General features: G+C 69.7%; 61 protein-coding genes and 1 tRNA gene (2 of these 62 only partly in view). 29 read left to right on the top strand and 33 right to left on the bottom strand.

Annotated features, from left to right (window positions below):
- Positions 1 to 606: the 3' portion of an alpha/beta hydrolase fold domain-containing protein gene (locus ALIDE2_RS15885; protein WP_373279457.1), read on the top strand. It extends 315 nt beyond the left edge of the window; only the last 606 of its 921 coding nucleotides appear in the window; the start codon falls outside the window, past its left edge; the stop codon is at positions 604 to 606.
- A 9-nt stretch (positions 607 to 615) separates the two neighbouring features.
- The gene (locus ALIDE2_RS15880) at positions 616 to 1,476 is read left to right on the top strand and encodes a YbgC/FadM family acyl-CoA thioesterase (protein ID WP_013518478.1); all 861 of its coding nucleotides are present in this window, start codon (positions 616 to 618) and stop codon (positions 1,474 to 1,476) included.
- Positions 1,477 to 1,479: 3 nt separating this feature from the next.
- On the opposite strand, the gene ALIDE2_RS15875 is transcribed toward ALIDE2_RS15880, so the two are convergent.
- From ALIDE2_RS15875 to ygfZ, 6 genes are all read right to left on the bottom strand, one after another.
- Complete coding sequence (locus ALIDE2_RS15875) at positions 1,480 to 1,968, bottom strand: GlcG/HbpS family heme-binding protein (RefSeq protein ID WP_174764503.1); 489 nt, start codon at positions 1,966 to 1,968, stop codon at positions 1,480 to 1,482.
- 117 nt (positions 1,969 to 2,085) lie between these two features.
- Positions 2,086 to 2,730 carry a response regulator transcription factor gene (locus tag ALIDE2_RS15870; protein ID WP_013722571.1) on the bottom strand — a complete coding sequence of 215 codons (645 nt, stop codon included), beginning with the start codon at positions 2,728 to 2,730 and terminating at the stop codon, positions 2,086 to 2,088.
- Positions 2,727 to 4,208: a sensor histidine kinase gene (locus ALIDE2_RS15865; RefSeq protein WP_013518481.1), complete on the bottom strand. Its 1,482-nt coding sequence runs from the start codon at positions 4,206 to 4,208 to the stop codon at positions 2,727 to 2,729. The genes ALIDE2_RS15870 and ALIDE2_RS15865 overlap by 4 nt, the downstream gene beginning before the upstream one ends.
- A gap of 22 nt (positions 4,209 to 4,230) precedes the next feature.
- A complete protein-coding gene (locus tag ALIDE2_RS15860) occupies positions 4,231 to 5,424 on the bottom strand; it encodes an MFS transporter (protein ID WP_013518482.1) in 1,194 nt (397 codons plus the stop codon).
- Positions 5,417 to 5,908 (bottom strand): nucleoside deaminase, encoded by a 492-nt coding sequence (locus ALIDE2_RS15855; protein ID WP_013722570.1) that lies wholly within the window; start codon positions 5,906 to 5,908, stop codon positions 5,417 to 5,419. Before ALIDE2_RS15855 ends, ALIDE2_RS15860 begins: the two co-directional genes overlap by 8 nt.
- A 33-nt stretch (positions 5,909 to 5,941) precedes the next feature.
- Positions 5,942 to 6,883: a CAF17-like 4Fe-4S cluster assembly/insertion protein YgfZ gene (ygfZ, locus tag ALIDE2_RS15850; protein ID WP_013518484.1), complete on the bottom strand. Its 942-nt coding sequence runs from the start codon at positions 6,881 to 6,883 to the stop codon at positions 5,942 to 5,944.
- A gap of 46 nt (positions 6,884 to 6,929) precedes the next feature.
- Here ygfZ and mltG point away from each other — a divergent pair, with 46 nt between their 5' ends.
- The 8 genes from mltG to ALIDE2_RS15810 all read left to right on the top strand — a co-directional run bounded on the left by mltG (position 6,930) and on the right by ALIDE2_RS15810 (position 13,183).
- The gene (gene mltG, locus ALIDE2_RS15845) at positions 6,930 to 7,925 is read left to right on the top strand and encodes an endolytic transglycosylase MltG (protein WP_013518485.1); all 996 of its coding nucleotides are present in this window, start codon (positions 6,930 to 6,932) and stop codon (positions 7,923 to 7,925) included.
- Complete coding sequence (gene tmk / locus ALIDE2_RS15840; RefSeq protein ID WP_013722569.1) at positions 7,922 to 8,578, top strand: dTMP kinase; 657 nt, start codon at positions 7,922 to 7,924, stop codon at positions 8,576 to 8,578. Before mltG ends, tmk begins: the two co-directional genes overlap by 4 nt.
- Positions 8,575 to 9,570, top strand: a complete 996-nt coding sequence (locus ALIDE2_RS15835) for a DNA polymerase III subunit delta' (RefSeq protein ID WP_013518487.1) — start codon at positions 8,575 to 8,577, stop codon at positions 9,568 to 9,570. The genes tmk and ALIDE2_RS15835 overlap by 4 nt, the downstream gene beginning before the upstream one ends.
- A 16-nt stretch (positions 9,571 to 9,586) precedes the next feature.
- Positions 9,587 to 9,946 (top strand): PilZ domain-containing protein, encoded by a 360-nt coding sequence (locus tag ALIDE2_RS15830; RefSeq protein WP_013518488.1) that lies wholly within the window; start codon positions 9,587 to 9,589, stop codon positions 9,944 to 9,946.
- A gap of 61 nt (positions 9,947 to 10,007) precedes the next feature.
- On the top strand, positions 10,008 to 10,817 hold the full coding sequence (locus ALIDE2_RS15825; protein ID WP_013518489.1) for a TatD family hydrolase: 810 nt from the start codon (positions 10,008 to 10,010) through the stop codon (positions 10,815 to 10,817).
- Positions 10,814 to 11,494 (top strand): ankyrin repeat domain-containing protein, encoded by a 681-nt coding sequence (locus ALIDE2_RS15820; RefSeq protein ID WP_013518490.1) that lies wholly within the window; start codon positions 10,814 to 10,816, stop codon positions 11,492 to 11,494. Before ALIDE2_RS15825 ends, ALIDE2_RS15820 begins: the two co-directional genes overlap by 4 nt.
- Positions 11,495 to 11,688: 194 nt before the next feature.
- Positions 11,689 to 11,934, top strand: a complete 246-nt coding sequence (locus ALIDE2_RS15815) for a hypothetical protein (protein ID WP_013518491.1) — start codon at positions 11,689 to 11,691, stop codon at positions 11,932 to 11,934.
- 31 nt (positions 11,935 to 11,965) lie between these two features.
- Positions 11,966 to 13,183, top strand: coding sequence for a DUF2325 domain-containing protein (locus ALIDE2_RS15810; protein ID WP_013518492.1), 1,218 nt, complete (start codon positions 11,966 to 11,968; stop codon positions 13,181 to 13,183).
- Between the two features lie 3 nt (positions 13,184 to 13,186).
- Here the strand turns inward: ALIDE2_RS15810 and ALIDE2_RS15805 are convergent, their stop codons facing one another.
- Entirely contained in the window at positions 13,187 to 13,864 is a 678-nt protein-coding gene (locus tag ALIDE2_RS15805; protein WP_013518493.1) for a GntR family transcriptional regulator, read from the bottom strand.
- Between the two features lie 263 nt (positions 13,865 to 14,127).
- On the opposite strand from ALIDE2_RS15805, the gene ALIDE2_RS15800 reads away from it, so the two are divergent.
- Genes ALIDE2_RS15800 through ALIDE2_RS15780 form a run of 5 tightly spaced genes read left to right on the top strand, consistent with a single transcriptional unit; the run spans position 14,128 to position 20,344 of the window.
- Positions 14,128 to 15,375: an MFS transporter gene (locus ALIDE2_RS15800; protein WP_013518494.1), complete on the top strand. Its 1,248-nt coding sequence runs from the start codon at positions 14,128 to 14,130 to the stop codon at positions 15,373 to 15,375.
- Positions 15,376 to 15,402: 27 nt separating this feature from the next.
- Entirely contained in the window at positions 15,403 to 16,164 is a 762-nt protein-coding gene (locus ALIDE2_RS15795) for a LamB/YcsF family protein (RefSeq protein WP_013518495.1), read from the top strand.
- 22 nt (positions 16,165 to 16,186) lie between these two features.
- Positions 16,187 to 16,999 (top strand): putative hydro-lyase, encoded by an 813-nt coding sequence (locus tag ALIDE2_RS15790; protein WP_013518496.1) that lies wholly within the window; start codon positions 16,187 to 16,189, stop codon positions 16,997 to 16,999.
- A gap of 7 nt (positions 17,000 to 17,006) precedes the next feature.
- Positions 17,007 to 18,608, top strand: a complete 1,602-nt coding sequence (pxpB, locus tag ALIDE2_RS15785) for a 5-oxoprolinase subunit PxpB (RefSeq protein WP_013518497.1) — start codon at positions 17,007 to 17,009, stop codon at positions 18,606 to 18,608.
- Positions 18,609 to 18,613: 5 nt separating this feature from the next.
- On the top strand, positions 18,614 to 20,344 hold the full coding sequence (locus ALIDE2_RS15780) for an acetyl/propionyl/methylcrotonyl-CoA carboxylase subunit alpha (protein WP_041701564.1): 1,731 nt from the start codon (positions 18,614 to 18,616) through the stop codon (positions 20,342 to 20,344).
- A 62-nt stretch (positions 20,345 to 20,406) separates the two neighbouring features.
- On the opposite strand, the gene msbA is transcribed toward ALIDE2_RS15780, so the two are convergent.
- Entirely contained in the window at positions 20,407 to 22,188 is a 1,782-nt protein-coding gene (gene msbA / locus ALIDE2_RS15775; protein WP_013518499.1) for a lipid A export permease/ATP-binding protein MsbA, read from the bottom strand.
- A gap of 133 nt (positions 22,189 to 22,321) precedes the next feature.
- Between msbA and tolB the strand changes: the two genes are divergently transcribed.
- The 5 genes from tolB (at position 22,322) to ALIDE2_RS15750 (ending at position 25,913) form a co-directional block, all read left to right on the top strand.
- Positions 22,322 to 23,644, top strand: a complete 1,323-nt coding sequence (gene tolB, locus ALIDE2_RS15770; RefSeq protein ID WP_013518500.1) for a Tol-Pal system beta propeller repeat protein TolB — start codon at positions 22,322 to 22,324, stop codon at positions 23,642 to 23,644.
- A 43-nt stretch (positions 23,645 to 23,687) separates the two neighbouring features.
- On the top strand, positions 23,688 to 24,230 hold the full coding sequence (gene pal, locus ALIDE2_RS15765; RefSeq protein ID WP_013518501.1) for a peptidoglycan-associated lipoprotein Pal: 543 nt from the start codon (positions 23,688 to 23,690) through the stop codon (positions 24,228 to 24,230).
- Complete coding sequence (gene ybgF, locus ALIDE2_RS15760) at positions 24,230 to 25,018, top strand: tol-pal system protein YbgF (protein WP_013518502.1); 789 nt, start codon at positions 24,230 to 24,232, stop codon at positions 25,016 to 25,018. The genes pal and ybgF overlap by 1 nt, the downstream gene beginning before the upstream one ends.
- Before the next feature lie 8 nt (positions 25,019 to 25,026).
- A complete protein-coding gene (locus tag ALIDE2_RS15755) occupies positions 25,027 to 25,791 on the top strand; it encodes a tRNA threonylcarbamoyladenosine dehydratase (protein ID WP_013518503.1) in 765 nt (254 codons plus the stop codon).
- A 46-nt stretch (positions 25,792 to 25,837) separates the two neighbouring features.
- A tRNA-Lys gene (locus ALIDE2_RS15750) sits at positions 25,838 to 25,913 on the top strand.
- Positions 25,914 to 26,347: 434 nt separating this feature from the next.
- On the opposite strand, the gene ALIDE2_RS15745 is transcribed toward ALIDE2_RS15750, so the two are convergent.
- The 11 genes from ALIDE2_RS15745 to ALIDE2_RS15705 all read right to left on the bottom strand — a co-directional run bounded on the left by ALIDE2_RS15745 (position 26,348) and on the right by ALIDE2_RS15705 (position 31,945).
- Complete coding sequence (locus ALIDE2_RS15745; RefSeq protein ID WP_013722568.1) at positions 26,348 to 26,614, bottom strand: hypothetical protein; 267 nt, start codon at positions 26,612 to 26,614, stop codon at positions 26,348 to 26,350.
- On the bottom strand, positions 26,604 to 26,852 hold the full coding sequence (locus ALIDE2_RS15740; protein ID WP_013722567.1) for a hypothetical protein: 249 nt from the start codon (positions 26,850 to 26,852) through the stop codon (positions 26,604 to 26,606). Before ALIDE2_RS15740 ends, ALIDE2_RS15745 begins: the two co-directional genes overlap by 11 nt.
- Positions 26,836 to 27,054, bottom strand: coding sequence for a hypothetical protein (locus ALIDE2_RS15735; RefSeq protein ID WP_013722566.1), 219 nt, complete (start codon positions 27,052 to 27,054; stop codon positions 26,836 to 26,838). The genes ALIDE2_RS15740 and ALIDE2_RS15735 overlap by 17 nt, the downstream gene beginning before the upstream one ends.
- Positions 27,051 to 27,269, bottom strand: a complete 219-nt coding sequence (locus ALIDE2_RS15730; protein WP_013722565.1) for a hypothetical protein — start codon at positions 27,267 to 27,269, stop codon at positions 27,051 to 27,053. Before ALIDE2_RS15730 ends, ALIDE2_RS15735 begins: the two co-directional genes overlap by 4 nt.
- Positions 27,254 to 27,523, bottom strand: a complete 270-nt coding sequence (locus ALIDE2_RS15725; RefSeq protein ID WP_013722564.1) for a hypothetical protein — start codon at positions 27,521 to 27,523, stop codon at positions 27,254 to 27,256. Before ALIDE2_RS15725 ends, ALIDE2_RS15730 begins: the two co-directional genes overlap by 16 nt.
- A gap of 81 nt (positions 27,524 to 27,604) precedes the next feature.
- The gene (locus ALIDE2_RS24070) at positions 27,605 to 28,375 is read right to left on the bottom strand and encodes a hypothetical protein (RefSeq protein ID WP_049791336.1); all 771 of its coding nucleotides are present in this window, start codon (positions 28,373 to 28,375) and stop codon (positions 27,605 to 27,607) included.
- Positions 28,376 to 28,522: 147 nt separating this feature from the next.
- The gene (locus ALIDE2_RS24575; RefSeq protein ID WP_013722562.1) at positions 28,523 to 29,239 is read right to left on the bottom strand and encodes a hypothetical protein; all 717 of its coding nucleotides are present in this window, start codon (positions 29,237 to 29,239) and stop codon (positions 28,523 to 28,525) included.
- A gap of 1 nt (position 29,240) precedes the next feature.
- Positions 29,241 to 29,591, bottom strand: a complete 351-nt coding sequence (locus tag ALIDE2_RS15715) for a helix-turn-helix domain-containing protein (protein ID WP_013722561.1) — start codon at positions 29,589 to 29,591, stop codon at positions 29,241 to 29,243.
- A complete protein-coding gene (locus tag ALIDE2_RS15710; protein WP_013722560.1) occupies positions 29,592 to 29,795 on the bottom strand; it encodes a hypothetical protein in 204 nt (67 codons plus the stop codon).
- Positions 29,796 to 29,947: 152 nt separating this feature from the next.
- Complete coding sequence (locus ALIDE2_RS24570; protein ID WP_013722559.1) at positions 29,948 to 30,529, bottom strand: hypothetical protein; 582 nt, start codon at positions 30,527 to 30,529, stop codon at positions 29,948 to 29,950.
- 99 nt (positions 30,530 to 30,628) lie between these two features.
- Positions 30,629 to 31,945 (bottom strand): tyrosine-type recombinase/integrase, encoded by a 1,317-nt coding sequence (locus ALIDE2_RS15705; RefSeq protein WP_013722558.1) that lies wholly within the window; start codon positions 31,943 to 31,945, stop codon positions 30,629 to 30,631.
- Positions 31,946 to 32,362: 417 nt separating this feature from the next.
- Between ALIDE2_RS15705 and ALIDE2_RS15700 the strand changes: the two genes are divergently transcribed.
- Together ALIDE2_RS15700 and ALIDE2_RS24565 are read left to right on the top strand one after the other, a co-directional pair.
- Positions 32,363 to 33,412, top strand: coding sequence for an ABC transporter substrate-binding protein (locus tag ALIDE2_RS15700; RefSeq protein WP_013722557.1), 1,050 nt, complete (start codon positions 32,363 to 32,365; stop codon positions 33,410 to 33,412).
- 98 nt (positions 33,413 to 33,510) lie between these two features.
- Entirely contained in the window at positions 33,511 to 33,663 is a 153-nt protein-coding gene (locus tag ALIDE2_RS24565; RefSeq protein WP_013518584.1) for a DUF3096 domain-containing protein, read from the top strand.
- A gap of 17 nt (positions 33,664 to 33,680) precedes the next feature.
- On the opposite strand, the gene ALIDE2_RS15695 is transcribed toward ALIDE2_RS24565, so the two are convergent.
- Together ALIDE2_RS15695 and gloB are read right to left on the bottom strand one after the other, a co-directional pair.
- On the bottom strand, positions 33,681 to 35,195 hold the full coding sequence (locus ALIDE2_RS15695) for a transglycosylase SLT domain-containing protein (protein WP_013722556.1): 1,515 nt from the start codon (positions 35,193 to 35,195) through the stop codon (positions 33,681 to 33,683).
- Positions 35,192 to 35,968: a hydroxyacylglutathione hydrolase gene (gene gloB, locus ALIDE2_RS15690; protein WP_041701029.1), complete on the bottom strand. Its 777-nt coding sequence runs from the start codon at positions 35,966 to 35,968 to the stop codon at positions 35,192 to 35,194. The genes ALIDE2_RS15695 and gloB overlap by 4 nt, the downstream gene beginning before the upstream one ends.
- Here gloB and ALIDE2_RS15685 point away from each other — a divergent pair.
- Together ALIDE2_RS15685 and rnhA are read left to right on the top strand one after the other, a co-directional pair.
- Entirely contained in the window at positions 35,967 to 36,749 is a 783-nt protein-coding gene (locus ALIDE2_RS15685; RefSeq protein WP_013518587.1) for a class I SAM-dependent methyltransferase, read from the top strand. The genes gloB and ALIDE2_RS15685 overlap by 2 nt on opposite strands.
- Before the next feature lie 45 nt (positions 36,750 to 36,794).
- Complete coding sequence (gene rnhA, locus ALIDE2_RS15680; protein ID WP_013722555.1) at positions 36,795 to 37,241, top strand: ribonuclease HI; 447 nt, start codon at positions 36,795 to 36,797, stop codon at positions 37,239 to 37,241.
- A 102-nt stretch (positions 37,242 to 37,343) separates the two neighbouring features.
- On the opposite strand, the gene ALIDE2_RS15675 is transcribed toward rnhA, so the two are convergent.
- The 3 genes from ALIDE2_RS15675 to ALIDE2_RS15665 are packed head-to-tail and all read right to left on the bottom strand — an operon-like array spanning position 37,344 to position 39,858.
- A complete protein-coding gene (locus tag ALIDE2_RS15675) occupies positions 37,344 to 38,561 on the bottom strand; it encodes a pyridoxal phosphate-dependent aminotransferase (protein WP_013722554.1) in 1,218 nt (405 codons plus the stop codon).
- Positions 38,558 to 39,190, bottom strand: a complete 633-nt coding sequence (locus ALIDE2_RS15670) for an RraA family protein (RefSeq protein ID WP_013722553.1) — start codon at positions 39,188 to 39,190, stop codon at positions 38,558 to 38,560. The genes ALIDE2_RS15675 and ALIDE2_RS15670 overlap by 4 nt, the downstream gene beginning before the upstream one ends.
- Positions 39,191 to 39,195: 5 nt before the next feature.
- Positions 39,196 to 39,858 (bottom strand): RraA family protein, encoded by a 663-nt coding sequence (locus ALIDE2_RS15665; RefSeq protein ID WP_174764504.1) that lies wholly within the window; start codon positions 39,856 to 39,858, stop codon positions 39,196 to 39,198.
- 150 nt (positions 39,859 to 40,008) lie between these two features.
- Here ALIDE2_RS15665 and ALIDE2_RS15660 point away from each other — a divergent pair, with 150 nt between their 5' ends.
- The 4 genes from ALIDE2_RS15660 to ALIDE2_RS15645 all read left to right on the top strand — a co-directional run bounded on the left by ALIDE2_RS15660 (position 40,009) and on the right by ALIDE2_RS15645 (position 43,770).
- Complete coding sequence (locus tag ALIDE2_RS15660) at positions 40,009 to 40,935, top strand: LysR substrate-binding domain-containing protein (RefSeq protein ID WP_013518592.1); 927 nt, start codon at positions 40,009 to 40,011, stop codon at positions 40,933 to 40,935.
- 153 nt (positions 40,936 to 41,088) lie between these two features.
- Positions 41,089 to 41,991 carry an amino acid ABC transporter substrate-binding protein gene (locus tag ALIDE2_RS15655; protein ID WP_013518593.1) on the top strand — a complete coding sequence of 301 codons (903 nt, stop codon included), beginning with the start codon at positions 41,089 to 41,091 and terminating at the stop codon, positions 41,989 to 41,991.
- 35 nt (positions 41,992 to 42,026) lie between these two features.
- A complete protein-coding gene (locus ALIDE2_RS15650) occupies positions 42,027 to 42,704 on the top strand; it encodes an RraA family protein (RefSeq protein ID WP_013518594.1) in 678 nt (225 codons plus the stop codon).
- Positions 42,705 to 42,783: 79 nt separating this feature from the next.
- Complete coding sequence (locus ALIDE2_RS15645) at positions 42,784 to 43,770, top strand: Bug family tripartite tricarboxylate transporter substrate binding protein (RefSeq protein WP_013722552.1); 987 nt, start codon at positions 42,784 to 42,786, stop codon at positions 43,768 to 43,770.
- Here the strand turns inward: ALIDE2_RS15645 and ALIDE2_RS15640 are convergent.
- The 6 genes from ALIDE2_RS15640 to moaA are packed head-to-tail and all read right to left on the bottom strand — an operon-like array spanning position 43,757 to position 48,172.
- Positions 43,757 to 44,143, bottom strand: coding sequence for a hypothetical protein (locus ALIDE2_RS15640; RefSeq protein ID WP_013722551.1), 387 nt, complete (start codon positions 44,141 to 44,143; stop codon positions 43,757 to 43,759). The two genes, ALIDE2_RS15645 and ALIDE2_RS15640, sit on opposite strands and share 14 nt — an antisense overlap.
- Positions 44,140 to 44,466 (bottom strand): thioredoxin family protein, encoded by a 327-nt coding sequence (locus ALIDE2_RS15635; RefSeq protein ID WP_013518597.1) that lies wholly within the window; start codon positions 44,464 to 44,466, stop codon positions 44,140 to 44,142. The genes ALIDE2_RS15640 and ALIDE2_RS15635 overlap by 4 nt, the downstream gene beginning before the upstream one ends.
- Before the next feature lies 1 nt (position 44,467).
- Positions 44,468 to 45,826, bottom strand: a complete 1,359-nt coding sequence (moeA, locus tag ALIDE2_RS15630) for a molybdopterin molybdotransferase MoeA (RefSeq protein ID WP_013722550.1) — start codon at positions 45,824 to 45,826, stop codon at positions 44,468 to 44,470.
- Positions 45,813 to 46,388, bottom strand: coding sequence for a GNAT family N-acetyltransferase (locus ALIDE2_RS15625; RefSeq protein WP_013518599.1), 576 nt, complete (start codon positions 46,386 to 46,388; stop codon positions 45,813 to 45,815). Before ALIDE2_RS15625 ends, moeA begins: the two co-directional genes overlap by 14 nt.
- Positions 46,385 to 47,017, bottom strand: a complete 633-nt coding sequence (mobA, locus tag ALIDE2_RS15620) for a molybdenum cofactor guanylyltransferase MobA (RefSeq protein ID WP_013518600.1) — start codon at positions 47,015 to 47,017, stop codon at positions 46,385 to 46,387. Before mobA ends, ALIDE2_RS15625 begins: the two co-directional genes overlap by 4 nt.
- A 3-nt stretch (positions 47,018 to 47,020) precedes the next feature.
- Positions 47,021 to 48,172 carry a GTP 3',8-cyclase MoaA gene (moaA, locus tag ALIDE2_RS15615; RefSeq protein WP_041701559.1) on the bottom strand — a complete coding sequence of 384 codons (1,152 nt, stop codon included), beginning with the start codon at positions 48,170 to 48,172 and terminating at the stop codon, positions 47,021 to 47,023.
- 145 nt (positions 48,173 to 48,317) lie between these two features.
- Between moaA and ALIDE2_RS15610 the strand changes: the two genes are divergently transcribed.
- Positions 48,318 to 49,160, top strand: coding sequence for a type IV pili methyl-accepting chemotaxis transducer N-terminal domain-containing protein (locus tag ALIDE2_RS15610; protein ID WP_013722549.1), 843 nt, complete (start codon positions 48,318 to 48,320; stop codon positions 49,158 to 49,160).
- 48 nt (positions 49,161 to 49,208) lie between these two features.
- On the opposite strand, the gene ALIDE2_RS15605 is transcribed toward ALIDE2_RS15610, so the two are convergent.
- The 3 genes from ALIDE2_RS15605 to ALIDE2_RS15595 form a co-directional block, all read right to left on the bottom strand.
- The gene (locus ALIDE2_RS15605; protein ID WP_013722548.1) at positions 49,209 to 49,766 is read right to left on the bottom strand and encodes a DUF2889 domain-containing protein; all 558 of its coding nucleotides are present in this window, start codon (positions 49,764 to 49,766) and stop codon (positions 49,209 to 49,211) included.
- Between the two features lie 9 nt (positions 49,767 to 49,775).
- Positions 49,776 to 51,209 (bottom strand): aldehyde dehydrogenase family protein, encoded by a 1,434-nt coding sequence (locus tag ALIDE2_RS15600; RefSeq protein ID WP_013722547.1) that lies wholly within the window; start codon positions 51,207 to 51,209, stop codon positions 49,776 to 49,778.
- 164 nt (positions 51,210 to 51,373) lie between these two features.
- On the bottom strand, positions 51,374 to 52,427 hold the 3' portion of the coding sequence (locus ALIDE2_RS15595; RefSeq protein WP_013722546.1) for a sodium-translocating pyrophosphatase. The gene runs 1,028 nt beyond the window's last position; only the last 1,054 of its 2,082 coding nucleotides appear in the window; its start codon lies off the right edge, out of view — the gene reads right to left on this strand; it ends in the stop codon at positions 51,374 to 51,376.

Raw genomic sequence — 52,427 nt, 5'->3', positions numbered from 1 at the left:
GTGTCGCTCGGCTACCGGCTTGCGCCCGAGCACCCGTTCCCCCGCGCCAGCGACGACGCCTGGGACGCGCTGGCCTGGGTGGCCGCCAACGCCGCCCGGCTGGGCGCAGACCCGGCGCGGCTGGCCGTGGGCGGCGACAGCGCGGGCGGCACGCTGGCGGCCGTCAGCGCCATACTGGCGCGCGACGTCGGCCTGCCGCTGGCGCTGCAGCTCCTGATCTATCCCGGAACCACGGCGCACCAGGACACGCCCTCGCACACCGAGTTCGCCTACGGCCCGGTGCTCGACCGCGCGGCCATAGGCTGGTTCTTCGACCAGTACATCCCCAGCCGCGCCGAGCGCGAGGACTGGCGCTTCGCCCCGTTGCTCGCCCCCGACGTGGACGGCGTGGCCCCCGCCTGGATCGGCCTGGCCGAATGCGACCCGCTGGTGGACGAGGGCGTAGCGTACGGCGACAAGTTGCGCGCCGCCGGCGTGGCCGTCGATCTGGAGATCTACCGCGGCGTCACGCACGAATTCATCAAGATGGGCCGCGCCATTCCCGAGGCGCGCCAGGCCCACCAGGACGCGGCGCACGCCCTGCGTGCCGCCTTTCTCATCGACTGAAAACAAGCCATGCAACGAAAAGACTTCCGCTGCTGCCACCGCCTGCGTGTGCGCTGGTCCGAGGTGGACATCCAGAAAATCGTCTTCAACGCCCACTACCTCACCTATGCCGACTGTGCCATGACCGAATACTGGCGCGCGCTGGCGCTGCCCTACGAGGCCGGCATGCAGGCCCTGGACGGCGAGGTGTACCTCAAGAAGGCCAGCGTGGAGTACCACGCCTCGGCGCGCCTGGACGACCTGCTGGACTTGGGGCTGCGCTGCGCGCGCGTGGGCAACACCTCCCTGGTGTTCGAGTGCGGCGTGTTCGCGGGCGAGCGGCTGCTGGCCGCCATCGAGCTGGTCTACGTCTTCGCTGATCCGGCCACGCAGACCAAGCGCGCCGTGCCGCCCCAGCTGCGCGCCATGATCGAGCACTTCGAGGCCGGCGGCGAGATGGTCGAGCTGCGCGTGGGCGACTGGGCCACCCTGGGCCGCGACGCCACCCGGCTGCGCATGGCGGTGTTCGTACAGGAGCAGGGCATAGACCCCACGATCGAGCTCGACGAGCACGACGCCACGGCCGTGCACGCCGTGGCCTACAACCGCCTGGGCCAGGCCGTGTCCACGGGCCGCCTGCTGTACGAGGCCCCGGGCGACGCGCGCATAGGCCGCATGGCCGTGGACCGCGTGGTGCGCGGCCAGCGCTGGGGCCGCATGGTGCTCGATGCCCTGGTGGATGCCGCGCGATCGCGCGGCGACGCGCTAGTGACGCTTCACGCCCAGCGCAGCGCCGAGGGCTTCTACCGCCGCGCGGGCTTCGAGGTGCAGGGCGAGCCGTTCGAGGAAGCGGGCATACCGCACATCACCATGCGACGGGCGTTGCCGTAGCCGTTACCTGAGCAATTCCTGCACCTGGTCGATCGCCGCCTTGGCGCACTGCTCATCCAGATGGCCGCCGGGGGCGCCGCCAATGCCCACGGCGCCGATCACTTCGTTGCCCGCCTTGACCGGCAGGCCGCCGCCCAGCAGCAGGTAGCCCGGGATCTGGCCCAGGTTGGCCGCGCCGGGGTTCTTCTGCGAGCCTTCCATGATGGCGCTGGTGCTGTTCTTGGCCGATGCCGACGTGTAGGCTTTCAGGCGGCTGGCCTCCAGGGTGTGGGGGCCGGCGTTGTCGGCGCGCAGCTGCGCGCGCACCTGGCCGGCGCGGTCCACCACGGTGGCCGCCACCGCGTAGCCGTTGGCGGCGCAGGCGGCGATGCTGTGCGTGGCGATCTGGCTGGCGAGTTCCAGCGACATGTTTTTCTCGGTGCGCACGGCCTGGGCGTTGGCGGCACCGGCGATGGCGGCGGTGGCGAGCAGGGCGATGGTCTTGGCTTGCATGGGTGCTTTCTTCGGCAGGTTGACAGATGCCGCAGCGGCGCTGCGGACATGGGTGCCACTGTAGGAAAAGCCTCCCGTGCGCACCATTCGCATGGCTACGCTGGGCGTTACGTAGTTTTACGCGGTGGGCGGTGCATCCACTTCCGCCAGGCTGGCGTAGCGGCGCACGAGGTGCGCCAGGCTTGGTACTTGCAGCTTGGCGAACAGGTTGGCGCGGTGCACCTCCACGGTGCGTGGCGAAAGCTCCAGTGCGCGTGCCATTTCCTTGTTCGACAGGCCCTGCACGATCAGCGCCAGTACCTGGCGCTCGCGCGTGGAGAGTTCGGCAAAACGCTGCTCGGCGTCGCGATCCGCCTGGCGCTGCAGGCGCGCGCGCACATGCTGGCGCACGGCCGCCTGCAGCGTCTCCAGCAGCAGCTCGTCGTCCACCGGCTTCTCCAGGAACTCCGCCGCGCCGGCCTTGAACGCGCGCCGGCACATGTCCACCGTGCCGTGGCCGGTCAGCAGGACGATGGGGTGGTCCACCCCCTGATCCACGAGCTGCGCCAGCAGCGCCAGGCCGCCGATGCCGGGCATGCGCACGTCGAGCACGATGGCGCCTATGCCTTCTCGGTCGAACCGCGCGGCAAACGCCAGGGGATCGGCCCAGGTCTGCACGCGCAGGCCAATGGTGGAGATGAGCAGCGCCAGGCTGCCGCGCACTGCGTCGTCATCGTCCACTAGGTGGATCAGCGGGGATAGGTCTGCGTTGGAGGCTGTCATCTCGTGGCGTGCACCGGCAGGCGCAGGGCGAAACAGGCACCGGGGCCGGGGGCGGGCTCGTGCAGCTGCAGGCTGCCGCCCATGGTCTCGGCCAGGCTTTGGCTCAACGTCAACCCCAGGCCCAGGCCGTGGTCGCGGTTGGTGGCGAAAGGGATGAACAGGCGGGGCAGCATGTCGGGGGCGATGCCGGGGCCGCTGTCGCGCACCGTGAGCAGCAGCTGCGCGCCCTGGTGCGCGATCGTGATCCAGATCTGGTGTTCGCCCAGGGGCATCGCCTCGATCGCCTGCAGCGCGTTGGCCAGAAGGTTGTGCAGGATTTGCTGCAACGCCACCGCATCGGCGCTGGCGGCGGGAAGGCCGGGCGCGAACTGCGTGTGCACCTGCACCTTGTGGGCGGCAAGCTGTGGTTCGAGCAGGTGCAGCGCGTCGGCGGCGGCCTGGGGCAGGTCGATGGCACTGGTGCGCGCCGCCGCGTCCGGGCGTTCGACCAGGCGGCGTAGCCGCGTCACCACGTCCGATGCGCGCCGCGCCTGCGCCACCGCCTGCGCCAGGGCCTGGCGCAGCAGCGGCATGTTGGGTTCATCGTCGGCCAGCAGGCGCTGCGCGGCCTGGCTGCTGGCAAGCACCGCCGTGAGCGGCTGGTTGAGCTCGTGCGCCATGCCGGCGGCGAGTTCCCCCAGGGTGTTCAACCGCGCCACCTGGCCCAGCTGCAGCAGCTGCTCGGCGCGCCGGCGGGCCACGCGCTGGCGCATCAGCTGGCGCAGGGCAGCGAGAAGGGCCGCACTGCCTGCCACCCAGCCGAGCATCGCGGCCCAGGGCAGCATGTCGGCGCGCACCGTCTGCTGCATGTGCAGCGCAAGGGGCTGGCTAGCGGCCGCCAGCGTCTTCTCGGCCCGCCAGTGCCAGTGCCAGCGTCCCGCGGTCTCAGCGCCGCCCTGGATCTCGTAGTGCTGGCTGCCGAGCGTGAACCAAGCGCGCACCGGGCTGCCGGAGGGCAGCGGCCAGTCGTCGGCCGATGCAGTGGCGTGCAGGTCCAGGTGCAGCGCAAAGCTGGCGGGCGAGCCGGCTTGCACCAAGTAGAGCTGGCCGCTGGCCAGGTCGCTGCGGGCCAGCATGGCGTGGCCGCTGGCGCGCGACTGTGCGAGCGCCGCATCCATGCCCTGCGGCCAGCCGGCGGGCCAGGCCTGCGCGGCATCGTCGTGGCGCAGCACTTCGCGCACCTGCGGGTAGGGGCGGGCGAGCGCGCTCCAGGGCACGGGCCCGGCCGCTGGGCCTTCGGGCTGCAACAGTACCAGCGTGGCCAGGATGGCCTCGTGCTGCACCATGCGCTGGCTGAGCACGCGGTGGGCAATGCGCGCGTCGGTGTCGAAGGCGTCGTGCAGCTGCTGCAGGCGCTGCCGCGCCAGCCATGCGCAGCCGGCTGCGGCCAGCACCAGCCAGGCCAGCAGCCACGGGGCGGTGCGGCGCAATCCGTTCATGGGCAAATTCTGGCACGCGGCTTCACGGCGCCGGCGGGTGCATCGCGCGCTCGAACCGCGCGGGCGCAAAGCGTGCCACCAGCACCGCAACGAGCAGCGCAATGGCGCACTGCATCCACCAGCCGCTGGAAAAGCCGCCGCTGCCCTGGTGCAGCCGTGCCATCAGCCAGGTCGGCAGGGCCGAGAGCAGAAAGCCGCCGCCCTGCATCAGCGCGTTCAGCGCACCGGCCTGCAGCGGTGCGTGCAGATGGTCCAGCGCCACCAGCATGAAGAAGGTGAAGCAGCCGCCCAGGCCCACGCCCAGCACGATGGCAGTGGCCAGCGGCGCAGCCAGGGGAGCCCTGGCCAGCAGCGCGAAACCCAGCGCCTGGCAGCCGAGCGTGAGCCAGAGCCAGGGCCGGCGATCGGGCCCGCCGCGCGTGGCCAGCACCGGCAGCAGCAGGGCGGCCACCGCTTGCGCGATTGACAGGACGGCGACCAGCGTGCCGCTGCGCGCGGCGCTCAAGCCCAGCTCTTGGTAGTGCGGCGCCAGCCACGCGACCATGCTGGCGTAGCCGCCGTTCATCAGGCCAAAGGCCAGCATCAGGTACCAGGTGCGCGGGCGGCGCAGCAGCCAGGCGGTGGCGCCGCCGCGTGTCCCTGTGGCCGCGGGCGCCGCCATGCGGTCCAGCTGCCGCCAGGCAAGCGCCAGCGCCGCCAGCACGGGCAGCGACCACAGCGCCAGGGCGCCTCTCCAGTCCACGCCCCATTGCAGCGCCAGCGGGGAAAGCTGCGCGCCCAGCGCGCCGCCGCTCATGAGGGCGGCCGAGTACACGCCCATCATCGGCGCGACATGGCGCGGCGTGTGCAGCTTGATCAGGCCCGGCAGCACGCCCTGTACCAGCGCCACGCCCACGCCGCACAGCGCGGCGGTGGCGATCAGCCAGGCGGGAACCAGGCGCAGCGCGCAGCCCAGCGCCAGCAGCGCGAGCGCCAGTGCCAGCGTGGACCGCGCGCCCACGCGGTGCAGCACGGCGGGCGCAAGCCAGGTGCCCGCGCCCATCAGCGCCATGGGCAGCAGCGTGAGCCAGGCCAGCGCCTGCAGGCTCAGGCCCGTGTGCGCCTGGATGGCCGGCGTGAGCGGCCCCACGGCGGTGAGGAACGGGCGCAGGTTGAGCGTGACCAGCACCACCGTGGCCAGCCATGCCGGCGCGATGCGCGCGGCGCGCTCAGCCACGGGGCGTTTCTGGCCAGGGGGCGTCGCCGTACAGCTGCGCCGCGCTGATGCCGGTGTCGAGCCGCTCCATGGGCAGGGGAGGCGGGTCGAGCGGCAGGCGCAGGCGCTGGTAGGTGCCTTCGCTGGACAGGCCATAGGGCGCAGCATCCCGGTTGTCGAAGGCGAAGAACACGCGCTCGGCCCCGGCCATGACCAGCGCCGCCAGGCACATCGGGCAGGGGTGGCCGCTGGCGTAGACGCTGCAGCCGGCAAGGCTCGCGTCGCGCCTTGCGCGCGTGGCCTCGCGCAGCGCCTGCATCTCGGCGTGCGCGCTGGGGTCGCAGGTCTGGTGGGTCTCGTTCACGCCGGTGGCCAGTTGCCGGCCGTCGCGCGCGATCACGGCGCCAAAGGGCCGCCCGCCCTGCATGCGGTTGGCGTGCGCCAGGTCGACGGCGCGGCGCAGCAGCGCAATGTCGCTGGTCGAGGTGGCAGGTGTCAGTGTCATGCCCAGGGGCCTCGTGCCGGTGCGTGGATAGCCTCAGATGTCCTCAAGCAGCGCATAGGGCAGCGGCAGCAGCGCGAGCGGCACGCCGTCCGCCGCGCCCGCCCGCAGCGCGCCGCCGGCGGCCGCGATCTGCAGCGACACGAGCGCGTCCACGCCGCCGCCGGGCGCGGCGGCGGCCTGCACCACGGTGCCCACGGGCTGCTCGGCGTCGCCCTCGGCGAACACCTCGGCGCCCGCGGCGATGGCCGAGGGCGCATGCGCCAGGTAGGTGCGGCGCTTGAGCGTGCCGCGGAACTGGCTGCGCGCCACCACCTCCTGGCCAGGGTAGCAGCCCTTCTTGAAATTCACGCCGCCCACGGATTCGTAGTTCAGCATCTGCGGCACGAAGGCCTCGGCCACGGGCGCGGTGAGCGTGGCGATGCCGCTGCGCACCTCGCTCCACAGCCACAGCGACTCGTCCAGCGGCGCACCGGCGGGCGCGCTGCCCGCCGTGGCGGGCGCCAGCCACAGGGCGCGCGGCTGGCCGTCGGCCGGATACAGCTGCACCACGCTGGCTTCGCCCAGGTCGATCTTGGCCCAGGGCTCGCCGCCTTCGGGCAGCACGGCGCGGGCCGCGTCGCCCAGCAGGCCGTACAGGGCGAAGTCATCCGTCGCGTCGCTCAGCCTGGCCTTGGCGCGCAGCACGAACATGGACAGGCGCTTGAGTGTGGGCGCGAGCAGCTCGCGCGCGCACACCAGCAGCACCTCGGCATCGTTGCGCTTGAAGGCGATGAAGCTGGCCAGCATGCGGCCCTTGACGGTGAGGAAGGCCGCCAGGCGCGCATGCTGCAGGTCCAGCAGCGCGAAGTCATGGGTGAGTTGGCCGTGCAGGAACTTGGCGGCGTCTTCACCGGCGACGCGGATCACGCCGAGGTGGGATAAACGTGTCACGCCGCCCGCGGGCAGGGGCGGCGGTACTGGCTTGGGGTCGGTCATGGCTGAATTATGATGCCCGGCTTTCCTTCATACAGGCTGCAGGGTTGTGCGCAGGTTCCTCGTTCTGGTGTTGCTCGTCGTGCTGGCCCTGGCCGCCGGCGCGGCCTGGTGGCTGCAGGCCCCCATGCCCGTGCGCGCGGGCGTGGGCGCGGGGCAGCCGCTGGAGCTGGAGATAGAGCCCGGCACCACGCCGCGCGGCGTGGCGCGCGCCGTGGTGCAGGCCGGCTTCGACACCGATGCGCGCCTGCTGTTCCTGTGGTTCCGCCTGTCGGGCAAGGACCGCGGCATCAAGGCCGGCAACTATGAGGTCGCGCAGGGCACCAGCCCCCATGCGCTGTTGCAGAAGCTCGTGCGCGGCGAGGAGGCGCTGCGCGCCGTCACGCTGGTGGAGGGCTGGAACTTCCGCCAGCTGCGCCAGGCGCTGGCGCGCGCCGAGCAGCTCAGGCCCGATACCGAGGGCTTGAGCGACGCGGACATCATGGCCCGCCTGGACCGCCCGGGCGTACCCGCCGAGGGGCGCTTCTTTCCCGACACTTACACCTACGCCAAGGGCAGCAGCGACCTGGCCGTGCTGCGCCGCGCGCTGCACGCCATGGACCGGCGCCTGGAGGCCGCCTGGGCCCAGCGCGCACCCGACACCCCGCTGAAGTCGCCCGAGCAGGCGCTGATCCTGGCCAGCATCGTCGAGAAGGAGACCGGCCGCCCCGAGGACCGCGCCCAGATCGCCGGCGTGTTCAGCAACCGCCTGCGCGCGGGCATGCTGCTGCAGACCGATCCCACGGTGATCTACGGCTTGGGCGAGAGGTTCGACGGCAACCTGCGCAAGCGCGACCTGCAGGCCGACACGCCCTACAACACCTACACGCGCGCGGGCCTGCCGCCCACGCCCATCGCCATGCCGGGCCGCGCCGCGTTGCTGGCCGCCGTGCAGCCCGCCGATACGCGCGCGCTGTACTTCGTGGCGCGCGGCGACGGCACGAGCCACTTCAGCGTTACGCTCGACGAGCACAACCGCGCCGTCAACCGGTATCAACGCAAATGACGACAGGCCTGTTCATCACCTTCGAGGGCATAGACGGCGCGGGCAAGTCCTCGCACATCGAGACGCTGGCGCGCGCCCTGCGCGCGGCCGGGCGCAGCGTGACGCTGACGCGCGAGCCCGGCGGCACGCCGCTGGCCGAGAAGCTGCGCGCGCTGCTGCTCAATGACGCCATGGATGCGCTGACCGAGACGCTGCTGGCGTTCGCCGCGCGGCGCGACCACCTGTGCCGCGTGATCGGGCCGGCGCTCGCGCGCGGCGAGGCCGTGCTGTGCGACCGCTTCACCGACGCCACCTTCGCCTACCAGGGCGCGGGGCGCGGCTTCGATCTGCGGGTGCTCTCATATATGGAGCGGCTGGCGCAGACAGGGATTGGCCTGGGGCCTGATTCGATGCTTGAGCCCGATCTCACGCTGTGGTTCGACGTGCCGCCCGAGGTGGCCGCCGAGCGCCTGGCCGCGGCACGCGCGCCGGACAGGTTCGAGGCCCAGCCCGTGGAGTTCTTCGCCCGCGTGGCGCGGGGCTATGCCGACCGCGCCGCCGGCGCGCCCCGGCGCTTCGCGCGCATCGACGGGGCGCAGCCGCGCGAGCAGGTGGCCGCGCAGATGCTGGCCGCGGTGGCCGCGCGCGGCTGGCTGCCGGGGGCCGCGCCATGAACGCCGTGGCGCCCTGGATCGCGGCCCAGCGCGCGCAGCTGCTGGCGCAGCGCGGCCACGCCTGGCTGCTGCACGGCCCGTCGGGCCTGGGCCAGTACGCGCTGGCCCTGGAGCTGGTGCGCGCCTGGCTGTGCGACGCGCCCGGCGAGCACGGCGCCTGCGGCCGGTGCGCGAGCTGCCACGGCATCGACGTGCGCACCCATGCCGACCTGTGCGTGCTCATGCCCGAAACCCAGATGCTGGCTCTGGGCTGGCCCCTGCCCGAGAAGGCCCAGGCCGAGATCGAGGACAAGAAGCGCAAGGCGAGCCGCGAGATCCGCGTGGAGGCCATGCGCGACGCCGTGGAGTTCGCACAGCGCACCAGCGCGCGCGGGCGCGGCAAGGCGGTGCTGGTGTTCCCGGCCGAGCAGATGAACCACGTGACGGCCAACGCCCTGCTCAAGACGCTGGAGGAGCCGCCGGGCGACGTGCGCTTCGTGCTCGCCACCGAGGCCGCGCACGAGCTGCTGCCCACCATCCGCAGCCGCTGCCTGGGCCATGCCATGTTGTGGCCCCGGCCCGACGAGGCGCGCGGCTGGCTCGCGGGGCAGGGCGTGGCGCCCGATGCGGCCCAGGCCCTGCTGCGCGCCGCGGGCGGGCGGCCCGACGATGCGCTGGCCCTGGCCCGCGCGGGCCGCAGCCCCCAGGCCTGGGCCCTGATCCCCAAGGCCATGGCGCGCGGAGACGTCTCGGCGCTGTCCGAGCTCGAACCCGCCCAGGCCGTGGATGCGCTGCAGAAGCTCTGCCACGACCTGCTGGCGCAGCGCGTGGGCGCGCAGCCGCGCTACTTCGACGCGGCAGACCTGCCCCGGCCGCCCGGCCTGGGGCCGCTCACGCGCTGGTCGCGCGCGCTCATCCAGGAGGCTCGCACGGCCGACCACCCTTTCAACGCGGGCTTGATGCTGGAGTCGCTTGTAGCCCAGGCGCGCCAGACACTAAACTCGCGCCATTGATTTCCCCAGGCCACCTATGAGCAGTCCGTCCACAGCGCCGCGCCCCAGCGTCATGCAGCTGAACATCAAGGAAAAGGCTGCTCTGTACGCAGCCTACATCCCGTTCTTCGAGGAGGGCGGCATCTTCGTGCCCACGACGCGCGAGTACAGGCTGGGCGACGACGTCTACGTGCTGCTCACGCTGCCCGATGACCCGCAGCGCTACCCCGTGGCCGGCCGCGTGGCCTGGGTGACGCCGGCGCGCGCCGTCGGCAACCGCACGCAGGGCGTGGGCATACAGTTCCCCAAGGACGAGAAGTCGCGCCAGCTCAAGCTCAAAATCGAGGAAATCCTGGGCACGGCCCTGGCCGCCGACCGGCCCACGCAGACCATTTGAGGGGCGCGGTCCCGCTCTTGCCGCCGGCCTCTCCGGCAGGCTTTTCGTTTTCCATTGCGCCATGTTCGTCGATTCCCACTGCCATCTGAACTTTCCCGAGCTCGCCAGCCAGCTGCCCCAGATCCGCCAGGCCATGGCGGCGGCGCAGGTGGACCGCGCGCTGTGCATCTGCACCACCATGGAGGAGTTCCCCGCCGTGCACGGCCTGGCCACGGCCTATGACAACTTCTGGGCCACCGTGGGCGTGCACCCCGATACCGAAGACATGGCCGAGCCTTCGGTGCAGGACCTGCTGGAGCGCGCCGTGCTGCCGCGCGTGGTGGCCATCGGCGAGACGGGGCTCGACTACTACGGCATGGAAGATCGCAAGGGCGGGCGCAGCATCGCCGACCTGGAGTGGCAGCGCGAGCGCTTCCGCACCCACATCCGCGCCGCGCGCGCCTGCGGCAAACCGCTGGTGATCCACACGCGCAGCGCCTCGGGCGACACCCTGGCCATCCTGCGCGAGGAGGGCGAGGACGGCGCTGGCAACCGCGCCGGCGGCGTGTTCCACTGCTTCACCGAGACGGCCGAGGTGGCGCGCGCGGCGCTGGACTTGGGCTACTACATCTCGTTTTCCGGCATCATCACCTTCAAGAACGCGCAGGACCTGCGCGACGTGGCCGCCTTCGTGCCCATGGACCGCCTGCTCATCGAGACCGACAGCCCCTACCTGGCTCCCGTGCCCTACCGCGGCAAGACCAACAACCCGTCCTACGTGCCCTTCGTGGCGCAGCAGATCGCGGCCATCAGGGGCCTGCCGGTGCAGGAGGTGGCCCGGGCCACGAGCCGCAACTTCGAGCGGTTGTTCCTGCAGGGGGGCGCCGCATGACGAGCCGCCGCCGCACCCTGGCATGGCTGGCGCTGGCCGCCGCCGCACCCGTGGCCGGACTGGCGCATGCCGGCGCCTATGAGGACTTCTTCAAGGCCATAGAACTCGACAACGGCGCCGCCGTGGCCGACCTGCTGCGCCGCGGCTTCGACCCCAACGCGCGCGACCCCAAGGGCCAGCCCGCGCTCATCGTGGCGCTGCGCGGGGACTCGCGCAAGGCCGCGGCCGCACTGATTGCGGCCAAGGGCCTGAAGGTGGAAGAGCGCAACGCCAAGGACGAGAGCGCGCTGATGCTGGCCGCCCTGCGCGGCAACCTGAGCGCGGCGCGCGCCCTGATCAGACTGGATGCCGACGTCAACAAGACCGGCTGGACGCCGCTGCACTACGCCGCGTCGGGCACCACGCAGGACGCCGCCGCCATGGTGGCGCTGCTGCTGGAGGAGAGCGCCTACATCGACGCCGCCTCGCCCAACGGCACCACGCCCTTGATGATGGCCGTGCGCTACGGCACGGGCGACGTGGCGCTCCTGCTGATCGAGGAGGGCGCCGATCCCACGTTGAAGAACGACCTGGGCCTGACGGCCATCGACTTTGCGCGCCAGGCCGACCGCGCCGACATGGTGGACCTGGTGGCCCAGGCCGTGCGCCGGCGCCAGCCCAACCGGGGGCGGTGGTGACGCCTGGCCGGCAGCCGCCGCGCGGGGGCTGAAGCGGGTTTTCGAGGTTCTTCGCCGCGGGCACTGCCGCCGCCCGATGGCACCGGGCGCGATTCGCCCTTGTGGATACCGCTGGAGTTCGTTACGCTTCGACTCTTTTAAATGCGAACAAGTCGCATTTAAAATTAACTTCCAGCCACTCACAGGAGGACCGCATGGAGCGCTCGCCTACTTCGTCCAGCTGCCAGCACGCCTTGCTGGTCCATAGCCCGGTCGGACATGTGTCCGTCTGCCCCGATTGCGGCGTCGTGCATCTGTCCCTCGACTGTGTCTCCGTGCGGCTGGAGGTGGGCGCCTTCCTGGCGTTGGCCGAGATGCTGTCCCAGGCGCAGAAGCGCCTGCACGGCATGCCGCCGCACGAGAGCCGCGGCCACGAAGGCCGGGCGCGCGCCGTCCATTGAAGCCCCCAGGCGCGCAGAGCAAGGAGGTCGCATGTGCGATGAGTGCTTCCGCCCCCTGGCGGCCATCAACGGGTCGCGCCGCAAGCGGCTCTGGGATCTGCCGCACCCATGCCACTGCCCCGTGGTGGGGGTCTGCTTCCCGCTGCCGGTGCTGCGCCAGCTGGTCGGCAAGGCGCTGGTCGGCAAGGCCGTCGCGGACGACTATGAGATCCACCTCGGCGCGGTGGCCGAGTGCATGAAGCGCAACCGGCTGTCCGAAGTGCTGCAGAAGGAGCTGGAGTCCCGCTACGCCGGCGCGGTGCAGGCGTTCCGCGCCGCCAAGGACACCCAGGCGGTCGCGGACATGTGGGCGGCGGCGGTCCGGGGAGGGGACGTCCCGGGCGCGTTCTGGGCCGTGCTGACCCATCCGCGCTGCGACGAGCTGCTGCAGGAGGCCGTGCTGCGGGACATGCACATGCTGCAGCATCAGGCCGGGGCGGCGGCGTGGGTGGACGCCGCCCGTTTCGGCGAGCTGGTCAAGGAAAACGGCGTCCTGGGCCGGGAGCTGGGCAGGGTACAGGAGCGCTGCACCCGCGTGATCAGCGAGAAGTCGGTCGAAATCGAGCGGCTCAACGCCCAGCTGGTGCAGCAGCGCGCGATTGCGATCGGCAAGGATTCACGGATTGCGTTCCTCACGCAGGACCTGGAGCGGCTCCAGGCGTCGCTGCCGGGCTACGAGGACACCGCGAGGCTGCGCAGGAAGCTCGAACAGCTCGGCGCCCGGCTGGCCGGCCTGGAGGCGCAGAACGCGCGGCTGCGCCAGCAGCTCGGCGAGGCGCAATGCCTGCTAGGGCTGCGCGAAGCCGAGGCCGCGCCCGCGGCGGAGCATCGGGGCGATGCGCCCAGGGAAAGCCCCGTCGCGTTCCATTTCAAGGAAAAGACGGTCCTGTGCGTCGGCGGCCGCAACGGGAACGTGTCCAGCTACCGGGATGTCGTCGAGAAGGCGGGCGGGCATTTCGCGCACCACGATGGCGGGCTGGAAGACAAGCAGGGGGCGCTCGACTCGGTGCTCGCCGCGGCGGACCTTGTCATCTGCCAGACCGGCTGCATCAGCCACAACGCGTATTGGCGGGTGAAGGACTTCTGCAAGCGCACCGGAAAGCAATGCGTCTTCGTGGAGAACCCCAGCACGTCCTCGCTGACCCGCACGCTGCAGCAAATCACCGCAGGCGACTCTGCCGAAAAGCCGGCCGCAGACGCCGGCCGGTGAGGGTCACTTGCCCGCGCCGGCGTCGGAGATGCGCCGCGCGTAGGCCGCCAGCACGATGCGCTCGGAGTGCACCAGGTAGTCGTTGAGCACGGCGGCGGCCTCCTGCGGCTTGCCGGCCTCAAACAGCTCCACGATCTTCACGTTGCTGTCCACGTAGGGGGCGTGCAGGAACTCGGGGTCGTTGAGCAAGCCGAAGGCAAGGCGCAGCTCGGCCAGCAGGTGCGAGAACATTTCGTTCAGGCGCTCGCTGTCGGCCAGCTCCACGATGGCCTGGTGGAACTCCATGTTGGCTGTGCCCACGCCGCGCCAGTCGCCCTCGCCGCGGCAGCGCAGCGCCTTGTCCACGGCCTCGCGCAGGCGCTTCCTGGCCGGGTGGCGCGGGTAGGCCTGGGCCAGCGCCTGGCATTCGATGAGCCGGCGCACGCGGTAGATGTCGATGATGGCCGCGATGCTGGGAATAGCCACCGACACGCCGCGGTTGGGCTCGTGCTTGAGCAGCCCCTCCTTGGTCAGCAGGCGGAACGCCTCGCGCAGCGTGTTGCGCGAGATCTCCAGGCTTTCACTCAGGGCGGCCTCCGACAGGCGCTGGCCGGGCGTGAGTTCGCCATCGACGAGCTTGCGCCGGATCTGCTCGCTCACGCGGTCGGTCAGGTTTTGCGGTGCATCGGCAGGGGAGGTCATGGCATGCGAGGAAGCGGGATGGCCGCGCGGGCGCTGGAGGCCCGAGTGTAGCGAGCCCGCGCGCGCGGCCCGGGTGTGTCCGCCGGGCCATCCGGGGGCGGGTATTCCCTGATTCGCTGCATCCTGAATTGTTGAACAATAAATTCATGTGAGTTGATCAATATGTTTATTGTGATCAACACATGCGTATGTATTGCCCGCTGATTCATCCGGCTCAATCAGGAACGCCAAGTCCTTCAACGCATCGAGAAAGGCCAGACACCATGTGGCTCAAGGAAACCAGTCAGGAAGAGCGCAAGACGCTGTTTGCCGCATTCGTCGGCTATGGCGTGGATGCGTTCGACTACATGATCTACACCTTCATGATCCCCACCTTCATCCTGGTGTGGGGCATGACCAAGACCGAGGCTGGCTACATCGCCACCGGTGCGCTGATCAGCTCGGCCATCGGCGGCTGGCTGGCCGGCATCCTGGCCGACAAGTACGGCCGCGTGCGCATACTGCAGCTGACGGTGCTGTGGTTCAGCTTCTTCACCTTCCTGAGCGGCTTCACGCACTCGCCCGAGCAGCTGTTCGTGACGCGCGCGCTGCAGGGCCTGGGCTTCGGCGGCGAATGGTCGGTGGGCTCGGTGCTGATCGCCGAGATGATCCGCGCGCGCCACCGCGGCAAGGCCGTGGGGCTGGTGCAGAGCAGCTGGGCCGTGGGCTGGGGCCTGTCAGCCATCGCCTTCTGGGCCGTCTATGCGCTGGTGGAGCAGCAGACCGCCTGGCGCGTGCTGTTCTGGCTGGGCGTGCTGCCGGCCCTGTTCATCCTCTACATCCGCCGCAACATCAGCGAGCCCACGGTGTTCCGCGCCACGCAGGAGCGGCTGGCCAAGACCGGGCAGAGCAGCCACTTCATGCTCATCTTCAAGCCCGGCGTGCTGCGCGTGACGGTGTGGGCCAGCCTGCTGGCCACGGGCATGCAGGGGGCCTACTACTCGGTCACCACCTGGCTGCCCACTTACCTGAAGATGGAGCGCAACCTCTCGGTGCTCAACACCAGCGGCTACCTGATGGTGCTCATCGCGGGCTCATTCGCCGGCTACCTCACGAGCGCCTGGCTGTCCGACCGCCTGGGCCGGCGCCGCTGCTTCATGCTGTTCGCGGTCAGTGCAGCCGTCCTGGTGACCTTCTACACCCAGCTGCCGATCACCGACGCCGCCATGATGGTGCTGGGTTTCCCGTTGGGCTTCTTCCTGTCGGGCATTTTTTCGGGCATGGGCGCCTACCTCACCGAGCTCTACCCCAGCCACATCCGCGGCTCGGGCCAGGGTTTTTGCTACAACTTCGGGCGTGCCGTGGGCTCGGTGTGCCCGGCCATGGTGGGCTACATGAGTTCGACCATGTCGCTGGGCGTGGCCATCGGCTACATGGCCGTGGGCGCCTATGCGCTGGTGGTGATCGCCTGCCTGGCCCTGCCCGAGACCCAGGGGCGCGAGCTGGCCGAGGCGGCCGAGCCGACCGCCTAGCGCAATGACCGGCAAGGAGTGAGAGACATGACGAGGCATATCGATCTGAACAGCGACCTGGGCGAGAGCCTGGGCGCCTGGCGCATGGGCGACGACGACGCCATGCTGGACATCGTGAGCAGCGCCAATGTGGCCTGCGGCTTCCACGCGGGCGACCCAGCGGGAATCCTGGGCACGCTCAAGGCGGCGCATGCGCGCGGCGTGGCCGTGGGGGCGCACGTGGCCTATCCCGACCTGGTGGGCTTCGGCCGACGCAACATGGACGTGGCCAGCAGCGACCTGGTGGCCGACGTGATCTACCAGATTGGCGCGCTGCAGGGCCTGGCGCACGCCGCGGGCACGCGCGTCACCTACGTCAAGCCCCATGGCGCGCTCTACAACACCATCGCGCACGACGAGCGCCAGGCGCGCGACGTGATCGCCGCCATCCGCGCGGTGGACGGCAGCCTTGCGCTCGTGGCGCTGGCGGGCTCGCCGCTCGTCCAATGGGCGCAGGACGCCGGCTTGCGCGTGATCGCCGAGGCCTTCGCCGACCGCGCCTACACGCCGCAGGGCACGCTGGTGTCGCGCCGCGAGAAGGGCGCCGTGCTGCACGACAGCGCCCTGGTGGCGCAGCGCATGCTGCGCCTGGTGCGCGAGGGCGTGGTGGAGGCCGTGGATGGCAGCCTGGCGCGCGTGCAGGCGCAGTCCATCTGCGTGCACGGCGACAGCGCGGGCGCCGTGGAGATGGCGCGCGCCGTGCGCATGGCGCTCGAGAGCGACGGCGTCGTCGTGCGCCCGTTCGCCTGAAATTTTCACTGGAGCAGACACCATGCAACACAACGCCTTGGAGCAGGCGCGCGCCGCCGCCGTGGCCGCGGCGCGCCAGGCGCGCGCCGCCTACCGCGCGGGCAGCGTGCGGCCCACGGCCGGCGTCGCGCCCGGCATGACGCAGGCCAACATGATCGCGCTGCCGCGCGACTGGGCCTGGGACTTCCTGCTGTACGCGCAGCGCAACCCCAAGCCCTGCCCGGTGCTCGACGTGATCGAGGCCGGCGCGCACCAGACCCTGCTGGCCGAGGGGGCCGACATCCGCACCGACATCCCCCTGTACCGCGTCTGGCGCGATGGCCGGCTGGCGCAGGAGGTGCAGGACGCCACGCCCCTGTGGGCCGAGCATCCCGACCTGGTCACCTTTCTGATCGGCTGCAGCTTCACGTTCGAGACGCCGCTGCAGGAGGCCGGCATCGAGGTGCGCCACATCGCCGACGGCTGCAACGTGCCCATGTACCGCACCAACCGCGCCTGCCGCCCGGCCGGGCGCCTGCGCGGCGAGATGGTGGTGTCCATGCGGCCCATCCCGGCGCACCGCGTGGCCGACGCTGTGGCGATCTCGGCGCGCTTCCCCTCGGTGCATGGCGCGCCCGTGCACGTGGGTGACCCGGCGGCGCTGGGCATCGCCGATCTGGCCAGGCCCGATTTCGGCGACCCCGTGCGCATCGCGCCCGGCGAGCTGCCCGTGTTCTGGGCCTGCGGCGTCACGCCCCAGGCGGCCGTGATGGCCTCGGGCGTGCCCTTTGCCGTCACCCATGCGCCGGGCCACATGTTCATCACCGACGTGCCCGACAGCAGCTACCACGTGTGAGGCCCAGGTGCGTTTTCTGCCCGTATCGTTGAACGCGCTGCTCGTGGAGCTGGCCGACCTGGACCAGACCCTGGCCCTGCTGGCCTCGCTGCAGCGCGAACCCTTGCCCGGCGTGCTGGAGCTGGTGCCCGCGGCGCGCACCATCCTCGTGCAGTTCTCGCCCTCGGCCACCGACACCGCGCGGCTGGTGCGCGCCATTGCCGCGCGCGACCTGTCGCAGCAGGTGCGGCGCGGCGGCATCCTGGTCGAAATCCCCGTGCGCTACGACGGCGAGGACCTGGCCGAGGTGGCGCAGATGCTGGGCATCACGCGCGAGGAACTGGTGCGCCGCCACACCGGCAGCGCCTACAGCGTGGCCTTCGTGGGCTTTGCGCCGGGTTTCGCCTACCTCTCGGGCGGCCACGAAAGCCTGGACGTGCCGCGCCGCGCCACGCCGCGCACGCGCATCCCCGCGGGCGCCGTGGGCCTGGCGGGTCGGTTCAGCGGCGTGTACCCGCAGGCCAGCCCCGGGGGCTGGCAGATCATCGGCACGACGCCGCTGGCGATGTGGGACCTGGAGCGCCCGGTGCCTGCGCTGCTGCAGCCGGGCTTCCAGGTGCGCTTCGTCGATATTGCTACGCTTTCGGAAGCTGCTCGCGCAGAACTGGAGAGCGCTATAGCCCCAAAACATGCCAAACCCGCGGCGCCCGTGGCGGCGGACGGACCGGCGCTCGAAGTGCGCTCGCCCGGCCTGCTCACGCTGCTGCAGGACCTGGGCCGGCCCGGCCAGGCGGGGCAGGGCGTGTCGGCCTCCGGCGCGCTGGACCAGGGCGCCTGCCGCACCGCCAACCGGCTCGTGGGCAACCCGTCCGGCATGGCCTGCCTGGAGACCGTGGGCGGCGGCCTGCGCCTGCGCAGCCGTGGCGACACCGTGGTGGCCGTGACCGGCGCGGATGCGCCCCTCACCCTGGCCACCGCCGGCGGCGCGCGCTGGCACGTGCCGCGCTATCAGGCCGTGGCGCTGGCCGATGGCGATGAGCTGGCCGTCGGCGAGCCCGCCGCGGGCACGCGCTGCTACGTGGCCGCGCGCGGCGGCTTCGACGTGGCGCCCGTGCTCGGCAGCCGCAGCACCGACACCCTGGCGCATGTGGGCCCGCCCGCGCTGGCGGCGGGCGACGTGCTGGCGCTGTGCGCGGTGGCGCGCGGCGCCGTCGTGGGCGATGCCGAGCTGCCGCCCGACGACCTGCCCAGCGTGCACGAGGACGTGGTGCTCGACGTGGTGCCGGGCCCGCGCGCCGACTGGTTCACGCCCGAGGCCCTGGAGCTGCTGGCGCGCCAGCGCTGGCGCGTCACGCCCCAGTCCAACCGCGTGGGCCTGCGGCTGGCGGGAGAGGTGCCGCTGGCGCGCGCCATCACCCAGGAGCTGCCCAGCGAGGGCACGCCCACGGGCGCCATCCAGGTGCCCGCCAGCGGCCAGCCCGTGCTGTTCCTGGCCGACCACCCGCTCACCGGCGGCTACCCGGTGATCGCCTGCGTCGCGCCGCACCACCTGGACCGCGCGGGCCAGATCCCCGTGAACGCCTGGGTGCGCTTCCATCCCATACGGCCCTTCGAGGCCATCGAATGCTGAATGCCATGAAAAGAGTCCTGATTGCGAACCGAGGCGAGATCGCCGTGCGCGTGGTGCGTGCCTGCCGCGACTACGGCGTGCAGTCCGTCGCCGTGTACGCCGATGCCGACATCGACGCCCTGCACGTCCGCATGGCCGACGAGGCCTACGGCCTTCATGGCGACCGCCCGGCCGATACCTACCTGCACATCGCGAAGCTGCTGGACGTCGCGCGAAAGAGCGGCGCTGACGCCGTGCACCCCGGCTACGGCTTCCTGTCCGAGAGCGCGGCCTTCGCGCAGGCCGTGATGGATGCGGGCCTGGCCTGGATAGGGCCGTCGCCCCGGGCGATCGCGCGCCTGGGCGACAAGGTCGAGGCGCGCAAGATCGCGCTGAAGGTGGGGGCGCCGCTGGTCGCGGGAACCCCGGAGCCCGTCAAGGACGCGGCCGAGGTGCTGGCCTTTGCCGGGCAGCATGGCCTGCCCATCATCATCAAGGCCGCGTTCGGCGGCGGCGGGCGCGGCATGAAGATCGCGTGGCGCATGGACGAGGTGGCGGAGCTGTATGCGTCGGCCGTGCGCGAGGCCACGGCGGCCTTCGGGCGCGGCGAATGCTTCGTCGAGCAGTTCCTGGACAGGCCGCGCCACATCGAGGCCCAGGTCATGGGCGACCGGCATGGCCGGGTGGTGGTGCTGGGCACGCGCGACTGCTCGCTGCAGCGGCGCAACCAGAAGCTCGTCGAGGAGGCGCCCGCGCCGTTCCTGACCGACGTGCAGCGCCAGCGCATCCACCAGGCTGCGCACGACATCTGCGCCGAGGTGGGCTACGAAGGCGCGGGCACGGTGGAATTCCTGCTCTCGGGCAGCGGAGCGATCTCGTTCCTGGAGGTGAACACGCGCCTGCAGGTCGAGCACCCGGTCACTGAGCAGACCACGGGCCTGGACCTCGTGGTCGAGCAGCTGCGCGTGGCCGACGGCCTGCCGCTGTCCATAGCCGAAACGCCCGCGCCGCTGGGCCACGCCATCGAGTTCCGCATCAACGCCGAGGACGTGGGCCGGGGCTTTCTGCCCACGCCCGGGCAGGTGGCGCGCTTCGACCCGCCCGCGGGCCCGGGCGTGCGCGTGGACAGCGGCGTGCAGGCGGGATCGATCGTGCCCGGCACCTTCGATTCGCTGATGGCCAAGCTCATCGTGACCGGCGCCACGCGCGAGCAGGCGCTGGCGCGCGCGCGCCGGGCGCTGGCCGAGTTCCGCATCGAGGGCGTGGCCAGCGTGCTGCCGTTCCACCGCGCCGTGATGGAGCATGCGGACTTCACCGGCGCCGACGGCTTCAAGGTGCACACGCGCTGGATAGAGACCGCCTTCGCCAACGACCTTGCGGCCGCCGCGCGCGCCGAGCCCCAGCCGGATGCCGCGCTGGTGCGCTGCACCATCGAGATCGACGGGCGCCGCATGCAGCTGGGCCTGCCGGCCGCGCTGCTGCAGGGTCTGGCGTCGGCGGGCGGTGGCGCCGCCGCAGCAGCGCCCGCGGCGCAGGAAAGCACCGACGAAGCGGCCGTCGCCTCGCCCATCGCAGGCAACCTGCACGCCTGGAAGGTGGGGGAGGGCGACGCGGTGCGGGAAGGCGACGTGATCGCCGTCATGGAGGCTATGAAGATGGAGATGCAGGTCGCCGCGCACCGCGCCGGCCGCATCACGCTGCAGGCGGCCGCGGGCAGCTACCAGGCGGCCGGCGCCTGCATCGCGCGCATCTGCTGATTTTTGAGTGTTTTTGGCCGCTGGCGCTTGGTGCAAAAGCGCTGGCAGCTATCGTTTTTACGTCAGGAGCCGTGCGCCTGCAGGCGCGCGAACAGCCCGCCCGCGGCCACCAGATCGGCATGCGTGCCCTGCTCCGCGATGCGCCCACGCTCCATCACCACCACGCGGTCGGCGTGCTCGATGGTGGACAGGCGGTGCGCGATCACCAGCGTGGTGCGCCCGCGCATCAGGCGTTGCAGTGCCTCCTGCACGAGGCGCTCGGACTCCGTGTCCAGCGCCGACGTGGCCTCGTCCAGGATCAGGACCGGGGCGTCCTTGTATAGCGCCCGCGCGATCGCCAGCCGCTGGCGCTGGCCGCCCGAGAGTTGCGTGGCGTTGTGCCCCACCACCGTGTGCATGCCCTGGGGCAGGGCGGCCACGTGCTGGGCCAGGTTGGCCGCTGCCAGGCACTGCTGCACGCGCTGCTCGTCGACGGGGGCGCCCAGCGCCACGTTGGCGGCGATGCTGTCGTTGAACATCACCACGTCCTGGCTCACCATGGCGAACTGCGCGCGCAGGCAGTCCAGGTCCCAGTCCTGCACCGGCACGCCATCGAGCAGCACCTGGCCGCCGCTCGGCGTGACGAAGCGCGGCAGCAGGTTCACCAGTGTGGTCTTGCCGGCGCCCGACGGTCCCACCAGGGCCACCACCTCGCCGGGGTGGATGTCCAGGCTCACGGCATCCAGGGCGGGCGCGTGCTCGGCGTCGAAGCGCACGCTCGCATCGCGCAGGCTGATCGCACCCCGGGCCCGCGCGGCGACATGGCTGCCGCCCGACTCCGCCGGCGTGTCGCTGAGCAGCACCAGGCCGCGCTCTAGCGCCGCCACGCCGCGCGTGATGGGGTTGGCCACGTCGGCCAGGCGGCGCATGGGGGCGATCAGCATCAGCATGGCGGCGATGAAGGAGGCGAAGCCGCCCACGGTCACGTCCTTGACGCCATGGCCGTGGCTTTGCCACAGGGCGATGCAGATCACGGTGGACAGCGCGCCTGCCGAAAGCAGCTGCGTGGTGGGCGTCATGGCGGCCGAGGCGATCGTGGACTTGATGGCCAGGCGGCGCAGCTTCTGGCTGAGCGTGTCGAAGCGCTCGCCCTGCCCGGCCTGGGCGCCGTGCAGGCGCACCATGCGATGGGCCAGCACGTTCTCCTCGACCACGTAGGCCAGGTCGTCGGTGGCCTGCTGGCTGCTCTTGGTGATCTTGTACAGGCGCCGCGACAGAGCCTTCATGACCCAGGCCACGCCCGGCACCAGCACCGCCACGATGAGGGTGAGCTGCCAGTTCAGGTAGACCAGGTAGCCTAGCAGCGCCACCAGTGTGAAGCCGTCGCGCGAGAGGCCGACCAGCGCCTGCACCAGCGAGGTGAAGCCGGTCTGCACCTCGTACACCACGGTGTTGGACAGGGCACTGGCCGATTGGTGGCGGAACAGGCGCATGTCGGCTGCCAGCAGCCGCTCGAACAGGGCGGTGCGCAGCCGCAGCATGCCCTCGTTGGCGATGCGCGTCAGCGCGTACTGGCTGGTGAACTGCGCCAGCCCGCGCACCAGGAACACGCCGATGATCGCCACGGGAACCATCCACAGCTGCAGCGATCCCTCTGTGAAGCCCTGATCGAGCAAGGGTTTGAGCAGAGCGGGAATCAGGGGCTCGGTGACGGCCGCCACCACGGTGGCCAGCAGGGCCATGGCCCACGCCAGGCGCTGGTGGCCGAAGTACGTGTGCAGGCGCCGCAAGCGGGCCAGCAGCGAAAGAGGCTGCACCGCCTGCGGCGAGCCAGTCTTTGTCGCGCTATGATTCGAGTCTTGCATGAGGGGCGGATTCTACGTTTCGGCTATGGCCGGTCGGCACAGTTTGTCACAGGGCGCGCTACGCTATGTGTAACATGCGCGCTTGTGTTGACCGCCATCCGACGGTTGTTTGACGGTTATTCGACGGTTGCCAATGACTATTGACCGCACTCCTCCATCCACCTCCCTTCCCAGCACACTGCTGCCCCTGTCGCGGCGCCACGCCGTTGCGGCCCTGGCCGCCGGCTCCACCCTCCCGGCGCTCGCGCAATTCCGCGTAGAGATCACGGGCGTGGGCCTGACGCAGCTGCCCATTGCCATCGCGCCCCTGCGCGGCGAGGCGCAGTCGCCGCAAAAAATCTCCGCCATCGTGCAGGCCGACCTGGAGCGCAGCGGCCGCTTCACCGGCGTCGATGCCACGGGCGTGGCGCTCGACGAGACCTCGCGCCCCGACCTGTCGCAGTGGCGCCAGCGCAAGGCCGACGCCCTGAGCACCGGCAGCGTCACGCGCCTGGCCGATGGGCGTTTCGACGTGCGCTTTCGCCTGTGGGACGTGGTCAAGGGCCAGGATCTGGGCGGGCAGAGCTTCACCGTCACGCAGGCGGACCTGCGCTTGGTGGCCCACCGCATCGCCGACTTCATCTACGAAAAGCTCACGGGCGAGCGCGGCGTCTTCTCCACGCGCATCGCCTACGTGACCAAGGTGGGCGCGCGCTACAGCCTGTGGGTGGCCGATGCTGATGGCGAGAACGCCCAGTCGGCGCTGTCCAGCCCTGAGCCCATCATCTCGCCGGCCTGGTCGCCCTCGGGCGCGCAGCTGGCCTACGTGTCGTTCGAGTCGCGCAAGCCCGTGGTCTACGTGCACGACGTGGCCACGGGGCGGCGCCGGCTGATCGCCAATTTCCGCGGCTCCAACAGCGCGCCCGCCTGGTCGCCCGATGGCCGCACCCTGGCCGTGACGCTGAGCCGCGACGGCGGCTCGCAGCTCTACACCATCGACGCCAATGGCGGCGAGCCGCGCCGCCTCATGCAAAGCAGCGGCATCGATACCGAGCCGGCGTTTTCGAGCGACGGCCGCAGCATCTACTTCGTGAGCGACCGCGGCGGCTCGCCCCAGATCTACCGCGTGGCGGCCGGCGGCGGCAATGCCGAGCGCGTCACGTTCAACGGCGCCTACAACATATCGCCGGCCATCAGCCCCGACGGACAGTGGCTGGCCTACATCTCGCGCGTGGGCGGCGCCTTCAAGCTGCACGTGATGGACCTGAGGTCGGGCTCCGTGACGGCGCTGACCGACTCCAGCGCCGATGAAAGCCCGAGCTTCGCGCCCAACAGCCGCCTCATCCTGTACGCCACCCAGCAGCAGGGCCGCGAGGCCCTGATGACCACCACGTTGGACGGCAAGATCAAGGCCCGCCTGGCCGGCCAGGGCGGGGACATCCGCGAGCCCGACTGGGGGCCATTCCAGAAGCAATGATGCGTTTTTAGTCTCTCAAACCCCTTTTTCCAGGACGTTCACAATGAAGCAATCCTCCTTCAAGCGCGTTTCGCTTGCACTCACCATCGCCGCCCTCATGGCGGGCTGCAGCTCCGGCGTGAAGCTCGACGATGTTCCGGTCGAGGACAAGGGCGCCACCTCCACCGTGCCCGGTGCCAATTCCGGCGGCACGAGCCAGAGCGGCGTCGCGCCGGTCGATCTGACCCAGTCCGGCCGCGAGGCCGGCGGCCCCGTGGGCGTGGCGCGCATCATCTACTTCGACTTCGACAGCTTCACCGTCAAGCCGGAATACCAGTCGGTGCTCGAAGGCCACTCGCGCTACCTGAAGGCCTCGTCCGCACGCAAGGTCATGCTCGAAGGCCACACCGACGAGCGCGGCGGCCGCGAATACAACTTGGCGCTGGGCCAGAAGCGCGCCGAGGCCGTGCGCCGTTCCCTGGCGCTGCTGGGCGTGCCCGATGCCCAGATGGAGGCCGTGAGCTACGGCGAGGAAAAGCCGGCCGCGCAAGGCCATAGCGAGAGCGCCTTCGCGCAGAACCGCCGCGTCGAACTGTCGTACCGTTGATGGCCGCGCGCATGTCTTTTCCCCATCGCTCGCGCGTGCTGAGCACCGTGGTCTTCGCGGCCGCTGCCACCTGGGCCATGCCCAGCCACGCGCTGTTTGGGGACGATGAGGCGCGCCGTGCCATTCTGGAGCTGCGCCAGCGCGTCGATGCGCTGCAGCAGGCCAACCAGCGCGCTGGCGAGCGTTCGGGCGACGAGGTCTCGCAGCTGCGGCGCAGCCTGCTGGACTTGCAGGCGCAGATCGAGGCGCTGCGCACCGAGCAGGCGAGCCTGCGCGGGCAGAATGAGCAGCTGCTGCGCGACGTGGCTGAACTGCAGCGCCGGCAGAAGGACATGGCGCGCGGCGTGGACGAGCGGCTGCGCCAGTTCGAGCCCGTTGCCGTGAACGTCGATGGGCGCGAGTTCCGCGCGGACCCGGCGGAAAAGCGCGATTTCGAAGCCGCCCTGGCGGTATTCCGTTCGGGCAAGTTTCCCGAGGCGGCCACGGCGTTCGGCAATTTCGTGCGCCAGTACCCGCAATCGGGCTACGTGCCGTCGGCGCGCTTCTGGCTGGGCAACGCGCAGTACGCCACGCGCGACTACAAGGAAGCCATCGCCAACTTCAAGGGGCTGCTGGCGGCCGCGCCCGACCATGCGCGCGCGCCCGAGGCGGCGCTGTCGATCGCCAACTGCCAGATCGAGCTGAAGGACACGCGCGCCGCCCGCAAGACCCTGGAAGACCTGCTGCGCGCCTATCCTCAGTCCGAGGCCGCCGCTGCCGCCAAGGAACGCCTGGCGCGCCTGAAGTGAGCACTGCTGTGCACGAGCCGGCCGACCTGGAGCGCCGCTTCGGCGGCCTGGCCCGGCTGTTCGGCGTGGAGGGCTCGACCCGCATCCGCGCGGCCCATGTCGCCGTCGTCGGCATCGGCGGGGTGGGCTCCTGGGCTGCCGAGGCCTTGGCGCGCAGCGGCGTGGGACGGCTGACCTTGATCGACTTGGACCATGTGGCCGAGTCGAACATCAACCGCCAGATCCACGCCCTGAGCACGACGCTGGGCCAGGCCAAGGTCCATGCCATGGCAGAGCGCATCGCGCTCATCAACCCCGCATGCCGTGTCGAGTGCGTCGAGGAATTCGTCGAACCCGCGAACTGGCCCGCCATCCTGCCCGGCCCGGTGGACGCCGTCATCGACGCCTGCGACCAGGTCAGGGCCAAGACCGCCATGGCGGCGTGGGCGCTCCAGAACCGCCGGCCTTTCATCACCGTGGGTGCGGCGGGCGGCAAGCGGCTGGCCCACAAGGTCGACGTGGACGACCTTGCCCACACCACGCACGACCCATTGCTCGCCCAACTGCGCTACCGCCTGCGCAGGGAGCATGGCGCCGCCCGGGACGGCAGGCGCATGGGCATTGCCTGCGTATTCAGCAGGGAGGCCGTGGCCCCGCCACATGCATCCTGCGCCGTGCAGGAAGGGGACGGCACCTTGAATTGCCACGGCTATGGCTCCTCCGTGGCCGTGACGGCCACCTTCGGCCAGTGCGCCGCCGGTTGGGTATTGGACGGACTGTCTGGCAAACCCTGAAAGCACGCTATAATGTGCGACTTTGCTGCAGCAAGCCAGCAGGCGGGGGACGTTAGCTCAGTTGGTAGAGCAGCGGACTTTTAATCCGTTGGTCACAAGTTCGAATCTTGTACGTCCTACCAATCAAATCAAGCACTTAGGCCAGTTCTTCGGGGCTGGCCTTTTTGTTTGCCGTCAGCTTGTAGGCAATCTGTAGGCACTTTTGCTTTTTCTGCGGCGGGCAAGCGCGGCAAGCTGGGGCTGCTCAGGCGCTGCACCAGCGGGCGCGGTCTATGTTGGGCATAGGGCGGGCACTCCACGCGCGCGGGGGGGCAAATCCGGCAACGTTACCGGATTAGCCACTGTGGTGCTTCCACGCGTGCGCGTGCAGCGGGCTTACCGGGAAAAGCCCGGTTTGGTTCACGCCCTTGCTGCGCTTGATGGCCCGCAGCCAGAAAATCGCAGCTCAGGCGCGATTACCCCGGCACTAGGGCAAGGGGGGGGCAAAGTGACGCACCCTTGGCCAGGCGCAAAAAAGCCCGCACGCGGCGGGCCTGGGTTGATGGCGATGACGGGATCAGGTGCTGCGCCATATCTGCACGCCGGGCGCCTCGGCAAGCTCGCGCACCTCCGCATCAATGGTCAGGCTTCCCGGGTCAGCAGCGGCGCAGGCTTTGCGCAGTCTGGCCTTTGCGGTGGCCTCAGCCTTGCGCGCATCGTTCACCTCGGGCACGGTGGCCCATCGCAAAGCATCCGCGTTTTGCTTGGTGACGGCAATGCGATGCAGTCGGGCCCGGTTCCACGCCAGCGCAGCAGCGGCCACATTCTCAAGTTCATGGCGCATCGGTATCACCTCCTATGGCTCGCCACACGATGACGCCGGGATGCAGCGCGGTGCACCTGTTTTCCAACTCTTCCAAGGTCTCGCCGGTCAGGCGGTCAACCGTGGTGCAAAGGACGGGAGCGCACGCTGTAAAGCCTTGCGGCTCGCGGCCAATGGTCAGGACAAACAGGCGCGGCGGCTCGGTCTCCAACAATCGCGCCTCCAGGCGGGCGATGCGGCGCTCAATGCTCGATTGCATGATGGTGTCCTTCAGTCAATTGACGCATGTAGGGCACGGCCAGCCGCGCCCATTCGTCAGCCGGCAGGACTTCGCCCACCAGCAGGAAGCCGCCACGCACGCCGGCAGCGGCGGCGGCCTCGATGGATGGCCACGCCAGCGGCCAGCGGCGCCGGGCGTCCTGGGCAGCTTCCAGGCGCTGCAAACGGGTCTTGATGCTCATACCAAGCCCTCCAACCAATCGACGGCGGCATTGAGCCGGTCGGCATCGTCGGCAATCAGAATCACCGTGTGCCCTTGTTGGCGCAGTCGCTGCGCTTGCTGGCGTGCTGCATCGCCGTCAGGGCCGTCCGGTGCAATCAGGATGGTCGGCAACAAGCCGCGCGGGTCTACGGCGCCCTCAAGGCGCTCCAGTCGGGTTTTCAGTGCGTTGCCCATGCTGACCCCTTCCCTTCGCCCTTGATGGCTTCCAACTCCTCGATGCGGGCTTCCAAGTCGCTTGTCTCCAGCACGCGCGCCAGGATTTGCAGGATGTTGGCCAAGCGCGATGCGTCCTGCACCTCCATTTGCCCGGCTCGGGCCTGTCGATACAGCCGTGCCAGCTCGCGCGCAACATCGCCGGCACTGGCCAGCGGCAGACGCAAGCGGGGGGGTGCAGCCCCATTGCTTGCAGTGGTGCGGGTTTCGCTCATGTCGGTTGATCCTTTCTCAGCCGTTTACAGCCCCGCCAGCGCGTCAAACTGCGCCGGCAGGGCCTGGGTAGTGACTAAACGTTATGCGGCCTTCAGCGCGTCCAGGGCGACGGCGCGGCGCACCACGTCAGGCGCCAAACCAAAGGCTCCGAAGCCTTCAGGCATTTGCCCTTTGGCATTGCGGGTCAGCACTTCCAGCGGCTCGGCCAGCCCTTGGAAGGCTTCAGCGGCGGCCACGCCGATAACCTGGATCGAAGCCATCGCCCAACGGGCAGATTGGCGGTCGCACTCGATTGCCTCGGTCTCGGTGGCGTTGCTCTCACGCCGGTGCGTCTCCCATGCCGTGCGGACGGTCTCCACGTCATCATCAAGCCCCACCATCGGGCCGCTCATCAGCGCGGCCAGGACTTCCTCGGCGCCGTGGTGGCCTTGCTGCACGCGGGCCAGGAATTGCAGCTTCCCGGCCTTGTCCAGGTCGCGGAAGAACGAGCGGGCTTCCCATGCGCGGATGGCGGCGCCGGGCGTGCGCAGGTCAGGTGCTGGCACGGCCAGCAGGCGGCGCTCGCGCTCATTGGCGGCCTCAAGCGCGCGCTCGGCATCGTCGTAGGCGCTTGCAATTTTCCAAAAGCACGCCAGGGCGGCGGGCGCTGCGGCCTTGCGTCGCCCGGCCTCCGTCCAGTCGCTCGATTGCCTGATTTCGAGCGCACGCGGGCCGTGCTCGCGCAAGGCCTGGGCAGCGCGGGTGACGGCGGCCTCGGCGTTGTAGTTGCCGGTCGCGGGCACGGGCGGCGCGTCAAGGCGCAGCTTGCCGGCGGCGTGATGGATCCACGCGGTGTTGTCGTTGACGGTCACGCCGTCCAGGTCAGTCAGTCGTTGTTGGGTCATGTTGGGTCTTTCCGGGCAGGTCGCCCGATGGTGAAAAAGGGAAGGGATCAGCCGCGCGGCATGGGTGAAAACATGGGTAACGAGCGCGCGCGGCCTGGGAAGCGGCGCCAGCGCTCAAACTGCGGCGGACAAGCCCTCCGTCTTGCGTGCCGTGCGGCGCTTGCTGGGGCGCTTGCTGGCAGTCGGCAACGATGGGTCACGCCACGTCACACGGCAGCCCACGCGCTCCCACAGCACTTGGAGACAGTCGATTGCCTGCTCATCCTTCGCCCCTTCAGATGGCTTATCTAGATGGTTTCCGGGAGACGGAATAGAGGGGCCGGGCAAATTGGCCTGCATTGTTCCGGGAGACGGAATAGGAGCGGGTGTCTCTATTCCGGGAGACGGAACAATAGGGCGCTTCCCTGTTCCGGGAGACGGAATAAGGGGAGCGTTTTTGCGGTACGCGCCACGCTCGAAGGATTCCAGGGCGCCGGGGTCGTAGCCGTTGTGCCGGTCAAGTGTGCGCCAGGTCAGGGCGTGCCAGCTCGCGCGATTGGGGCGCGCGCCCTTGCAGGTCTCGAAGATGAAGCCAGCGGCCAGCAGCTCGGTTTTGGCGCGCTGCACCACGTCGGCAGACTTCCAGCCGCGCGGGCGCAGGTGCGCCATGCTGCACAACAATTTGCCGTTGTTGTCTCTCACGAATTGGCGCGCAAGCTCCATCAGCAAAGCCTTTGCGGGATGGCTCAAACGGGCGTAGGCGGGCGAATCAAACACTGTCCAGGGGATGGCAGCAAACCCGCCTCCATCGCGCCCTGTGTCGCCCTTGGAACGCTTGTAGTCGCGTCCCATGTCAGACGCTCCCGATCAGCGCATCGGCGTTTTCCGGCTCGGCAACAAGGCTGTACAGCGCCACGCCGGTATGGCTGTAACCGTCGCGATCAACGACCGTGACAGTCGTTTTGTCGATGAGAAAGCCCTTGGCCTTCAGCTCGAAGATGCGCGATGGCGGGTGATACACGCCGGCAATCGTCATCAAGTCGTAGCTGGTGTGCGGCCTGCGGCGCAGGGCCTCGATGATGCGCCGGTACTGCGCTTCGGTAGCCGTGCTTTTGCTAAAATGGCGGCGCTTGTGTGTGACGTTTTGGAAGCCCTCGGTGTTGGTAGCTCCGGGGGCTTTTTGCTTGCTGTGACCGAGGATCATTTACACGCCCTCCACGCCCAGCAGACGGCGGATGTCGTCAGTTTTCCAGGCCAGGCGGCCATTGACGCGCAGGGGTTGGATGGGGTGCCCCGTCATGGCCCAAATACGGAGCGTTTGCTGTGCGCGGCTCAGGTGGTGCGCTGCCTCGCGGGTCGGCAGTGCGGCGCGGGACTCTTGCGCCAAGGGGGTGATTGCGTTTGCCATCGTTTAATCCCTTTTGGGTTTGTTGCGATGGCTGTATTGGCTTTCCGCACCCCCCGTTGCGGTCAAAGGCGCAACCCATTGCGGGTGCGCAAAGCCTTATTTCATGCGGGTTTCAGGGCGGCAGGCGTAACCCCCAGCGCAACCCGTTATGGCTATTTCGGGCGATGCGTAAACGCGCTGTAGCCCTTTGGTTTGGGTTTTTCGCCCGGCAGTTTTTGCCGAATCAACGCCTCAGAAACGCCATAGTGTTCGGCGGTTTTTTTAGTGCCGTGCTTTTTTCGATATGCGCTTACCTCGGCCAGCCTTTCATCAGTCCACACCTTGCCTGGCGCATTGCTGGGGCTGTTCACCACGGGCGCGGGTGCAGGGGTCTGGGGCTGCATCACGGGCGCATCGGGCACCCAATAGCGCAACGGCGAATCTGCGGCCATCGGAGGGCAATCCGGCCATACGATGAAATCAGTAAAAAGAAGGTGCCGATGCTCGCGCGGGATAAATCCGCCGAGCTCGCCAGCATCAAACGCCCGCGTTATTTGCTGTAGCACCTCGGCTGTTTTTTCGGCATCGCCAGGCCAGAACAAGGCGGCAGCATGGGGCAGCGAAAGCGCCAGTTCGGAATCGTCGCCTTTGACTTTTTGCGCCACGCGGCGGGCGATGTTCTGGCGCTCTATCGGCGTGGCAACGCCTGCGAGGATTTGCGCCACGCGGCGCAGGGCTTGGATTTCATCGGTCATATCTGCGCCTCCCTCAGCGCATCCCTGAAAAAAAGGTGCCCCAGCAGGCGGGCAGGGAAACCCGCTCTTCGGTTCGCGGGCCTAGCTGGGGCGAAACTTTCAGACTACGGCGCGCAGCTTGCCCGGTTCCGCCTGGGCGTCGAACTGCACCCCGGCCTGTTCCAGAATCCACGCTTCCAGCCGCTCATGGTGCAGGCGCAGCAAGTCCAGGGGCCGGACGCGGTAATGCTTTTCAGCCGTCGCGCTGGGCTTGTGGCCTTGAATCTGCGCCACCACGCCGGCAGGCAGTTCCAGCCACTCGGACAAGGTGCCAAAGCTGCGGCGCAGCCCGTGCAGCGTCAGCCCGTCGATACCGGCCACGGCGCAGGCGCTGGCGTGCGCCTTGTGCGGCTTGCTCATGGGCTTGTCGCCATCCTCGCCGGCAAACACGTACTGCCCACGGCGCGGCAGGCCGGCCAGCAGGTGCCAGACGTAGGGCGTCAGGGGAATGACGCGCTCACCTTCCACCTTGTCCCGGATGGTCAGTCCGCGCCACTGGGTGTTGACGTCCTGCCACTGCAACCCCAGCAGCTCACCGGGCCGGGCGCCCACCAGCAGCAGGGCTTGCAAATAGGCGGCCTGGGCAGGGTTGCGGATGGCTCGCACGGCGGCGAACCAGACGGGAAGCTGTTCCTTCAGCAAGGCATCGTCCTTTGCCTGGGGCTTGCCCAATGCCTCGCGGGCGCGGCGGCTCTTTGCCGGGTTGCGCTCAGGCACGGCGGCGCGGTAGTCGGGATGCTCGCTGCACCAGGCCATGAAGGCACGCAACAGCCGCCAGGCCAGGCGGGCCACGGTCGGGCGGCTCTGGCCTTCGCGCTGCGCCCATGCCTCGATGGCGGGCGTTGTCAGCTCGCGCAAGGGCTGGGACATAAGCACGTGCAGCGGGCCGGCCACGGTCACGCCACGGCCACGGGTGCCACGGGCGGCAGGTTGCCCACCAGCGCGGGCCAATGCTTCATGGTCGCTGTAATGGCGCTCGCCCCAGTGCGGGCGGCGGTCTGCCAGGTAGGCAGCCCATGCTTCGCCCACGGTCACGGCCTGGGCAGCCAGCGCGGCAGCTTGCGCGGCTTGCTCGGCTTCGTGCTGGCGCTTTTGCTCGCGCGGGTCGGTGCCACTGTCCACCAGCAGCGTCAGCCGGGTTGCCTCAGCCTGCGCGGCGGCCAGCGTCCAGGCGCGCACGTCGCCAATGCTCAGGCGCAGCGTCTTGCCTTGCAGGCGCGATTCGAAGGTGTAAGTCTTGCGCCCTGTCGGTGTCGCGCGAACGGCCAGAGCGGGCGCGACGGTGTCCCACAGGAAGGACTGGGACTTGCCCGGCGGGCAGGCGAAGGATTCAACGCGGGCGGCGGTCAGTCTGACGCGGCTGGGCACTGTGGGCATGGCGGCTTGTAGGCGGGTTGTAGGCAATCTGTAGGCAGATTTGCCAAAAACAGGCGAATCCCAATCAACGCCTGCACCCTGTCAAAAGCGCATAAGCTGTTGATTTGCATAGATTATAGCTACACCAATCAACACTGCCAAACACCCGCTAGGCCGGACTTTTAATCCGTTGGTCACAAGTTCGAATCTTGTACGTCCTACCAGGCTGCATAGGGAAAGCGCGCTATCAAATAGATTGCGCGCTTTTTTGTTTCTTGTCACCCGCAGGCAGTCTGCCGGTGCATGACTGCGGAGCGCCCGCGTGGCGTTGGCCTGCATACGTAGTCTCCCGGCAGGGTTCACCCTGATGCCGAACCAGGGTCCATGCGGCACGATTGCTGCACTGCAACATGCGGTGTTCATTGGTGCTTTTCGAGGATGTCTCCCCTGTCTGTTACCCGTCGCCAGTTGGGCCGGCTTGGCATATTGTCCGCCGCCGCCCTGGGCGTGCCCGCTTTGCTGCGCGCGCAGTCGCGCCCGGGTGCCGCCATGCCGGTGCGCATTGCCGTGGGCGGGCAGGCGGGGCTGTATTACCTGCCGCTCACGGTGGCGCTGGGGCTGGGGTTTTTCCGTGACGAGGGGCTGGACGTCCGGGTTATGGACTATCCCGGCGGCGGACTGGCGCTGCAGGCGCTGCATGGGAGAGTGGCCGACGTGTGCTGCGGCGCGTTCGAGCATGTCGTGCGTCAGCAATTGCGCGGCGTGGCATACCGCAGCCTGGCCGTGCTCGGGCGGGCACCGCAGCTGGCTCTGGTGGCGTCGGCGCGCCATTGGCCGCTCAAGGACATTGCCGGCTTCCGCGGTCTGCGCGTGGGCGTGACGGCGCTGGATTCGTCCACGCAGTTCCTGGCGAGCCTGTGGCTGAACCAGTCGGGGGTGCCGCTCGATGCGGTGCGCTTCGTCGGCGTGGGCAGCGGCATGGGGGCGCTCACGGCACTCCGGCAGGGGCGGGTGCATGCGCTGTGCCATTCGGACCCTCTCATCACCATGCTGGAGCAGCGCGGCGAGGTGCGGCTGCTGGCCGACACGCGTACGCTCAAGGGCACGGTCGAGATGTTCGGCGGAGCGATGCCCGGCGCCTGCCTGTACGCGCCCCAGGACTATGTGCAGAGCCATCCGGCCGAGGTGCAGGCGCTCGTCAACGCGTTGGTGCATGCGCTGAAGTGGCTGCAGACGGCCAGCCCCACCGATCTGGCGCGTGTGGTGCCGCCGTCCTATCTTTTGGGCGACCGCGCGCGCTACATGGCGGCTTTCTACAAGGTGCGCGAGACCCTGTCGCCCGATGGCATGATGCCGGAGGATGGCCCCGTGACGGCAGTTCGCGCCGTGGCGCGGCTGCAACCGGAGTCGGCGGCGGCGCGGGTGGCGCTGGACAAGACGTTCAGCAACAATTGGGTGCGCAAGGCCAAGCAGAAATTCCAGCTCTGACGGTGGCGCGGTCCGCATGGGGCGGTGCCCGGGCGCGCTAAAGTTGGCAGATAGCCGGCGCGCCGCGCCGGGATTCGACTCTCCACAAGGCCTACCCTATGTCTCTGCACCTCAGCATCGGCCCCCTGGTTTCCCTGATCGCGGGCATTCTGATCCTGATCATGCCCAAGCTGCTCAACGTCATCGTGGCGCTGTACCTGATCGTGATCGGCGTGCTGGGGCTGATGGGGATGCACACGCTGCGCCTGTAGCCACGCAGCCCTGCGGCTCAGCGCTTGCGCTTGGCCGGCGTGCCGCCCTTGCGCGCCGGGCTGGCCTTGGCCGTCTGGGCAATCGCCTTGCCGGCCTGCCGTTTGCCGGGGGAGTGCGACAGCGCCGTCGCAGTCAGGCGCATGGGCAGGTACATCACCACGCGTTCGCCGGCCTTGAAGCTGCTGGAGGCCTTCAGGTCGTTCCAGTCGGCAACGTCCGCGGCGCTGACCTTGTAGCGGCGGGCGATGCTGGCCACGGTGTCGCGCTTGCCGGCGCGCACGGTGGTGCGGCGCGTGACGATCTCGGGCGTGAAGGCGATCTGCCCGTTGTCCGCCACATGGCTGGAGACGTCGGCGCGCGTCGTGGCGGCGCGCGGTACCATCAGGGCCGAGCCGGCCTTGATCATCATGCGCGGCGGTATGCCGTTGAGCTGACGCAGCTCGCTCTCGCTCATGCCGGCGCGCTGGGCCGCGGCCGATACGCTCATGGTGCTGGGCACGGTCCAGACGGTCCAGCTGGCGTACTGGCCTTCGTTGTAGGCCTCCAGGTTCCTGCGGAACACCTGGGCGTTGTCCCAGGGCAGCAGGATCTGCGGCATGCCCGCGGCCAGGATCACCGGGCGGTGCAGCGAGGGGTTGAGCGCGCGGAAGTCCTCCTCGCGTATGCCCGCCAGGTTGGCGACCAGCGACACGTCGATGTCGCGCGTGATCTCCACGCTCTGGAAGTAGGGGTGGTTCTCGATCAGCGGCAGCTCGGTGCTGAACCGGACGGGATCGGCCACGATGTTCTTCACCGCCTGCAGCTTGGGCACGTACATGCGCGTCTCGGCGGGCATGGACAGGTTGGTGTAGCCGGTGTCCAGGCCCTGCTTCTCGTTGCGGGCGATGGCGCGCGCCACGCTGCCCTCGCCCCAGTTGTAGGCGGCCAGGGCCAGGTGCCAGTCGCCGAACATGCCGTAGAGCTTCTGCAGGTAGTCGAGCGCAGCGCGCGTGGAGGCCAGCACGTCGCGCCGGTCGTCGCGGAAGGCATTCTGCTTGAGGTCGAAGTAGCTGCCCGTGGCCGGCATGAACTGCCACATGCCCGCGGCCTTGGCGCTGGAGACGGCCTGGGGGTTGAAGGCGCTCTCGATGTAGGGCAGCAGAGCCAGTTCGGTGGGCATGCCGCGGCGCTCCAGCTCTTCGACGATGTGGAACAGGTACTTGCTGGAGCGCTCGGTCATGCGCTGCATGTAGTCGGGCCGGGTGGCATACCACTGCTCGCGGTCGCGCACCAAGTCGGTGTCCAGGTCGGGCATGGCGAAGCCCCGGCGGATGCGGTCCCACAGATCGGACGGCGCGTCGATGCCGGCCACGGCGCGGCCTTTGGCGGTGCCGGCCGTGATGGGTGAGAGCGGCCCCGAGGGGTATACCGCCGTCGCGCCGGTGCTGGCCTGGCTGGTGTCGGAGGAGGTGGTGTCGCTGGGGGTGCTGGTGGTGGCGCAGCCGGTCAGCCACAGCAGGCTGGCCAGCCACAGGATGTGCAGGATTTTCATCGGAACTCGTTCTTCCATTGGCGCAGCGCGGCTAGCACGGTCGCGGGTTCGCGCGGATCCACGTGCGCGTCGAAGCCGTGGGCCGCCTGGGCGACGGTGGCTTCGCGCGTGCGCAGAAAGGGGTTGATGGCGCGCTCCGTGTCCATGCGCGAGGGCAGCGTGGGCCGGCCCGCCTGGCGCAGGGATTCGCAGTGGCCGAGGTACTGGAGCAGGGCCTGGTTGCCGGGCTCCACGGCGCGCGCGAACTTCAGGTTGGAGAGCGTGTATTCGTGGGCGCAGCACACGCGCGTGTCGCCCGGCAGGGCGGCCAGGGTATCGAGCGAGGCCTGCATCTGCGCGGGCGTGCCCTCGAAGAGGCGGCCGCAGCCGCCCGAGAACAGCGTGTCGCCGCAGAACAGCAGGGGTGCGCCGTCCACGTCGGCGCAGTAATAGGCGATGTGCCCCGCAGTGTGGCCGGGCACGTCGATCACCGCGAAGCGCAGGCCCAGCGCGGTGACGGCCTCGCCATGGCGCAGGCGCGTGATGGGCTCGGGCATCGCCTCGCCCGCGGGGCCGTAGATGGCGGCGCCGGTGGCTTCGCGCAGGGCGTTCACCCCGCCCACATGGTCGCCATGGTGGTGCGTGACTAGAATCGTCCGCAGTGACAGCCCCATGCCATGCAGTGCCTGCAATACCGGCGCGGCGTCGCCCGGGTCCACGACGAGTGCATGGCGAGCGTCGTGCAGCATCCAGATGTAGTTATCGGAGAAGGCGGGCAGCGGCAGCAAGTTCATGAGCGGCGAAATTATAGGTTTACACCACTGGTTTGGCTCCCCCCCCGGGCGCTACCTGCTCGCCTGGGAGCAGGAGCGCTACGACGAACTGGTGGCCGACATCTTCGGCTACCACGCGCTGCAGCTCGGCATGCCGGGCCTGCAGGGCCTGCGCGCCAATCGCATGCCGCACCGCTGGCTGGCGCTGGGCGGCGAAGAGGCGCGATTGCTGCCGCGCGAGGCGTCGCCCGCCGAGGCGCCGGCCGTGGCCCTGCTGGCCGAGGCCGTGGCCCTGCCGTTTGCCGAGGGCAGCCTGGACCTGGTGGCCATGCCCCACACGCTGGAGCTCAGCGTCGACCCGCACGCGGCGCTGCGCGAGGTGTACCGCGTGCTGGTGCCCGAGGGCAGGGCGGTGATCAGCGGCCTGAATCCCTTGAGCCTGTGGGGCCTGCGCCAGTGGCGCGCGCGGCTGTATCAGCGCTGCGGCGGGGGGGGGCAGCTTTACCTGCCGGACGTGGGGGAGTTCATCACGCCAGGGCGCCTGCGCGACTGGCTGCGCCTGCTGGGGTTCGAGCTGGAGTCGATCAGCTTCGGCTGCTACCGGCCCGCGGCGGCCAGCGAGCGCTGGCTGGAGCATTACGGCTGGATGGACGGGCTGGGCGCGCGCTGGTGGCCGATACTCGGGGCCGCCTACGTAATCGTCGCTGCCAAGCGCGTGCAGGGCATGCGGCTGCTGGAGCCCTCGTGGCGCAAGGCGCCGAAGGCCGCGGCCGCGCAGGTACAGGTCGCGCGGCGGCATTGAGCACCCACCGGGACGGTGGGTTTCTTGTTTCTTCAGGAGTCTTTTTTGAATCAGGTGGTGATCTATACCGACGGTGCGTGCAAGGGCAATCCGGGCCCCGGCGGCTGGGGGGTGGTGCTGCGCTCGGGCGAGCTCGAGAAGGAGCTGTTCGGCGGCGAGCTGGGGACCACCAACAACCGCATGGAGCTGATGGCCGTCATCCAGGCGCTGGCGGCGCTCAAGCGCCCCTGCCAGGTGGCGCTGTACCTTGACAGCCAGTACGTGCGCCAGGGCATCACCGAATGGATCCATGGCTGGAAGAAAAAGGGCTGGCGCACCGCTGCGGGCCAGCCGGTCAAGAACGTGGAGCTGTGGCAGCGCCTGGACGAGCTGGCGCACAAGGCGGGCCACCGCATCGAATGGCACTGGGTGAAGGGCCACGCGGGCGACCCGGGCAACGAGCGTGCCGATGCGCTGGCCAACAAGGGTGTGGAGCAGGCGCTGGGACGGTAATCGAATTTGATAGCTGCCAGCGCTTTTCATAAAAGGATTTCACATAGTTTTATATGGAAAACCTGGAAATGAAAGGCGCTGGTAGCTATCAAGTCGGTAGCGCTAGTCCGCCAGGCGGGTGCAGAAGTGCCGAATTGCCTCGCAGGCGCCGCGCAGTGCCGCATCGTCGATGGCGTAGGCGACGCGCAGGTAGGGCCCCAGGCCAAAGGCGCTGCCGTGCACGGCGGCCACGCCCGCCTCGCCCAGCAAGGCAGTGGCCACCGCCTCGTCCGTGTCCAGCTGCGTGCCCCCGGGGGTAGTCTTGCCGATCAGGCCCTCGCAGGAGGCGAATGCGTAGAACGCGCCTTGCGGCACTTCGCAATGCAGGCCTGGCGCCTGGTTCAGCGACTCGACCACCATGTCGCGCCGCCGCTGGAAGGCTGTGCGCGATTGCTGGATGAAGTCTTGCGGTCCGGTCAGCGCGGCCAGCGCCGCATGTTGCGAGATGGTGCACGCCCCCGAGGTCTGCTGGCCTTGCAGCTTCTCCATGGCTTCGATCAGCCAGCCAGGCCCCGTGCAGAACCCGATGCGCCAGCCGGTCATGGCATAGGCCTTGGAAACGCCGTTCATGGTCAGCACGCGTTCGCGCAGGCGCGGCTCCACCTGGGCGATGGTGAAGAACGCCAGGCCGTCGAAGATCAGGTGTTCGTATATGTCGTCGGACAGCACCAGTACATGCGGGTGCGCGAGCAGCACCTCGGCCAGTGCCTGCAGTTCCGCGCGGCTGTAGACCGCGCCCGTCGGGTTGGAGGGCGAATTGAGGATGAGCCAGCGCGTGCGCGGCGTGATCGCGGCTTGCAGCGCGGCGGGGGTGAGCTTGAAGCCGTTCCCGGCATTGCAGGCCACGGTGATGGCCTTGCTGCCGCACAGCTGCACGATCTCGGGGTAGCTCACCCAGTACGGCGCGGGCATGATGACCTCGTCGCCCTCGTTCAGTGTGGCGGCCAGCGCGTTGAAGATCGCCTGCTTGCCGCCGCTGCACACCAGGGTGCCGCGCCAGTCCAGCTCCAGCCCGTTCTCGCGCTGGAACTTGGCGGCAATCGCTTCGCGCAGGGCGCGCAGCCCGGCCACCTGCGTGTAGCGGGTATGGCCGGCGCGGATGGCGGCGATGCCGGCCTCGCGCACATGGCCGGGCGTATCGAAGTCCGGCTCGCCCGCGCACAGCGAGATCACCTGGGCGCCCGCCGAACGGCGCGCGGCCACACGGTCCATCACTTTGTAGGTGGCCGAAGGCTTGGCTTGGGCCAGGAAGCGGTTCAACGCATGGACCGACGCATTCATCGGGCTTGTCTCCAGCTCGTCAGGCCCATGAGTTCCAGCGTGGATTTGCCTTGCGCCAGCGCTTCCATCATGCGGGCTTCCTTGTCCGCACGGGCCTGGCCGTTCGCCAAGGCGTGCTCGACGTGCGCGGCCGGAATGACCAGCACGCCGTCGTCGTCGGCAACCACCAGATCACCCGGTGCTACGGGCGTGCCGGTGAGGCTGATGGGCTGGCCGACGGAAGGCGCGCTGGCCTTGATGGTGCCGCGCATCGAGATGCCGCGCGTGAACACCGCGAAGCGCCGGCTGGTGAGCGCCGCGACGTCGCGCACGCCGCCGTCGATGACCAGGCCCGCGATGCCCGCCGCCTCGGCCGCCACCGTCAGCACTTCGCCCCAGTAGCCCGCGACGAAGCCGCCGGTGGAGATGACAAGGATGCTGCCGCGCGGCGCCTTCTCCATCGCGATGTGGATGGCCAGGTTGTCCCCCGGCGAGCATTCGAGCGGATAGGCCGGCCCGGCGATCGATGCTCCGGCCCACACGGGGCGGATGGCCGCGTTGGCGGCGCCGGTGGCCAAGCCCGAGGCCTCGAACAGTGTGGACGTGCCCAGCTTGCGGGCCTGCTCCAGTTGCGCGGCGCTGTAGGCCATGGCGCTCACTCCTTGGCCTGCAGCTTGTGGTAGCCCAGCGCGGCGCGCGCTTCGCCCAGGGTCTTGCCCTGCACGATCTGTTCGCGGATGCGCGATTCGGTTTCCTCGATCCTGCGGGCGGTCTCGGCCACCTCTCGGGCGTGGCCGCGCGGAACGACGACCACGCCGTTTGCATCGGCCACCACGATGTCGCGCGCGGCCACGCGCACGGTGCCGATGGCCACGGTGCCGTTCACCGTTTCGACCTGCACGCGGTCCTTGCCCGTGCGCATGAAGCGGCCGGCGGTGAACATGGGGTAGCCGTCGCCCAGCGCCTTGCCCACGTCGCGGCATACGCCGTCGATCACCGTGGCCGCGATGCCGCGCAGGCCCGCGTACTGGGTCATGATGTCGCCCCAGACGGTGCAGTCGGTACGGCCGTCGTTGTCGATCACGATCACGTCGCCGGGCGCCACATCGTCGATGAAGTCGCCCACCGTGCCGGGCGGGTTGCTTGAGGGCACGTACTTGACGGTGAAGGCCGGGCCCGCCACGGCCCTGGCGTAGTTGGCCAGCGGCATGATGCCCAGCGCCTGGCCGTGCAGGCCCAGCTTGTCCATGGCGTCGGAGACGCCCGGCGTGTCCAGGCCGTCGAAGAGGGCGACCAGTTCCTGGTCCTGTGCGTGCATATGTCGGTTCATCGTCAAGCGGCCTTCGTGTGGATGGATGGGGGCATCATGGCGCGGCCATGCTGATAGTTGAAATACGATGAACCTATCTGGGTGATACCGTTTGCGGATGAGCGGAGCCCGCCACAATCGCCGCGAGGAGAGCACCCCATGAGCACCATCGACTTTCGCCTGATCCGCCAACTCTGGATGTTTCTGGCCGTGGCCGAGGAGCAGAACTTCGGGCGCGCGGCCGCGCGGCTGGCCATGTCGCAGCCGCCGCTGACCGAGCAGATCAAGGTTCTGGAGCACTCGCTGCGGCTGCAGTTGTTCGAGCGCTCGCGGCGCGGCACGCAGCTCAGCCCCGCGGGCGCGGCCATCCTGCCGGCGGTGCGCCAGTTCGCTCGACAGGTGGAGCACCTGGAGCGCGTGGTGCGCGAGGTGGCGGCCGGGCAGTCGGGCGTGCTGCACGTGGGCGCCATCACGTCGGCCATGCTCGACACGGTGCCGCCGCTGCTCGACCATCTGCGGCGCACGCATCCGCGCCTGACGGTGTTCGTGCGCGAGATCGACAGCGTGGACGCCATCTCCGGCCTGGAGGCGGGCGAGCTGGACCTGGCCTTCGTGCGCATCGACGGCGAGGTGAGCAGCGGCGGCATCGCCGTGCTCCCGCTCATGGAGGACCGGCTGGCGGTCGCGACGTCCCACGACCATGCATTGGCGGCGCAGCCGCGCGTGCGGCTGAAGTCGCTGGCCGAGGAGCAGTGGGTGATGCCGGCCCGGCAGGTCGCCCCGGCGTATTTCGACCTGCTCGTCAACATCTGCCGCACGCAGGGCTTTTCTCCGCGCGTGCTGCACGAGGTGCGCTCCGTCACCTCGCAGATCGCCTACGTGGGCTGCGGCCAGGGCGTGGCGCTGGTGCCCGCGTCCATGCGCAAGCTGGCGCCCGCCAACGTGGTGGTGCGGCCGCTGAAGGAAAAGGTCATGGTGATCACGGCCGCCGCCGCGTGGAACACGCGCCGGCATCATCCGATGGTGGACGAGGCCGTGGACTGGCTGCGCGCACAGGGCCGCCAGGGCCGTACACCCAGGCCATAGCCTTCGCGTATCACAGCATTCCGTAAAACGGAATTTACGGCGGCGCTCCCGGCGTGGACAGTCGGCGTGGCTCCCGGCATGGCACCTGCCGCCGGGAGAGGAGCCACACCCTTAACGACACGCGACCTGCTGGCAGGTCATGGAGACAAGGCCATGAAGAAATACCTCGCAGCCTGCGCCCTCGTGGCGCAGGGCTTCCTGCACGTGCCGGTGCAAGCGCAGACCCTGGAGAAGATCAAGGCCTCGGGCGCCGTCACCATGGGCGTGCGCGATAGCTCGATTCCGCTGTCCTACGCCGGGGCCGATGGCGCGCCCATCGGGTTCCACGTCGACATCTGCCGCAAGGTGCTGGAGGACGTGCAGGCGCAACTGGGCCTGGCGCGGCTGGAGACCCGGTACCAGTTGGTCACGTCGCAGAACCGTATCCCGCTCGTGGCCAACGGCACGATCGACATCGAATGCGGCTCCACCACGAACACGCAGGCGCGGCAGAAGGAGGTGGCGTTCGCGCTCACGACCTACGTCGAGGAGGTGCGGCTGGCCGTGCGCGCCGATTCCGGCATCCGGTCGGTGCGCGACCTGGCAGGCAAGGTCGTGGTGGCGACCACGGGCACGACCTCCGTGCAGCACCTGCGCCGCAAGGTGCGCGAGCTGGGGTTGGAGCTCAAGGACGTGTCGCTGGGCAAGGACCACGCGGACAGCTTCCTGCTGCTGGAGTCGGGCAGGGCCGATGCGTGGGTGCTCGACCAGGGCGTGCTGCGTGCATCCATCGCCAACGCGCGCCAGTCCTCCGCCTTTTCCGTCGTGGGCGAGGTGCTCAACGCCGAGCCCATCGCGATCATGGTGCGCAAGGACGACCCCGGCTTCAAGCGCGCGGTGGACGTGACCATTCGCAAGCTGCTGGCCAGCGGCGAGATGCAGGTCCTGTGGAAGAAATGGTTCCAGGCGCCGATTCCGCCGCGCGGCGTGGCGCTGGACATGGCGCCGCCCGAATCGCTGCAGCGCCTGTGGGCGCACCCCAGCGACCTGCCCATGGAAACCTTCCAGGCCCCATAGCCCCGTTTTCTCCCAGACCTTTCAAGGACAAGACGATGACCGATACCGCCCACGTGGAGGCACACCTCGCCCGCCTGCAGGCGCTGGACTCGAATACCGTGTCCGACGCTCTCGATTTCTTTGGCCTGCCCGGCGCCACCTTCGGTATCCGGCCGCTGTGGAACTGTCCCAGGATCGTGGGCCGGGCCTCCACGCTGCAGTTCGCACCCAAGACCGGCGGCGGCGCCACCGTGCACCCCATCACGCCGGTGATCGCCGCCAGCAAAGGCTGCGACCGTATCCTCGTCATTGCCGGCGGCCTGGAAGGCATCTCGTGCTGGGGCGACATCGTGGCCAACGCGGCCAAGGCCAAGGGCATCCGCGGCACGGTGATCGACGGCTGCAGCCGCGACATCGAGGGCAGCGAAGCCATCGGCTACCCCGTCTACGGGCGCGGCATCACCATGATCAGCGCGCGCAACCGCGCCGTGCAGGTCTCGTCCGGAGAGCCGGTCACGATGGCTGGCGTGCGGGTGGCGCAGGACGACTATGTCATCGCCGACCGCTGCGGCACGGTCTTCGTGCCCGCCGCGTGCATTGGGGAAGTGCTGGACCTGGGCGAGCGCATCGCGCGCCGCCAGGACGGCATGGTGCAGGCGGTCATCGCCGGACGCTCCGTCGAGGAGGTGATGCACGACAAGGAATTCGAGGCGATCGCCGTTTCGCAGAAATAACTCAAAAGTGATAGCTGCTTACGTCCGATGGACGGGCGCTAGGGGCTGTTTCACTCAAATTTCCATCCAGGAGACAAACATGTGCCCTCGCCGCATTTCCCTCGCGTGCGCCCTGCTGGCCGCGGCCGCCAGCGGCGCGGCCTTCGCCCAGGCCTCCGCGGCCTTCCCCTGCAAGATCGTCAAGTTCGTCGTCCCCTATCCGCCGGGCGGCTCCAGCGACCTGCTGGCCCGCATGCTGGTGCCGGGCATGAACAAGCTGCTGGACACCACCGTCGTCGTCGAGAACAAGGCCGGCGCGGTGGGCAACATCGGCACCGCCCAGGTCAGCGCGGCCGAGAGCGACGGCTGCACCTGGCTGCTGGGCAACAGCTCCAACATCGTGGTCAGCCGCAACCTGTACAAGCTGACCCACGACCCGGTCGAATACCTCAAGCCCGTAGCCGAGGCGGCGGCCGTGCCTATGGTGCTGTACGTCAACGCGAACCTGCCCGTCAAAACCTTCGATGAATTCATCGCGCTGCTGCGCAAGAACCCGGGCAAGTATTCCTACGCGTCGCCGGGCAGCGGCAGCACCCACCAGCTGCTCACCGAGATGATGAAGATCGAGTTCGGCCTGCAGGCCGAGCACATCCCCTACAAGGGCTCCGGGCCGGCCATCCAGGACGTGATCGCCGGCCACGTCGCCTTCGCGTTCGAGGGCACCAGCGCCATCGCGCCGCACGTCGCGGGGGGCAAGGTGAAGGCGCTTGCCACCACCGGCGCGGCGCGCTCGAACGTCTTGTCCACGGTGCCGACGATGAAGGAGCTGGGGCACCCAAAGTTCGTCGCGACCAACTGGTACGGCGTGTTCGTGCCCGCGAAAACGCCGGACGCCCTCGTCGCGCGGCTCAATGCCGGCCTGCGGCAGGTGGTGAAGTCGCCCGAGATCGTGGAGAGCCTGCGCAAGCTCGACTCCCGGGCGTCCGACCTGGACGTTGCCGGGTTCGCCAGGTTCGCCAGGTTCGTGCAGGAAGAAATCCCTTTCTGGAAGTCGCTGGCCGACCAGACGGGTGTCAAGGTGGATTGAGGCTCGCGATCAGCTCGGAGCGCAGAGGCCGGATGCGCTCCTCCTCGTAATAGCCGCCATATTCCGTATAGCGCAGATAGGCTCCCGCGCAGCGCGGGCAGCGCCACAGCGCGCAGCGGGTGTACGGGTGCCAGCCCAGGGCGATGGGCGCGTCGGGCGACCAGAGGTTCGTGCCGTGCGGGTGGTATTCGTCCAGCCGGTCCCAGTCGGCCTCGGTGCCCAGCGGCCCCAGGCATTCGAGGTGCGCGGTATTCGTCGCGCCCGAGATCGATTCCCAGCCCGGTCTTTGCAGGCCGGCGCAGTCGGCGCAGCGCGGCCGCGCCGCGGCTTCGGCTGCGAGGCGGCGCAGATCCGGTTCGGCGAGGGGCGTCATGGCGCAATGCCTCGCAGCGCCTCCTCGATCTCGCGCGCCGTCTGCGGGCGCACTAGGCGGGCCGCCTCCTGGCCGTTGCGCAGAAAGATGAGCGTGGGCCAGAGCTTGACGCGGTAGCTGCGGCCCAGGGGGCGGCCAGGGCCGTCCTCGACCTTGAGGTGCTGCACGCCGGCCTGGTCCTTGAGGGCCTGCTCGATGAGCGGCTGGGCGCGCTGGCAATGGCCGCACCAGGGCGTGCCGAATTCGAGCACGGCGGGGCCTTGCAACTGGTCAACGGCTTCGCGCGTGGGCGGCTGGGTGAGATGGGTGGCGGCAAAAGGCATGTCAGATCACTCCGTCGAACATCATCACGTCCACCATGTCGCCCGCGGCCACGTTGCCTTGCTCGTGGTGCAGCACGATCAGGCCGTTGGCCTGCACCATGGAGCTGAGCACGCCCGAGCCCTGGTTGCCCGTGGTGCGCACCTGCAGCGTGCCGTCGGCCGCCTGGGTGACCAGGCCGCGCTGGTATTCGGTGCGGCCCGCCTTCTTGCGCATGGGCTCGGCGCTGGTGGCGCGCAGCAGCGGCGGCGCGGCTCGCGTGCAGCCCATCATGCGCAGCAGGGCGGGGCGCACGAAGGCCAGAAAGGTGACCATCACCGCCACCGGGTTGCCTGGGAGGCCGAACAGCACGCTGCCGCCCGCTGCGCCATGGGTACTTTCGTTTTGATAGCTGCTGACGCTTGGCTGGTGGTCGTTGGAGGCCGTTTTTCCTTGCAATTCCGATCGGATGCGCCCCACGGCCATGGGCCGGCCCGGGCGCATGGCGATGCGCCAGAAGGCCACGTCGCCCAGCTGCCGCATCATGGTGCGCGTGTGGTCGGCCTCGCCCACGCTCACGCCGCCGCTGGTGATGATGGCGTCGGCCTCGGCGGCCGCGCGGCGAAAGGCGGCCTCCAGCAGCGCGGGGTCGTCGCGCACCACGCCCAGGTCGATCACCTGTACGCCCAGCCGCGTGAGCAGGCCGAAGACGGTGTAGCGGTTGCTGTCGTACACCGCGCCCTCGCGCGGCGGTTCGCCCAGGCTCAGGATCTCGTCGCCGGTGGAGAAGTAGGCCACGCGCAGGCGCCGGTGGACGGTGACCGTCTTGAGGCCCAGGCTGGCCACCAGGCCAATGGCGGCAGGCGTGAGCAGCTCGCCTTTCGAGAGCGCCACGCAACCCTGCATGAGGTCTTCGCCGAGCAGGCGCCGGTTGTCCCCGCGGCGCAGCACGCTGGCGGCGATATGGATGGTGCCGTCCGGCCCGGCGCTGGTGAGTTCCTGCGGCACCACCGTGTCCAGCCCCGCGGGCATGATGGCGCCGGTCATGATCTTCACGCATTCGCCCGCGCCCACCCGGCCCGTCCAGGCCGCGCCGGCGAAGGCCGTGGGGCCCACGGGGCGCAGCAGCAGCGCGTGGCCGGACGCGAGCTGCGCGCCGTCGAAGGCATAGCCGTCCATGGCCGAGTTGTCGTGTGGTGGCACGCTGATGGGCGAGACCACGTCGCGCGCCAGCACGCGGCCCAGGGCGTCGAAGATGCCGACCTCCTCGGCCTCGGCGACGGGCGCCACGAGGCGCTGCAGGAAGGCGTTCACGTCGGCCGCGCGCAGCGCCTGCGGGTCGTAGCCCTGCAGTTCGGCGGCGATCTGGTCAATGGTCTTCATGGGGTGCAATGGGTTGCCACAGGGGCGATGAGGGAAGGAGCCGCAGCATGTGCAGCTTGTCGTGGCCCACGCCCGCCACCACGATGGCCCGCGGCAGCAGGCCGTAGGGCGTGAAGCCCGCGCGCTGGTACAGGCGCACGGCGTGCGCGTTGCCGGCCGTGACCGTAAGCACCAGCTGCTCCAGGCCGGCCATGCGCTCGGCCTGCGCCAGGCAGGCGCGCAGCAGCTGCCGGCCGATGCCGCGGCGCTGCGCCTGCGGCGCCACCATCATGGCGACCACGGTGGCCATGTGGCGCTGCTGCGCCCGTTCCTCGCGCTGGCAGCCGATGCTGCCCAGCAGCGCGCCGTCCGCATCCCACGCGCCCAGGAAAAAGCCTTCGTCCGCGGGCATGGACAGGCGCGGCGCGTAGGACTGGGCCGGCCGCTGCACGGCCGTGGCGTAGTCGCTGGTGAAGGCCTCGGGGGCGCAGCGCAGGGCCTCGTCGCGCAGCGCCTTGTAGGCCGGTGCGTGCGCGGCTGCCAGGACGGTGATGCGCGGGGCGGCGGCAGGCTCCCGCGTCATGGCGACCCCTGGCCCTCCAGCGCGTGCAGCTCGGCCAGGGTGTTGGCGTTGCGGAAGGCCAGCGGGTCGTCGCCAGGCTGGTCGAAGGCCACGATGGCGCAGGGGTGCTGCGCGGTCCAGCGGTCGATCTTGCGCCCGCCCTCCTGGGTGAAGCGCATCAGGCTCTCCAGCAGGCTCACGCGCAGCAGGCAGAACACCGGCTGGGTGCGCACGCGCGTGCTGCCGTCGTCCTCCTGCTCGGGGGCCGAGGCCATGGCGATGTCGGCGCCCTGGATCGCTGCGGCGGCGGCCAGGCGGCTGGCCAGATCGGCCGGGAACAGCGGCGTGTCGCAGGGCACGGTGAGCAGCCAGGGGGTCTCGCAGCGCTCCAGCCCGCAGAGGAAGCCTGCCAGCGGGCCGGCATAGTCGGCCAAGCCGTCGGGCCAGACGGGCATGCCGAACGATTCGTAGGCCGACAGGTTGCGGTTGGCGTTGATCATCACGCTGCCCACCTGGGGTGAGAGCCGCATGAGTGCGTGCAGCGCCAGCGGCATGCCGCGAAAGTTCTGCAGGCCCTTGTCCACGCCGCCCATGCGCGAGCCGCGGCCGCCGGCGAGGATGAGGCCCGTGATGTCGTGGGTGTCGATCATTGGTCAGCCACCGATGTAGCTCATTTCTATGCGCCGCCCGCGCTCCTCGCCCTGGTCGGGCGGCAGGCTGGCGCGCAGCTCGGAATAGCGGTCGCCGCGGCCCTGCCAGATGTGGGCGATGGCGGCGCTGATCTGCGCGTCGCTGGCGTCGCTACGCAGCAGGCTGCGCAGGTCCCAGCCCTGGGTGGCGAACAGGCACAGGTACAGACGCCCCTCCATGGACAGGCGGGCGCGGTTGCAGTCGCCGCAGAAGGCCTGGGTAACGCTGCCGATCACGCCCACCTCGCCCAGCGACGGGTCGTGGCGGCCGTCGGCGCCCGCGTAGCCCCAGCGCTGCGCGGTCTCGCCCACGGCGGTGGGCGAGAGCGGCACCAGCGGCAGTTCGGACTGCAGGCGCGCGATGACCTCGCGCGACGGCACGACCTGGTCCATGCGCCAGCCGTTGGTGGCGCCCACGTCCATGAACTCGATGAAGCGCAGCGTGATGCCGGTGCCGCGGAAGTGCCGCGCCATGCGCAGGATCTCGTGATCGTTGGTGCCGCGCTTGACCACCATGTTGACCTTGATGGTGCCGAAGCCCGCGGCCTGCGCGGCCTCGATGCCGGCCAGCACCTCGGCCACGGGGAAGTCCACGTCGTTCATGCGGCGGAACACGGCGTCGTCCAGGCTGTCCAGGCTGACGGTGACGCGCTGCAGGCCCGCGGCCTTGAGCGCGCGCGCCTTGCGCGCCAGCAGCGAGCCGTTGGTGGTGAGCGTGAGGTCGGGCACGCGACCCTCGGTGGTGCGCAGCCCGGCCAGCTGTTCGACCAGCAGCTCCAGGTCCTTGCGCAGCAGCGGCTCGCCGCCCGTCAGGCGGATCTTGTGCACCCCGTGCGCCATGAACAGCCGCGCCAGCCGCGTGATCTCCTCGAAGCTCAGCAGGTCGCTGTGCGGCAGGTAGCGGTAGTGCTTGTCGAACACTTCCTTGGGCATGCAGTAGCTGCAGCGGAAGTTGCAGCGGTCGGTCACGCTGATGCGCAGGTCGCGCAGCGGCCGCGCGCGCGTGTCGTACAGCTCTCCCGTGGCGGGCATGGCGGCCGCGGCGGCGGTCGCCGGCACGGCGGGCCGCAGCGGCCTGCTGCGGTGGTCCACGAGAGGAATGACACGTTCAGCCATGGCCAAATTGTGCCCCATGGGGGGCGTAGGGGTATGCGTACGGGCGTGAAAATTGACGCCGATCAATTGGCGATGGCGCCGCGCACAGGCCGTCGTTTGAGCGGCGTCAGTGGCGGCGCGCCGCGCCGGCCGGAGAATCCGGCCCATGCGCGATACCTGCTTCCTTCCCGTCCCGTCCTCCGCGGCCTGCCGCCGCCGTGACCGCCGCTTGGCGCTGCGCGTGCTGGGCACCGGCCTGCTGGCGCCTGCGCTGCCGCTGTCGGCGCAGGCGCGCATGGCGCTGGCCACGGCCATCAACCGCACGGCGCGCTTTCGGGCCTTGTCGCAGCGCATGGCCAAGGCCTATGGCCAGCTGTACCTGAACGTGAGGCCGGTGCGCGCCCGCGACGTGCTCGAGCACACGCGGCGCCAGGTGCGCTCGGGCTTCGAGGACATGGCGCACCCGGGCTGGCCGCCCGAGGTGGCGCGCCTGCTGGCGGACGTGCGCCGCAGCGCGGACCGCCTGAATGCGCTGGCGGAGCAGGCGCCCTCCAGGAGTGTCTTCCAGGCCGTGTCGGCGCAGGCCGACCAGATGCTCGCGCTTGCCGACACCGCCACGCAGGCCCTGGAACGCCAGGCTCAGGTCCCCACGGCGCGGCTGGTGAACACCGCGGGCCGCCAGCGCATGCTCTCGCAGCGCATGGCCAAGAACTACGAGCTGGCGGCCGCGGGGCTGGACGGCCGCACGGTGCGCGAACAGCTGGCGGGCGACGCCGACGAGTTCCAGCGCGCCATGGCGCGGCTGAGCGAGGCGCCCATCTCCACGCCCGCCATCCGCTCGGCGCTGGAGCTGGGCCAGGCGCAGTGGCTGTTCTTCGATGCCGCCCTCAAGCGCCAGCCCGACGGCCGCGGGCTGGAGGAGGTGGCCACCACCAGCGAGCGCCTGCTGGAGGTGATGGACGGCCTCACCGCGCTGTACGAGGCGGCCCTGCGGGATCTGTTGGGCTGATCTTTGAGCGAAAAAGGCCATCAGCGCTTGTTTATCAAGCGCTGATAGCTATTTTTTCAGGAGCTGCGGCGTGTGGCCGTAGAACTGCGGGTAGTGTTCCTTCACGGCCTGGCCGTGAAAGTCCCAGCCCGTGCACTGGCCCAGGTGGCGCGGCGGCTCGTCGCCCTGGCTCTGGAATGCCGATTCGACGCTCTGGAACGTGGCCGTGGCCAGGTTGAACAGCAGTTCGCGCAGGTGGGTGCAGCTGGCCACGCCGCCCAGGTGGATCTGGATGGACTGGCGCCAGCCGCGCGTCATGCTGCAGCCCACCATGGCCTGCAGGGCGCGCTGGGCCTGGGGGCAGCCGGCCAGGGGATGGTCGTCCATGGCAGATTCGATGGCCTGCACGACCAGGTTGCGGTCCACCGTCACGCGCAGCCACATGTGGTGTATGGGCTCGCCGGCGCGGCGCGTCCTGCCGGGGTTGCGCCGCGACGGCAGATCGTGCGTCTTGCTGTCGTGCAGCTCGCCTTCGATGTCCCAGAGACCGTCCTCGCGTTCGAAGCCCTGGTAGGTGATGCGGCGGATGTGTCTGGCGGTGCGGGGTGCTGGGGGAGACAGGGGCATGGGGCGGGATCAGCCGTGGCGGATGGCGACGGTCTTGAGCGTGGTGAAGCCGTAGAGCGCCTCAAAGCCCTTCTCGCGGCCGTGGCCGCTCGACTTGACGCCGCCGAACGGCAGCTCCACGCCGCCGCCGGCGCCGTAGTTGTTGATGAATACTTGGCCGCTGGCGACGCGTCGCGCCATGCGGAACTGGCGCGCGCCGTCGCGCGTCCAGATGCCGGCCACCAAGCCGAACTGCGTGGCGTTGGCCAGCTCCACCGCGTGGTCCTCGTCCTGAAAGGCCATGGCCGAGAGCACGGGGCCGAAGACCTCTTCCTGCGCTAGCCGGTGGCCTACGGGCACGTCGCGCAGCAGGGTGGGGGCCTGGTAGTAGCCGGTCTCGGGGGCTTCATCCACCACCACGCCCTGGGCCACCATGGGGATGCCGGCCACCTGCGCGTCCGACAGGAAGTCCCACACGCGCTGCTGCTGCGTCTGGCGGATCAGCGGGCCCACGTCCAGGTCCATGGCGGCGGGGCCCACGCGGAGCTTCTCGAAGGCCTGGCCCAGGCGCTCCAGCAGGGGTTCGTAGATGAGCGAGTCGATGAGCACGCGCGAGCCGGCCGAGCAGGTCTGGCCGGCGTTCTGCACGATGGCGTTGATGACCACGGGCACGGCGGCGTCCAGGTCGGCGTCGGCGAAGATGATCTGCGGGCTCTTGCCGCCCAGCTCCAGCGTCACGGGGCAGTGGCGCTCGGCGGCGGCCTGCTGGATCAGCGTGCCCACCTTGGGGCTGCCGGTGAAGCTGATGTGGTGTATGCCCGGGTGGCGCGCCAGCGCGTCGCCCACCTCGTGCCCGTAGCCGGTCACGATGTTGAGCGCGCCCGCGGGAAAGCCCGCCTCGGCCGCGAGCTGGGCCACGCGCAGCAGTGACAGGCAGGCATCCTCGGCCGGCTTGACCACGCACACGTTGCCCGCGGCCAGGGCCGCGCCCACGCAGCGGCCGAAGATCTGCATGGGGTAGTTCCAGGGCACGATGTGGCCGGTCACGCCATGGGGCTCGCGCCAGGTCAACACGCTGAAGCCATCCTGGTAGGGGATGGTCTCGCCATGCAGCTTGTCGCAGGCGCCGGCGTAGAACTCGAAGTAGCGCGCCAGGGCGGCGGCGTCGGCACGCGCCTGGCGCGTGGGCTTGCCGCAGTCGCGCTGCTCGATGGCGGCGAGCTCCTCGGCATGCTCGGTGATCTTGGCCGACAGGCGCTGCAGCAGCCGTCCGCGCTCGGCCGGGGCCAGCTTGCGCCAGACGGTGTCGTAGCACTGCTGCGCGGCCCGCACGGCGGCGTCTATGTCCTCGGCCGTTCCGCGCTGGATCTCGTCATAGGGCTGACCGTCGGAGGGGTCGATAACGGCGATGGTGCGGCCCGAGGCCGAGGCCACGCCCGCGTTGGCGATGTAGTGGAGCTGCATGCGGCCTATTGTGCGGCAGGTGCGCGCGGCGTGCAGGGGCCGGTTGGGCCGTGCCTTCTTCTTCTGCGAGACGGGGAGTCGCCGCCCGCGCTGGCTTGTATATGAAAAAAGCTGCCAGCGCCCATTTAATGGGCGCTGGCAGCTTCGCTTTTGATAGTAAGACTTCAGCCCGCGTGGAACTTCACCACCAGCGGCACGATGAGCAGCGCCACGATGTTGATGATCTTGATGAGCGGGTTCACCGCCGGGCCGGCCGTGTCCTTGTAGGGGTCGCCCACGGTGTCGCCGGTCACGGCGGCCTTGTGCGCCTCGCTGCCCTTGCCGCCGTGGTTGCCGTCCTCGATGTACTTCTTGGCGTTGTCCCAGGCGCCGCCGCCGGTGCACATGCTGATGGCCACGAACAGCCCGGTGACGATGGTGCCCATGAGCAGCCCGCCGAGCGCCTTCGGGCCCAGCGCCAGGCCCACGACGATGGGCACGGCCACGGGCAGCAGGCTGGGGACGATCATCTCCTTGATTGCGGCGCTGGTCAGCATGTCCACGGCGCGGCCGTACTCGGGCTTGGCCGTGCCTTCCATGATGCCCTTGATCTCGGCGAACTGGCGGCGCACCTCCACCACCACGCTGCCGGCCGCGCGGCCCACGGCCTCCATGGCCATGGCACCGAACAGGTAGGGGATCAGGCCGCCGATGAACAGGCCCACGATGACCATGGGGTCGGACAGATCGAAGCGGATCGCCTGGCCGTAGCTCTCCAGCTTGTGCGTGTAGTCGGCGAACAGCACCAGCGCCGCCAGGCCCGCCGAGCCGATGGCGTAGCCCTTGGTGACGGCCTTGGTGGTGTTGCCCACGGCGTCCAGCGGGTCGGTGATGTCGCGCACGCTGCTGGGCAGTTCGGCCATCTCGGCGATGCCGCCGGCGTTGTCGGTGATGGGGCCGTAGGCGTCCAGTGCCACCACGATGCCCGCCATGGAGAGCATGGACATGGCGGCCACGGCCACGCCGTACAGGCCGGCCAGCATGTACGACACGATGATGGCCACGCACACGAAGAGCACCGGCCAGGCCGTGGAGCGCATGGACACGCCCAGCCCCGCGATGATGTTGGTGCCGTGGCCCGTGGTGGAGGCCTGGGCGATGTGGCGCACGGGCGAATACTGCGTGCCGGTGTAGAACTCGGTGATCCACACCAGCGCGGCCGTGAGCACCAGCCCCGTG

Source organism: Alicycliphilus denitrificans K601, from assembly GCF_000204645.1.
In the GTDB taxonomy this organism is placed as follows: Bacteria; Pseudomonadota; Gammaproteobacteria; order Burkholderiales; family Burkholderiaceae_C; genus Alicycliphilus; species Alicycliphilus denitrificans.
Note: the sequence above shows the minus strand (reverse complement) of the source record. Positions and strands in the feature narration are given on the sequence as shown.

Excerpts from the sequence above, each read along its gene's own strand:
- ALIDE2_RS15880 (WP_013518478.1), top strand. The coding sequence starts at position 616 with ATGCAACGAAAAGACTTCCGCTGCTGCCACCGCCTGCGTGTGCGCTGG.
- ALIDE2_RS15875 (WP_174764503.1), bottom strand. The coding sequence starts at position 1,968 with ATGCAAGCCAAGACCATCGCCCTGCTCGCCACCGCCGCCATCGCCGGT.
- ALIDE2_RS15870 (WP_013722571.1), bottom strand. The coding sequence starts at position 2,730 with ATGACAGCCTCCAACGCAGACCTATCCCCGCTGATCCACCTAGTGGAC.
- ALIDE2_RS15865 (WP_013518481.1), bottom strand. The coding sequence starts at position 4,208 with ATGAACGGATTGCGCCGCACCGCCCCGTGGCTGCTGGCCTGGCTGGTG.
- ALIDE2_RS15855 (WP_013722570.1), bottom strand. The coding sequence starts at position 5,908 with ATGACACTGACACCTGCCACCTCGACCAGCGACATTGCGCTGCTGCGC.
- ygfZ (WP_013518484.1), bottom strand. The coding sequence starts at position 6,883 with ATGACCGACCCCAAGCCAGTACCGCCGCCCCTGCCCGCGGGCGGCGTG.
- tmk (WP_013722569.1), top strand. The coding sequence starts at position 7,922 with ATGACGACAGGCCTGTTCATCACCTTCGAGGGCATAGACGGCGCGGGC.
- ALIDE2_RS15835 (WP_013518487.1), top strand. The coding sequence starts at position 8,575 with ATGAACGCCGTGGCGCCCTGGATCGCGGCCCAGCGCGCGCAGCTGCTG.
- ALIDE2_RS15830 (WP_013518488.1), top strand. The coding sequence starts at position 9,587 with ATGAGCAGTCCGTCCACAGCGCCGCGCCCCAGCGTCATGCAGCTGAAC.
- ALIDE2_RS15825 (WP_013518489.1), top strand. The coding sequence starts at position 10,008 with ATGTTCGTCGATTCCCACTGCCATCTGAACTTTCCCGAGCTCGCCAGC.
- ALIDE2_RS15820 (WP_013518490.1), top strand. The coding sequence starts at position 10,814 with ATGACGAGCCGCCGCCGCACCCTGGCATGGCTGGCGCTGGCCGCCGCC.
- ALIDE2_RS15815 (WP_013518491.1), top strand. The coding sequence starts at position 11,689 with ATGGAGCGCTCGCCTACTTCGTCCAGCTGCCAGCACGCCTTGCTGGTC.
- ALIDE2_RS15810 (WP_013518492.1), top strand. The coding sequence starts at position 11,966 with ATGTGCGATGAGTGCTTCCGCCCCCTGGCGGCCATCAACGGGTCGCGC.
- ALIDE2_RS15805 (WP_013518493.1), bottom strand. The coding sequence starts at position 13,864 with ATGACCTCCCCTGCCGATGCACCGCAAAACCTGACCGACCGCGTGAGC.
- ALIDE2_RS15800 (WP_013518494.1), top strand. The coding sequence starts at position 14,128 with ATGTGGCTCAAGGAAACCAGTCAGGAAGAGCGCAAGACGCTGTTTGCC.
- ALIDE2_RS15795 (WP_013518495.1), top strand. The coding sequence starts at position 15,403 with ATGACGAGGCATATCGATCTGAACAGCGACCTGGGCGAGAGCCTGGGC.
- ALIDE2_RS15790 (WP_013518496.1), top strand. The coding sequence starts at position 16,187 with ATGCAACACAACGCCTTGGAGCAGGCGCGCGCCGCCGCCGTGGCCGCG.
- ALIDE2_RS15780 (WP_041701564.1), top strand. The coding sequence starts at position 18,614 with ATGAAAAGAGTCCTGATTGCGAACCGAGGCGAGATCGCCGTGCGCGTG.
- msbA (WP_013518499.1), bottom strand. The coding sequence starts at position 22,188 with ATGCAAGACTCGAATCATAGCGCGACAAAGACTGGCTCGCCGCAGGCG.
- tolB (WP_013518500.1), top strand. The coding sequence starts at position 22,322 with ATGACTATTGACCGCACTCCTCCATCCACCTCCCTTCCCAGCACACTG.
- pal (WP_013518501.1), top strand. The coding sequence starts at position 23,688 with ATGAAGCAATCCTCCTTCAAGCGCGTTTCGCTTGCACTCACCATCGCC.
- ybgF (WP_013518502.1), top strand. The coding sequence starts at position 24,230 with ATGGCCGCGCGCATGTCTTTTCCCCATCGCTCGCGCGTGCTGAGCACC.
- ALIDE2_RS15745 (WP_013722568.1), bottom strand. The coding sequence starts at position 26,614 with ATGCGCCATGAACTTGAGAATGTGGCCGCTGCTGCGCTGGCGTGGAAC.
- ALIDE2_RS15740 (WP_013722567.1), bottom strand. The coding sequence starts at position 26,852 with ATGCAATCGAGCATTGAGCGCCGCATCGCCCGCCTGGAGGCGCGATTG.
- ALIDE2_RS15735 (WP_013722566.1), bottom strand. The coding sequence starts at position 27,054 with ATGAGCATCAAGACCCGTTTGCAGCGCCTGGAAGCTGCCCAGGACGCC.
- ALIDE2_RS15730 (WP_013722565.1), bottom strand. The coding sequence starts at position 27,269 with ATGGGCAACGCACTGAAAACCCGACTGGAGCGCCTTGAGGGCGCCGTA.
- ALIDE2_RS15725 (WP_013722564.1), bottom strand. The coding sequence starts at position 27,523 with ATGAGCGAAACCCGCACCACTGCAAGCAATGGGGCTGCACCCCCCCGC.
- ALIDE2_RS24575 (WP_013722562.1), bottom strand. The coding sequence starts at position 29,239 with ATGGGACGCGACTACAAGCGTTCCAAGGGCGACACAGGGCGCGATGGA.
- ALIDE2_RS15715 (WP_013722561.1), bottom strand. The coding sequence starts at position 29,591 with ATGATCCTCGGTCACAGCAAGCAAAAAGCCCCCGGAGCTACCAACACC.
- ALIDE2_RS15710 (WP_013722560.1), bottom strand. The coding sequence starts at position 29,795 with ATGGCAAACGCAATCACCCCCTTGGCGCAAGAGTCCCGCGCCGCACTG.
- ALIDE2_RS24570 (WP_013722559.1), bottom strand. The coding sequence starts at position 30,529 with ATGACCGATGAAATCCAAGCCCTGCGCCGCGTGGCGCAAATCCTCGCA.
- ALIDE2_RS15705 (WP_013722558.1), bottom strand. The coding sequence starts at position 31,945 with ATGCCCACAGTGCCCAGCCGCGTCAGACTGACCGCCGCCCGCGTTGAA.
- ALIDE2_RS15700 (WP_013722557.1), top strand. The coding sequence starts at position 32,363 with ATGTCTCCCCTGTCTGTTACCCGTCGCCAGTTGGGCCGGCTTGGCATA.
- ALIDE2_RS24565 (WP_013518584.1), top strand. The coding sequence starts at position 33,511 with ATGTCTCTGCACCTCAGCATCGGCCCCCTGGTTTCCCTGATCGCGGGC.
- ALIDE2_RS15695 (WP_013722556.1), bottom strand. The coding sequence starts at position 35,195 with ATGAAAATCCTGCACATCCTGTGGCTGGCCAGCCTGCTGTGGCTGACC.
- ALIDE2_RS15685 (WP_013518587.1), top strand. The coding sequence starts at position 35,967 with ATGAGCGGCGAAATTATAGGTTTACACCACTGGTTTGGCTCCCCCCCC.
- gloB (WP_041701029.1), bottom strand. The coding sequence starts at position 35,968 with ATGAACTTGCTGCCGCTGCCCGCCTTCTCCGATAACTACATCTGGATG.
- ALIDE2_RS15675 (WP_013722554.1), bottom strand. The coding sequence starts at position 38,561 with ATGAATGCGTCGGTCCATGCGTTGAACCGCTTCCTGGCCCAAGCCAAG.
- ALIDE2_RS15670 (WP_013722553.1), bottom strand. The coding sequence starts at position 39,190 with ATGGCCTACAGCGCCGCGCAACTGGAGCAGGCCCGCAAGCTGGGCACG.
- ALIDE2_RS15665 (WP_174764504.1), bottom strand. The coding sequence starts at position 39,858 with ATGCACGCACAGGACCAGGAACTGGTCGCCCTCTTCGACGGCCTGGAC.
- ALIDE2_RS15660 (WP_013518592.1), top strand. The coding sequence starts at position 40,009 with ATGAGCACCATCGACTTTCGCCTGATCCGCCAACTCTGGATGTTTCTG.
- ALIDE2_RS15655 (WP_013518593.1), top strand. The coding sequence starts at position 41,089 with ATGAAGAAATACCTCGCAGCCTGCGCCCTCGTGGCGCAGGGCTTCCTG.
- ALIDE2_RS15650 (WP_013518594.1), top strand. The coding sequence starts at position 42,027 with ATGACCGATACCGCCCACGTGGAGGCACACCTCGCCCGCCTGCAGGCG.
- ALIDE2_RS15645 (WP_013722552.1), top strand. The coding sequence starts at position 42,784 with ATGTGCCCTCGCCGCATTTCCCTCGCGTGCGCCCTGCTGGCCGCGGCC.
- ALIDE2_RS15640 (WP_013722551.1), bottom strand. The coding sequence starts at position 44,143 with ATGACGCCCCTCGCCGAACCGGATCTGCGCCGCCTCGCAGCCGAAGCC.
- ALIDE2_RS15635 (WP_013518597.1), bottom strand. The coding sequence starts at position 44,466 with ATGCCTTTTGCCGCCACCCATCTCACCCAGCCGCCCACGCGCGAAGCC.
- moeA (WP_013722550.1), bottom strand. The coding sequence starts at position 45,826 with ATGAAGACCATTGACCAGATCGCCGCCGAACTGCAGGGCTACGACCCG.
- ALIDE2_RS15625 (WP_013518599.1), bottom strand. The coding sequence starts at position 46,388 with ATGACGCGGGAGCCTGCCGCCGCCCCGCGCATCACCGTCCTGGCAGCC.
- mobA (WP_013518600.1), bottom strand. The coding sequence starts at position 47,017 with ATGATCGACACCCACGACATCACGGGCCTCATCCTCGCCGGCGGCCGC.
- moaA (WP_041701559.1), bottom strand. The coding sequence starts at position 48,172 with ATGGCTGAACGTGTCATTCCTCTCGTGGACCACCGCAGCAGGCCGCTG.
- ALIDE2_RS15610 (WP_013722549.1), top strand. The coding sequence starts at position 48,318 with ATGCGCGATACCTGCTTCCTTCCCGTCCCGTCCTCCGCGGCCTGCCGC.
- ALIDE2_RS15605 (WP_013722548.1), bottom strand. The coding sequence starts at position 49,766 with ATGCCCCTGTCTCCCCCAGCACCCCGCACCGCCAGACACATCCGCCGC.
- ALIDE2_RS15600 (WP_013722547.1), bottom strand. The coding sequence starts at position 51,209 with ATGCAGCTCCACTACATCGCCAACGCGGGCGTGGCCTCGGCCTCGGGC.